We start from the raw sequence: 57,671 nt of genomic DNA on the forward strand, positions 1-57,671 counted from the left end.
GATTCCGGAGGCCACCTCGGCGTTTTACGAGCTGCCGAACGTCTTCCTGACGCCGCATATCGCCGGTGCCATCGGGCTGGAGCGGACCCGCCTCGGCGAGATGGCGGTCGACGAAGCCATCCGCTTCATCAAGGGCAAGCCGCTGCTCTATGAAATCCGTCGCGAGGATATGGCGCTGATGGCATGATGCGACGCAGCAAATCCATGAAAGCACCCTGAAATCGCCCCATTTCGGCACAGACAAACAACCCGTTTTTAATCATTCCGCGCTAGCAATCTCATGAGCGTGTGTCCGTCAAAAGCTCGGTTTCGAATTTTTGGAAAGGACCATGCGCCGGCAGGTTGTTGCTGCGTACCTTGTGCCTCCGGAAGACGCACGGCGCAGCAATGAAGAGGTTCTAGTAATGCGTAGCCGCGTCCTTTCCATTCTGGCCGTAATGCTGCTCGGCGTGCTGGCGGGCTGCGCCACCGCACCGTCGCACACCCGCAATATCTGCGCGATCTTCGACCAGCGCGATGGCTGGTTCAACAACTGGCAGCGGGCAGCGGAGCGCACCGAACGCAAATACGGCGTGCCGGTGCCGATCCTGATGGCGACGATCTATACCGAATCCGGCTTCCGGCCACGCGCCCGGCCGCCGCGGCGCTATTTGCTCGGCTTCATTCCCTGGAAGCGCCCGACGACCGCCTATGGCTACTCGCAGGCGCTCGACGGCACGTGGGACAAGTACAAACGCGAGACGGGCAACTGGACGGCAAGCCGCACCAATTTCGCCGACGCCATCGACTTCGTTGGCTGGTATCATTACCAGACCCACCTGCAGACGGGCGTTGCCCTGAATAATTCCTACGATCTCTATCTCGCTTATTACTCAGGCCCGAAGGGCTACCTGCAGGGAACGTGGCGCAGCAATTCGACCGCACTCGCCGGCGCCAGGCGCTTCAACGGCATGACACGGATCTACGCTCAGCAGCTGCCGAGCTGCAGCTGATCTCGAAACGGGAAAGCTCAAACCGCGGCCTTTAAGGCCGCGGCTCCAGCAAGTTCAACCCGCCATCCTCGCCCCAGATATCGGCCACCGATACCTGCTGGCCTGTGCGACTGCTCTGCAGCGCGGCAATGCCACAGAGGACCGACATCGCTCCTGCCCGCGAGCCGGCGCGCTGCTTGAGCTCATCATTCGGACCGGAGCGCAGGAGCATGTTGCGCAGCCGGTCGTCGCCGCCATAATGCCCGCCGGACGAATGCGGCACCCATATACGCTCGACATCGCCGAAATTCTTCATAATGACGATCTCGTCCGCCGGCGGTGTCGTCCAATTCTGCTTCTCGTATTGGCGCAATTCGATGCGCCCCTTGTGGCCATTGAAAGCGATGTGATGGCCTTCGATCGGCATATAGGTATTAAGGGAATAGGAGACGTTGACGCCGTTGCGATAGCGGATGGAAGCAACCATCGTATCGGGGATATCGATATCCTCGCGGAAGACGCAGGCATCGCGGACATAGCCGTCGACGGTCGACGGTTCCTCATAGAGGCTTTCGAGCAGCGGCGCCTCGCTGATGTCGAGATAATAGTCGCATTCGTCCTTGTAGCGACAGGTGCGACAGCGCTCGCCGCGGAACGGGCCCTTGCGGCCGTAATGCTTGAGATCGGCAAAGGCGGCGACCGATTCCGGATCGGAATCCAGATACCAATTCAGAAGGTCGAAATGATGCGTCGCCTTATGAACGAAGAGGCTGCCGGAATTTTCGACGTAAGCATGCCAGCGGCGGAAGTAATCGGCGCCGTGGCTGGTGTCGAGATACCAGTGGAAGTCGACCGAGGTGACATCGCCGATGACGCCGGAATTGATCAGCTCCTTGATCTTCGCCGCCGTCGGTGCGAACCGGTAATTGAAGGAAATATCCAGCCGTTTGCCGGTACGCGCCTCCGCATTGAGGATGCGCTTGATCTTGTCAACAGTCGTCGTCATCGGCTTCTCGCTGATGACATCCGCGCCAGCCTCCATCGCCTTGACGATCAGATCGTCATGGGTGGAATCGCGGGTGCAGACAATGACGAGATCCGGCTTTTCCGTCCGCAGCAGCTCGTCGAAATCGGTATAAACAGGCACCGAAGCGCCGATATACTCCAGCGCCCGCTTCGCACGCATGGCATTGAGATCGCAGACCGCTACGAGTTCGACCTCGTTGCTCCAGCGCTCCACAAGATCCCTGCCCCACATGGTCGCACCACGATTTCCCGTGCCGACCAGAGCGTAACGTTTCCTCGATGACTGCATCTGCTCCTCCACAATCTGCAAACAGCGATGATGAGGCCGCGGCGGCCTTCATTTACTTCGGCAGAGGCCCCTCACCCCAACCCTCTCCCCGCAAGCGGGGCGAGGGGGCTTTCCCCGCCAAATCAGCACCCAGCCAGCACCATGAACTTGAGTATCTTGCTCCGTCGTCCCCTCTCCCCGCTTGCGGGGAGAGGGCTAGGGTGAGGGGCTAAGCACGAGGGCAGGCATCAACGCAAAACCCTCATCAACTTGCCAAAATCCTACGTCGGCGACCTCTCCATTGCCGTCCAATCCGGCGCGACCGACGAACCGAGACCGATAGCACCGATAACGGAGCCGATCGCAAGCTGCCCCGCTTCGATCCGCAATCGTGTGCGGCCATTGCTGACGCGATAGAGATCGGAATGCGCCTCGGCGAAGGCGGCCTGCTCCACCTCCGGCGCACCGGCCATGCCGTCGACGTAGTGGTGACCGTTGCGCTCGATATGCGTCATGCCAATGAGGGAAGCGAGCGCCAGATCCTGCTGCACGGCAAGCCCGCCTTGTGTCGTCAGATCCTCGGCCGACATGAAATAAGGGATACCGTCCTCGGCGCTCCATTTGGCGACGCGGGCACGGTTCAATAGCGAGCGATAGAAACCCTTGCAGGATTTCGAGGATATGCCGGTATAGCCGAGCCCCCTCGCCGTAACGAAGGCATCGATATCGGCATCAGATTCGTCGATCTCCACCGGCTTGAAGGCAGCCAGTGCTTTCACCGGCTTCTCGAAGGCATGGGCGCGGGCGATCGGCTGCTCGACGAACAGGATCGAAGAGGCGAAACGTGCAAGCCTCGGCTCCTCCTTCACGCGGGAAAGCAGATCGGCGACCGCCTCGGCGGACGAAAACTGTTCATTGCCGTCAAGCGTCACCGAGTAGTTGGGCACCTTGGCATCGATAACGGCAGAGACGCGGCAGAGACGGTCGATGTCGACCTCGGGTGCACCGGAAACCTTGACCTTGAAGAAGGTCAGGCCGTAGGCGTCGATAGCCTCTTCGAAACTCTCCGGCAGGCCGTCGTTCAGCCGCTCGCTTGCCGGAATATCGCCTGGCACGATGGCGTCCACCAGACCGACGGTATGGCGGGCGGCAAGGCTTGCGGCCGGCTGCAAGGTTGCAAGGAAACCTGAGAGATCGAAGCCCGCGAGATCGCGCGTAGTGGAAGCATCGATGCCAGGGCGGTTCGCCTTGATCGCTTGCGCGACGGTCAGCCCCCCCAGCCGGCAGAGCGCATCGAGAATGGCCCGATTGGCAAGTGCCAAGCCGAATGACGCGACAAGCCCGTTCAGCTTCTCGGCTGCCGCTTGCGCATGATGCGAGGCCTCGACGGCGGCATGCAGGCCGAAAGCCGTTCCTGACCCGGCACTTCGCAACGCATCGAGCGCCAGTGCCAGCGACCGTCGCAGCTGGTTTTCATTGTCGGCGTTGGAAAGCTCGGGCGATTTGTCGAACCATTTCGGCACCATCAACTCCGCTGCCATGCCCTCGGCCGACCGTCCCTGGGCATCCTCGATGCGCGCGCGCAGAAAAATCTGCCGCGCCTCCCGCAAAGTCGCTGCCCCGAAACGGAAGGGAAGCCGCAGCTTGACCAGGCGCTCGAATGTCTCGGCCTCGACAAGCCTGATTTTCAATGGATCGGTCATGATGCTGGTCGGCTCCTGTTATGGGTAGGCAAGTCTATTTGCATAAGGCACCAATATGCGTGGCCCCTCACCCGATCTTCTCTCCGCTTGCGGGGAGAGGGAGTCTTCCAGCCTATATCCGACTCGAAATAGGGATAGCGAGTTGGCTTGCTCTGTCGCCCCCTCTCCCCGTTTCAACGGGGAGAGGGCTGGGGTGAGGGGCTATTCAGAATCATTGCAGAGGCAGTCTACCGCCAGCCAATTGCATCGCCCTGTAGCAGGAGTAGATCGTGTCGGTACGACAAGACTTCATGATTTTCCTCCATGCCCGATTCCCTCCAGAACCAGGAAAAGCAAATGTTTGGCCACCCAGGCAATGTAACCATATGGTTACAAGATCGCGCGTTATCATCAACCTTGTCAATCGCCTTTTAAAAATTTCTCGAAACCATCGCGTCAGGATCACCTACGCGCGAATCGAAGCGAGCGTGACGGCAACGATATGCTCACCCCACTCATTCAGCGCATCCGGGGCCGTTAGCTTCCGCGCGAAAATCGTCGATAGTGTATGGCGGTTCGACAGATAGAAAAAGCCAAGTGCCGCGATCGTGAGATAGACGGATATCGGATCGACCGCCGCCCGGAAAATGCCGAGAGCCTCCCCGCGTCGCAGCACATCCGCAAGCTCATCGATCAGATGCGAATGCATGGCCGAGACCTTATCGGATCGCTGCAGATAATGCGCGTGATGCAGGTTTTCGGTGGCAAGCAGGCTCAAAAACTCCGGATGGGCGAGAAAATGCCGCCAAGTGAACAAGGCCAGCTCCCGCATCCCCTCTTCCGGATGACGATGCGCCAGATCCAGCTGCTTTTCAGCATTGCGGATCGTCGCATAGCTCGCCTCCAGCACGGCGAGGTAGAGTCCCTCCTTGTCGCCGAAATAATGATAAAGCATCCGCTTGTTGGTCTGTGCCCGCGCTGCAATCGCATCTACCCGGGCACCGCCGAAACCATGCGCGGCAAATTCTTCCGTCGCCGCATCGAGGATGGTGGCATGGGTGCGTTGCGGATTGCGCGATGCTTTTCTCGACCGCTTGCCCATGGTCTTGCCGGCATCCGCTTGTGCTTTATTTTCAGTCTCTTGTCTCGCCCTGACCGCCATGGACGATCTCCTTCCGAACGGTAGCATTAGCGACGGATACTGCCGATTCCGGCACGCATCGTTTTGATTGCCGCACGATTGGCGCTTGACAGCGGTCGCGTTTCTATCCAACTTGTAATCAAATAGTTATATCATGCAAAGCAGTTCGTAAATCATCGGTTCGCTGGGGAGGAGACCAGGATGACGTTGACGATCGACCGCCGGCAGTTGCTTGCCGGCATGGCAGCCACGCTAGCTTTCAGCAGTATCGGACTTTCCCGCGCCAATGCGGCAACCGCGATGCGCCTTCTTTGGTGGGGGTCGAAGGAGCGCAGCGACCGGACATTTGCAGCGGTAAAGGCCTATCAGGCCAAGAACCCGGATATCACCATCGCCGGCGAATCCTTCGGCTGGGACAGCTATTGGACGCGCTTGGCCACCCAGACCGGCGGCGGCAACGCGCCCGACCTCATCCAGATGGATTACCGCTACATCTTCGAATATGCCCGTCGCGGCGCGCTGCTCGATATGACGCCTTACCTCGGCAAGAGCCTGGCGATCGAGGATTTCGGCCCGGCCAACATCGATTCCGGCAAGGTTGATAACAAGATCTACGGCGTCAGCCTCGGCGTGAACTCCTCGATGGTCGTCGTCAATACGGCCGCGTGGAACGAAGCCGGCGTCGAGCCGCCGCGTGACGGTATGACATGGGAACAGCTCGGCGATGCCTGCGCCAAGGTCACGGCTGCCAAGAAGCGCCGCGGCTTTTACGGCACGGCGGACGCAAGCGGCGGCGAACCGGCCTTCGAATGCTGGCTGCGCCAGCGCGGCAAGGCGCTCTATACGGCCGACGGCAAGCTGGCTTTCGAGGCCAAGGATGCCACCGAATGGTTCGATTTCTGGGGCCATATGCGAGAGATCGGCGCTTGCACGCCGGCCGACGTCCAGGCTCTGGACCAACAAACCCTCGAAACCGACATGCTGGTGACCAAGAAGGCGGCGGTCAGCTACGCCCATTCCAACCAGTTCGTCGCCATTCAGGGCCTGAACAAGGAAAAGCTCGATATCGTTTCCTATCCGGCCAATGCCGATAGCAAGCCCGGCCAGTATCTAAAGCCGTCGATGCTGATGTCGGTCTCGGCAACATCCCAGAACAAGGATGCCGCCGTCGCCTTCGTCAATTATCTGGTGGAGGATCCGGAGGGCACCAAGGCCCTCGGTCTCGAACGCGGCGTTCCCGCCTCGCCGAAGATTCGCGATCTTTTGACCCCTGCTCTGGATGAGACGAGCAAGAAGGTGGTCGATTATATCGGCCGGTTGACGCCGCATGTCGGCCCACTGCCGCCATCTCCGCCGAACGGCGCCGGCGAAAATGCATTCCTGCTGAAGAAGATCGCCGAGGAGGTGGCCTTCGGCAAAACCAGCGCGCAGGACGCTGGCACGAAGTTCACCGAACAGGCAGCAGCAAACATTACGCGAGGCTGACACCGTGGGTACAAACAGCAAGAGCGTTGCCGGTGGCTTGGCTGTCGGCGCGCGCGCGCCGTTGCGCGTGGAAACCTCCTATAAGGCGCCGAGCGCGTTCGCGCGCAACGCACCCGGCTATCTCTTCCTTCTGCCGTGGTTCATCGGCTTCTTCGGACTGACCCTCGGGCCGGCGATCGCCTCACTCTATCTCTCCTTCACCGATTACAATCTGCTGCAGTCGCCGAACCTCGTCGGCATGGAGAACTACGTGCGGATCGCGACGGCCGACGACAAGTTTCTATCGTCGATGAAGGTGACGCTGTTCTATGTCGTCTGTTCGGTGCCGCTGAAGCTTGCCTTCGCACTGCTGGTGGCGCTGCTGCTCAACCGCGGCATCAAGGGCCTGCCGGTCTACCGTGCCATCTTCTACCTGCCGTCGCTGCTCGGCTCCAGTGTCGCGATCGCCGTACTGTGGCGGCAGATCTTCGATGCCGACGGCATCGTCAACACCCTGCTCTGGTACGCCTTTGGCATCAACGGGCCGAGCTGGATCTCCAATCCCGACTATTCGCTCTATACGCTCGTCATCCTCGCCATCTGGCAGTTCGGCTCGCCGATGATCATCTTTCTCGCAGGCCTGCGCCAGATCCCGACCGATCTCTACGAGGCCGCCAGCCTCGACGGCGCCTCCAAGGCGCGGATCTTCTTCAAGATCACCCTGCCGCTTTTGACACCCGTGATCTTCTTCAATGCCGTGGTCCAGACGATCGACGCCTTCAAAGCCTTCACGCCGGCCTATGTGATTTCCTCCGGCACCGGCGGGCCGATCGATTCGACGCTGTTCTACACGCTCTATCTCTACCAGGAGGCCTTCGGCTATTTCCGCATGGGCTATGCCTCGGCGCTTGCCTGGATCCTGGTGATCATCATTGCGATCTTCACCGCCTTCTCCTTCCTCTCCGCTCGTTATTGGGTCCACTACGATGACTGACGCGAAGCTCACCCATTTTGCCGAGGACATGAAGCCGCCGCGCGAGCGCCCGTGGTTCCTTTCCCTCCTCATCCACGTCGCTCTCGTCGCCGCGTCGATCGTGATGCTCTATCCGCTGCTGTGGATGCTTTCCGGCTCGATCAAGGACCAGAACGAGATCTTCGGCACGGCATCGCTGATCCCCTCGCAATTCGATTTCAGCTCCTATGCCCGCGGCTGGTTCGGCGGCCAGGTCACCTTCGGAAAATTCGTCTGGAATTCGGCCGTCATCGCCGTGCTTTCGGTCATCGGCAACGTGATTTCCTGCTCGCTGGCGGCCTATGCCTTCGCGCGGCTGAACTTCTGGGGCAAGAATTTCTGGTTCGCGCTGATGCTGGGCACGCTGATGCTGCCCTATCACGTCACACTGATCCCACAATATATCCTCTTCCTGAAGCTCGGCTGGGTAAAAACCATGCTGCCGCTCGTCGTGCCGAAATTCCTCGCCGTCGACGCCTTCTTCATCTTCCTGATGGTGCAGTTCTTCCGCGGCATTCCGCGCGAGCTGGACGAGGCCGCGATGATGGACGGCTGCAGCCCGTGGCGCATCTACTGGCGCATCATGCTGCCGCTGTCGCTTCCCGTTCTGGCGACGGCCGCCATCTTCTCCTTCATCTGGACCTGGGACGATTTCTTCGGGCCGCTGATCTATCTCTCTGACATCAACACCTACACGGTACAGCTCGGCTTGCGCTCTTTCGTGGATTCCACGGGTAGTTCCGACTGGAGCAGCCTGTTTGCCATGTCGAGCCTGTCGCTGATCCCGGTCTTCCTGATCTTCCTCTTCTTCCAGAGGCTGCTGATCGACGGCATCGCGACCGCCGGTCTCAAACGCTGATTATGAACCCCGCGGTCCCGAATACCCAAGATTTGGGGCTGCGAACCAACGAACCCACGAAAGGAAATGTCGCATGAGCGCGCTGCGCTTCGCCGCCATCGGCCTCAATCACGATCACATTTACGGCCAGGTCAACGTCATGCTGCGGGCCGGCGCCGAACTCGTCGCCTTCCATGCGTTGGAGGACGATCTCGCCGCCGTCTTCGCCGACCGCTTCCCGCAGGCACGACGCGTTGCCGATAAAAGGGAAATCCTCGAGGATAGCTCCATCGCGCTGATCGTCAGCGCCGCGATTTCCAACGAGCGCGCCAGCCTTGCCATCGAGGCCATGCGCCACGGCAAGGACGTGATGCTCGACAAGCCCGGCATGGTGACGCTGGATCAGCTGGCAGACGTCAAAAAGGTACAGGCCGAGACCAAGCGTATCGTCTCCATCCTTTACTCCGAGCACTTCGAAACGGCATCGACCGTCAAGGCCGGTGAGCTGGTCAAGGCCGGAGCCATCGGCAAGGTCATTCACACGACGGGCCTCGGTCCCCATCGGCTCCGCAAACCTACTCGGCCGGACTGGTTCTTCGACCGCAAGCGCTATGGCGGCATCATCGCCGACATCGCCTCGCATCAATGCGAGCAGTTCCTGTTCTTTGCAGACTCCCTCGAAGCCGAAGTGCTGTCGGCAACGGTGTCGAACCGCGCCAATCCGGAAACGCCGGGCTTGCAGGACTATGGCGATTTCCATGTGAGGACACCTGACGTGACGGGTTATGTCCGGGTCGACTGGTTCACGCCGGACGGGCTTTCTACCTGGGGCGACGGCCGTCTCTTCATCGTCGGCACCGAAGGCACGATGGAGCTGCGCAAATATATCGACGTTGCCGGCCGTCCTGGCACCGATCACCTTTTTCTCACCGACCGCAAAGGCATGCAGCATATCGACTGCGCCGGAGTGGAGCTGCCCTATGGCCGCCAGCTCGTAGCAGACATAAGAGACCGCACCGAAACGGCCATGGGTCAGGAACATTGCTTCAAGGCCATGGAGCTGGCGCTGAAGGCGCAGGCGCTCGCCGAGGCAACATCCCTCAAGAACATTCAGAGGTAATTGCGACATGTCCGACATCAAGAAAGTCGCGATCATCGGCCTCGGCATCGGCCGCTCGCACATCGTCGAAGGCTATCTGCCGCATGCGGATCGTTTCGAGGTCGCCGTTCTCTGCGATCTCAACGAGGAACGCCTGAACGCCGTCGGCAACGAATTCGGCATCGCGAGACGCCTCAAGGACTTCTCCGAAGTCCTCAACATGCCCGATATCGACATCATCGACATCTGCACGCCGCCCGGCTCGCATTTCCAGCTCATCATGCAAGCGCTTGCTGCCGGCAAGCATGTGGTCTGCGAAAAGCCGCTCGTGGGATCGCTCGCCGATGTCGATGCCGTCATCGAGGCCGAAAAGACCGCCAAGGGCCGGCTGATGCCGATCTTCCAGTATCGCTATGGCGACGGTATCCAGAAGGCGAAGCGCATCATCGCTTCAGGCATTGCCGGCAAGCCCTATGTCGCGACGTCCGAGACGCATTGGGTGCGCGGCGCGGATTACTATGCAGTCCCTTGGCGCGGCAAGTGGGACACCGAGCTCGGCGGCGTGCTGATGACGCACTCCATCCATCTGCACGACATGCTGACCTATCTGATGGGACCGATCGCAGGCCTCTTCGGCCGTGTTGCCACCCGCGTCAACGATATCGAAGTGGAGGATTGCGCCAGCGCCAGCCTGCTGATGGAAAACGGCGCACTCGCCACCATCAGCGCCACGCTCGGCTCACAGGAGCAGATCAGCCGCCTGCGCCTCGCCTTCGAAAACGTCCTGATCGAGAGCAACCATGAGCCCTATAGCCCCGGCCAGGACCCCTGGAAGATCGTTCCCGCCAATGACGAGATCGGCGCGAAGATCGATGCGCTGCTCGCCGATTGGTCGCCGATCCCCAACCGTTTCAACACGCAGATGAAGCTGTTCCATGAAGCATTGGTATCGGGCGGACCACTGCCGGTGACCACAGTCGATGCTCGCCAAGCGTTGGAGCTGGTCACGGCATTCTATGAATCGTCGGAAACCCGCACCGAAGTCCGTTTTCCTGTCGGGCCGGAAGCCAAGAAATACAAGAGCTGGAGGCCGTCATGAACGTTGACCCGCGAGCCATCAGGACCAACAGGGAGGGAGCGCCTATGGCGACAAGCGTATCGCTGCAGAAGGTTATCAAGCGCTATGGCGAGCTTCAGGTGGTTCACGGGATTGACCTCGAAATCGAGCCGGGGGAATTCACCGTCTTCGTCGGCCCCTCCGGCTGCGGCAAGTCCACGCTTCTGCGCATGATTGCCGGGCTGGAGCCGATTTCCGGCGGCGGGCTTTATCTCGACGGCAGCCGCATGAACGATGTCCCCGCCTCCAAGCGCGGCATCGCCATGGTCTTCCAGTCCTATGCGCTCTATCCGCATATGACCGTCTACAAAAACCTTGCCTTCGGCCTCGAAACCGCCGGCATGAAGAAGCAGGATATTCAGCCGCGCGTCGAAAAAGCAGCCGAGATCCTGCAGATCAAGCAGCTGCTGCAGCGCAAGCCGAAGCAGCTTTCCGGCGGCCAGCGCCAGCGCGTCGCCATCGGCCGCGCCATCGTGCGCGAACCCAACATCTTCCTCTTCGATGAGCCGCTTTCGAATCTCGATGCCGAACTGCGCGTGCAGATGCGCGTCGAGATCGCCCGCCTGCACCAGCGACTCGGCAACACCATGATCTACGTGACCCACGACCAGACGGAGGCCATGACCATGGCCGACAAGATCGTCGTGCTCAATGGCGGCAAGATCGAGCAGGTCGGCGCGCCGCTCGACCTCTACAACAAGCCGAAGAACAAGTTCGTCGCCGGCTTCATCGGCTCGCCGAAGATGAACTTCCTTGATGCCAAGATCGTCGCCTCCGACGACGGCTCTGCCGTCATCGATCTTGCCGGCCAAACGGTGCGCCTGCCGCGACGGCTCGGCGGCCTACAGCCGGGGCAACCCGTCACCCTCGGCGCCCGCCCGGAGCACCTGAACGTCGGCGATCGCGGTCTGTCACTCGGCAATGCCCGCGTCGATCTCGTCGAACACCTCGGCGGCCAGACGATCCTCTACGTCACGCTGCAGGGCGGTCAGGCGCTAACGGTTGCGCTGGAAGATCAGCAGGCCATCCGCGCCGGCGAGACGGTCAGTATCCATATCGATCCTGAGCGCTGCCATCTGTTTGGGCCGGATGGTGTGACGTTGTGAGCTGAGCCGGCAGCACGACGGGTTATCTCGCCCGCCAGGGGCGAGATAACCCCTTACACCTCGACGATCCGCCGGCTGCCGATAGCGCGGATTTGCCCGGATGGAATGACATCGATCGGAACGCCCCCCCGCCTATGCAGGCGAATCCGCCGGCTGCCCGGCGCAAGATGGAACCAGTCGTCCTCCGCCCGATAGGCTTCCAGATCGATCTGCACCGATTGCGCCAACCGGTCGGTGCTCAGATCAAGGAACCAATCCTCGCCCTCCTGCACCGCCGACGCCGTGATTTCGGCATCATGGAACGCTTTGGCTCGGCCAAGCGGGAAGTAAAAGGCCTGGGCGATAACAGCACCGGTCGCCGGGGCTGTCAGCCGCGCCACCGTAACGTCATGCGATGGTGGACCGAAGCGGAAGGCATAGGTCGTGTCGAAGAAGGCGCCGAAAAGATCAGTGCAGGCGATCTTTTGCTTGCTGCGCGCCTTAAGCACCAAATCGCGGCCGCCACCGACGACGATCTGACGGCCGTCGCGCAGGCAGGAGACCTCGACGGTCAGATCGAGCGCCGCATCGCTTTCGTTGATGACATGGACGTCAAGACCGTTCGTACCCTCATCCGTGAGCAGCACCTGCACCAGCCGGAAGGCTCGGCGCAGCCCATACCAGACCGGCTTCGGCTCGCGGGTGGAATCGATCACACCCCAGCCAGCGCCGGGAAGCAGATCCTGCAGCGTCCAGACGAGCGCCCCGTTGCAGCCGGAACCTTGGCAGCGCCACTCGGCATAGGTCTCTTCCGCGACTTCGCCGGTCACCGCCCGCGAAAGGTTGAGGTAGAGATCGGGATCTTCCCTCCGCAGCCGGTTTGGCTCGAAACCGTAAAGCTCCTGAAGATAATGATCGCGCACATCCTCGAAATCCCAGGAGGCACCGCGATCGCGCGGCACGCGCTCTTTCCATAGCGGGCTATGGACTGCCGGAACCGGCAGATGCTGGCCGAGCGTGCGGGCTTGCGGCACATGCGCGAAAGCCAGGCTCTCGGCGGCGAAGCGAACATCGGCGCGGCGGGCATCGGCAAGCGGCCGCATATAGGCGCCGACGCCATAGTAATGCGTGACACCGGCATTCGGTGAAAACGGCATCGGCCCGCCCGACGGAGAATTGACGACATAGGGCACATCCGGCCGTAGCGATTGCACCAGGGGCGGGATGATCTCCTCGACAACAGGGCTTTTCCAGAACTGCTCCGGCAGGCCCATCATGGCTGCCTGCTGGTAGATCTCACTGCCGCCGCAAAGGACCGCCAGCGAAGGCGAGAGGCGTGTGCGGCTCAGAAATTGCGAAACCTCCGTTTCGACATGGGCATTGAACGCCTTGTCGTTCTTCGGATAGTCGAAATTGGCAAACATGAAATCCTGCCAAACCATCAGGCCAAGCTCGTCGCAGAGGCGGAAGAATTCCGGTGTTTCGTATGCCATGGTGCCACCGATGCGGATCATGTTCATGCCAGCCTCGGCGGCGAGCCGCAGCCAGCGCTCGTAATCATCGCGGCCACCGGGCAGGCGCACGATATCCGCTGTGGTCCACACGGCACCCCGGCAGAAAATCCGCTCGCCATTGACGATCAGGGTGAAATCCTGCCCATCGGCACCGCGATCCACCGACAGCCGCCGGAAACCGGTCTGCCCGAGCCCATGCTCAACGCCATCGACGACGAGCCTGACATCATGGAGTTGCGGCACGCCATGCGTATGCGGCCACCAGGGCGCCACATCTGGGATCTTCAGGATTGCCGTATAACGGCCGGCACCATCCTTCTCGAAGGCCTGCTCCGTCTCGCCGCACCTCAGCACCAGCTGTTCGGCATCACCTTCGATCGAAAGTGACGCATAGAGCCTGCCTTCACCGTTTTCGAGCAGGTCCGGCCGCAAAGAGAGATCGCGGAGAACAGGCGCACTTGGCCGCAGCAGCGTAATCGGTCGCCACGGGCCGACGGCCTGAACCTCCGGGCACCAGCCAGGCATATGGCCAAGCAGCGTCGTGCGCACTGTCCTCAAACCCTGCGGCGTGATCATCTGTGGCCGCCAGCGGGCCCGAGGCCCCGGCTCGGACAACCTCGGCTCCAGCGCGCGGAAGCATAGCGCCAACTCGTCGCCGCCAAGCAGGATGACGTCGACGTCGTGAGCCTCGAACATGCTCTCGGACACGAGGATTTGCTGGCCGTTTAGGAAGACTTCGCAGAGTGTCGCCAACCCTTCCAGCCGCAAGACCGCCTCACCGGCCTCGGCATCCACCAGACGGCAGATGTACCAGGCATCGCGGTCGTGAAGCGGCTGTGGCTTCGTCCGGTCGAAGCGCCCGGCCCTTTCCAGTGCTTCCGCCACCGTGCCGGGCACGGGTGCCGGGATGAAGCCCGACGTCAGCGGTACATCAGAAGGCGAGAGGCAGGTGCCCGCCTCCGTCAATACCAGATTCCAACCTTCGCTCAGCCGCATTCCGCCGCCGAGATCCGCCAAGCGCCCGCCCATGACATCTTCCGGGGGATTTCCCCCGCCCCAATATGTTCAGAAATGACCCAGCTGTATCGCGTTCGAACGAAAGCCGGTCAAAGCTTCCGTTCGAGCTCGCTCATCATGGAATCCCACGCATCGGCGGCGGGATCAAGCGCCGTGCGCAACGGCTCGAATTTCTTGCGCGTAATGGCCCGGGCAAGCTGGAACTGGACCGACTTCGCCGTCTCGGAAATTTTCCGCGCCTCTACCGCCGCTTCGGACAGAGCGGCCGAGAGCCAATCGAAATGGCTGCCGGCCAGTTCGAAATTGGCGCCGAGCTGGCGCAGCGTGTTGAAGGCATATTTATGGAAGAAGCCGAAAGGCCGTTCGGCGACCGCTTCCACCTGCGCCGGGAAGACCTCCGCGAAGGCGCGGATCGGATTGGCCAGCGGACGACGACGGAAATGGAAGGACAGGAGCTGCTGCGCCGTCTGACGGATCGCAGCTTCGCTCGGTGCCTTCTCCGGAAATTTCGCAAATTCCGTGTAGGGCAGAAAGGGCAGATCCTCATCCGTCAGATGCAGCTGGAAGAGCCCGTCGAAATCCTCGCCCGACAGCTGGAAGAACCCGCCATTGTGGAAATAGTCGACCGTGCGGCCGTGCATGTCGAGCCGGTTGATCGCGACCGTCGTCTTGCCGTGTTCGCGGCGATAGCCGACGCCCTGCGTGTCCGGCATGAAGAAGGAATCCATCTCGATCAGGCAGAGCCGGCCGCGACCGATCTGTTCGGCGACATGGTTCTTTACCTTGTCGTAGATCGCAAGCTCGGTGCAGCGCACGCCGTAGAGCGCTTCCAGATCCTCGAGCGGCACCTTGAAGAAGGTGAACTGGTCGCCCTCGAAATCCTGTGTCAGCGTAAAGCCGAGCATGGCTTCCGGCGGCAGCTTCAACGTCGAAAGCACCTCGATCCAAAGATCGATGTAGCAGTTGGTCTCGGGCCACATGCGCTCGCTGTCATGCAGCGCATGTGGCTTGTAGGCGGCGGGATCCAGTCCCTGAAACACGGCAGCCATCGGTGCGATCAGCCCCAAAGCGTCTTGCGCACGCTCTCGGGCCATTCCTTGACGTCGAGACCGTGGGTGTGGAACAGCGCCAGCGCGATGCGCTCCAGGCCGAAGCCGACGCAGGCCGTGTGCACGACGCTGCCATCGGCAAAGTTCAGGCCCCATTTCGTGCCGAAGGCATCCTGGTGGTAGTTGAAGCTCATGCAGGCGGTCGGCTTCGCGGTCGAGGTGATCGGGATCAGCAGCTCGAACTTGAGGTTCTGGTCGCGCTGGTTGTTGGCAAGCATCTTGCCGGCGCGACCGAAGAAGGGATCGTTGGCGACGTCGATGGTCACGTCGAGACCGACGGCCTTCATCATCTCGATGCCGCGGTCCATCCAGCTCTGGCGGAAATCCGTGACATGCTTTTCGCTGCCCATGCAGACATATTCGCGCATGCGGAACAGCTGCTGGCGGGCTGGATCCTTCGAGGGTTCATGGCGGAAGCAATAGGACTGCAGATCGTAAAGTGCGCCGTTTTCCGGAATGGCACCGCGCTTGGCAACCGTCGGATAGAGCGGATAGCACGCAGCCGGCGTCAGCACGATATCGGTCGCCTGCTGGTCTTTCGTCCAGTCGTCGCCGACTTCCATGCATTTCAGCAGGCTCATATGGTCGAGTTCGTTGCCGCAGAAGCTGTGCACCGTGCCGGCCAGTTGCGGGAAGCTCTTCATGTAGCCGCTCGTCTCAAAGAAGGCGCGGTTCATGCCCGGCGGAAAGCGGATAGCTTCGGCACCATCGGCGCCGCCGAACGTATCGATCAAGCGCTCGAAAGCGGAAATCACGTCTTCGAACTGGCCGCTGCGGCCGTAGAGACCATCAACGCCGGTGTCGATCAGGAGACCGGAATCGAAAAGACGGTCGAGAAACGATGTTTGCATATCCATGACGATTACCCCAACAGGCTGGTATCTTGTTTGTGGACGAGCAGCATGGTCGACGTATTGCCGAGAATGCGGTCATTCGAGATCATCAATTGTGCCGAGTGCGCATCGCGCAGGTGGCGACCGAGGCTGTAGGGCGTACCGTTCTTGTAGCCCATGATGCCGCAGATGAGCATCGCGTGGTTGATGATCGGCAGGATCATCTCCGACGACGCGATCTTGACGTTGTTCATCGCCACGGCGAAAGCCATCGACGACAGGCGGTCCGCGTCGAGCTTCGCCTCCTCATAGGCCTTCAGCCCGGCAACTACATTGGATTTCACCATCTGTAGCATGCTGGAGGCTTCGGCAAGGCGCAGGGCGCCGGGCGGCGGTGCGCCGGGAGACTTGCGGGCGGCGGCGCGCACGAAAGCCTGCGCGCGGGAAACCGCATCGGCTGCAATGCCATACCACACGCCGCTCCAGAGCAGGTGCGAGCTCGCCAGCATCGATTGCGCGGCGATCTCGGCAAACGGTTTTGGCAGGATCTGCTTGGCCGGCGCCTCGCCCTTGAACAGGAAGCCATCGGAGCAGGTGCCGCGCATGCCGAGCGTGTTCCACTCGACGGTGCGCTTGATATCGTATTGATCTTTCAGGAAGCAGGTCAGCACCTGATCGGAAGACGCCGCCTCGGCATGGCTGCGCGAGGTAATCAGAATGGCGTCGGCATGGGCGCCGTAGGAGATGACGGTCGCATCCTTTTCGAGGGTGCAGATATCGCCTTCGACCTTGATGGCGCAGATGCTGTTGCGCAGGTTGCCGCCGATCCCGCCTTCGGTCGTCGCCGAAGCGAGCAGCAGCTGTTCCCTCGCGATGCGGCGCATGAAGTCGCGGTGCCAATCGCTATCGACGCCGTGCTCGACCAGGCTCGAAAGCTTGATCTGGTGCATGGCGAAGACCATGGCGCTCGCCGCGCAAGCCTGACCGAGGATCGAGCAGAGCTCGGCGATTTCGGTCATCGACGCGCCTTCACCGCCGAGATCGGCGGGGATCTGGATGGAGAGCAGCTTTTCGGCGCGCATGGCGTCGACAGCCTCGCGCGGGAACCGGCCCTCGGCATCGACGGCATCGGCGTGCTGGCTGGCGATCGCTGCGACGCGGGCGGCGCGTACCGCCGCTCCCTCGCCCGTCCCAACCTCGAGTAAAGCGACCGCCGCAGTCATTACGCGACCTTTCTACTGTCGAGGATCATGCCGACGGTTCTTTCGATCGCGGCGATGCTGGCGAAGGACTTGCGGTTCAGCAGGTTGTCGGGAAACTCGATGTCGAAGGCTTCCTCGATGCCGAGCATCAACTGCACGGAAGCGAAAGAAGACAGGCCGGTCGCGTAAAGATCGGCGTCGTCTTCGATCTGGTCGATAGCAACGGGAAGCGCGCCGAACTTGGCCAGCAAATCGCGAATCGTCTTGTTCATAGTCTAGTCCCTTCTGGCAGTGATAAGCATAACTGGAGTTACACCGTCTTATCGTTCGCCAAGAAGTAACAGGTAAAATAGAACATTCCGCTAAGCGACGTGGTAAATACAAACAACTTATACTTTGTCGAAAAATGATATATTCAACACTTGTCTGATTAAAATTTACCTTCCGTAAGTCATATAAACGATGACTTCTGCACAAATATTAAATTGACCTAATATTGCGCCATGTCGATTTTTGGAAGAGCGAGGTACCGAAGAAGGTTAACGCACCAAAATTCGCCACTACGTTTTATTCGAAAATGACAATCACAATCAGAGCGTCAGTGCAATATAAGATCATAAGTATGCACTTTAGCTTTGCGGCGGATAGATATGCTCGCCGCCACGATAGTCCGAAATCGAGTAGCAACCTTCGCCCAGCTCGCGAACGGAGCTTTGACCGATATCGGCCTTGCCGTAGCCGCCGGGGATATCGAGAATGTAGGTGGGCTGACAAAGGCCGGAGATGCGGCCGCGCAGCGCCGCAACGATTGCCTGTCCCTCGGCGATGCCAAGGCGGAAATGGCCGGTGCCAGGTGCAAGGTCGGGATGATGCAGGTAATAGGGCTTTACGCGCGTCTCGACGAAAGCCTTCATCAGCGCCGCCAGCACATCGGGATCGTCATTGACCCCCTTCAGGAGAACCGACTGGCTGACAAGCACGATGCCCGCATCGACCAGCCGGGCGCAGGCAGCGCGCGCCTCGTCGGTCAACTCCCGCGGATGATTGGCATGCAGCGCCACATAGATGGTCTTGCCGCTCGCCTTCAGTGCCGCAATCAGCGCCGTATCGATCCTTGACGGGTCGACGACGGGGATGCGGGTATGGAAACGGACGATCTTCACATGGTCGATCTCGGCAAGCTGCCCGAGAATCTCTTCCAGCCGCCTTGGCGAGAGAACCAGCGGATCGCCACCGGTGAGGATGACCTCCCAGATCTCCTTATGATCGTGAATATAGGCAAAGGCGCTGCCAAGCGCATCGCCATCCAGCGTGCCGAGCCCCTGCGGCCCGACCATTTCGCGGCGGAAACAGAACCGGCAATAGACCGGGCAGATATGCACGGCCTTCAGCAAGACGCGATCGGGATAGCGATGAACGATACCCTCGACCGGGCTATGCGCATGATCGCCGATCGGATCGGCGCGCTCATCCGGGCTGACGACGAGTTCGGCGGCATCAGGCACGAACTGTCGGGCAATGGGATCGGCAGGATTTTCGGGGTCGATCAGGCGCGTCACGGTCGGCGTCAGGGCAACGGCATAGCGCTCCGCTACGGCTTCCAGCGCCACTGCCTGATCGGCATCGATCAACCCGGCACGCTCAAGCTCGCCGATAGTCCGGATCGGTCGCATCGCATTCATGCGTCGAACTCCGCGACCGGTGCCCACAGCACTTGCTCGATCCGCGAGGCGCCGGTCGCCAGCATCACGAGCCGGTCGAAGCCCAGCGCGATGCCGCTCGCCTCGGGCATGACGGCAAGCGCCTCCAGAAACTCCTCGTCCAACGGATAGGTTTCGCCATAGACGCGCTGCTTTTCCGCCATCTCGATATCGAAGCGGCGGCGCTGCTCTTCGGCATTGGTGAGCTCGCCGAAAGCGTTGGCAAGCTCGACGCCACAGGCATAAAGCTCGAAACGCTCGGCAACGCGATGATCCCTGGACGATGGCCGCGCAAGCGCCGCCTCGGAAACAGGATACTCGTCAAGAATGGTGGCGCGTTCGAAACCCAGATTCGGTTCGATCTTCTCGACGAGCACGCGGCTAAAAAGATCCTGCCATAGATCGTCGTCGGCAACGCGAATGCCAGCCTGGCGCATATCTGCCGCCAGACGCTCGCGATCCGTCGATCCATCGAGGCCGATGGAGGCGAAGAGATCGATACCGGCATAGCGCTCGAAGGCAGCCGCAACGCTGATCCGCTCGGGCGGCAGGAACGGATCGGTTTCCGCGCCGCGATAGCTGAATTTCTTCGCCCCGACGGTCTCAGCCGCAAGCGCCAGCAGCGCGGCACAATCGGCCATCAGGGCCTCATAGCTCTCGCCTGCCCGATACCATTCCAGCATGGTGAATTCCGGATGATGCAGCGGCCCACGCTCGCGATTGCGATAGACATGGGAAAAGCAGGCAATGCGTTCTTCGCCCGCCGCAAGCAGCTTCTTGCAGGCAAATTCCGGCGAGGTATGCAGATAAAGAGGCCATGCCTTGCCGTCGGTCGTCAGCGCCTCGGTCTCGAAAGCATGCAGATGCGCCTCGTTCCCCGGCGACACCTGCAGCGTCGCCGTATCGACCTCGATGAAGTCGTTGCGCGCAAAGAAAACGCGCAAGGCAGCCTGAATGGCATTGCGGCCGATGAGGAACGGCCGCCGGTCCGCATGGACATTGCGGGTCCACCAGGGGGACGCTTTGCTCGTCTTTGGCTTCATTCCTAGCTTTCTTCGGGGCACGAGCCACGCAAGGGGGTGGCAATTTCCATTGATTTAGGGTAGTTGCGCCCCCAAGCAAACAATTGCTGCGTCTCGGAGAGCATTTCGACAGTCCCTCTACGACGCAAAACGCAGCGTTACAAGGAAGTCTTATGGTCAAGGTCATCGCCTCTTCGGTCCGCAAGGGCAACGTTCTCGACGTCGACGGCAAGCTCTACGTCGTTCTCACCGCACAGAACTTTCATCCGGGCAAGGGCACCCCGGTCACGCAGGTCGACATGCGCCGTATCGTCGATGGCGTGAAGGTGTCCGAACGCTGGCGCACCACCGAGCAGGTCGAGCGCGCCTTCGTCGAAGACGTGAACTTCCAGTATCTCTACGAAGACGGCGAAGGGTTCCACTTCATGAATCCGGCCAACTACGATCAGGTCGTGGTCGACGTCGAAACCATGGGCGACCAGAAGGCCTACCTCCAGGAAGGCATGACCTGCATCCTGTCGATCCACGAAGGCATTCCGCTGGCGCTCGAACTGCCGCGCCATGTCACACTCGAGATCACCGAGACCGAGCCGGTCGTCAAGGGTCAGACGGCATCCTCATCCTACAAGCCCGCCATGCTGTCGAACGGCGTGCGCACCATGGTTCCGCCGCACATCAACGCCGGCACCCGCGTCGTCATCGCGACGGAAGACAATTCCTACGTCGAGCGCGCCAAGGACTGAGCCTCGGCCACCTGCTTGCATGAAGAACGCCTCGTCCTGGTGACGGGGCGTTTTGCGTTTTAGGGGAATTGAAGCCGAAGCGGCAGCGACTGCGTGAAGACTCGCCGCGCCGCTCTCGTTAGGGAGCGCTGGCCTTCTTCTCGTCCGCCTGCATCGCACTGGCGGTTTCGGGAGGCGCTTGCATATCGGTGCTGTGCTCGTGCGGAGCCAGAGACTGCAAATGCAGGACGCGTGGTGACATGGCGTGCATGAAGGCGTCGGAGCGGCCGATATAGATCAGGGTCGCATCTTCCAGTTCGGCCAGCAGAGCAAAGGCCTTCGCCTGAACTTCGGCCTCCAGCCCTTCCAGGGCATCGTCGAAGACGACCCATTTCGGCTTTGCGAGCAGCAGATGTGCAAAGCCGACGGCTTTCTGCTCTTCGGTATCGAGCAATCGATCCCAGCGCGCCTGCGTATCGAGACGGCTCTTCAGACGGCCAAGCCCTACCTTGTCGATGACGGTGTCGACAGCAGCATCGTCATAGGCGTCCCGATCATCCGGAAAACAGATTGCCTCCCTGAGGGTGCCGGTCGGCACATAGGGCGTGTGCGGCACGAACAGCATGTCGTCCATCGGCGGCAGGCTGACCGTGCCGGAGCCGCTATACCATTGATGCGCCAGCACTTCGAACAGCAGCCTGCGGTTCACGCCATGATCGCCGTTGATCATCACATGCTCACCGGCCTTGATCGTGACCGTACCCTCCGCGATCCGGAAGCCGTTTTCCGTCGCCTCGTCGCTGGTCTTCGTCGAAATTTCCAGGTCGGTCCAAACCATCGTGCCCGGCGCCGCCTTCTCAAAGACGAGGGTGTGCGGCATCGGCGTCTTGTCGTCCATTTCCGTCAGCGCCTTGCGGAAATCAGTGACGCGCATCAGCGTCGCGCGCCATTCGGCAATCGGCCCGAAATTGGCGACATACCAGCGCAGCGCCGAATTGACCTGATTGAAGGCACCGACCGCCACCATCAGCTGGCCGAAGGTCAGGCCGCCGGAGAAATAGGCCGGCGCGGCAACGAGGATGGGAATGATCAGCACCAGCCAGCCATAGCCGGCCGAAACCCATGTGAGATTGGTATTGGCGATGGCAAGCTGCCGGATAACGGCGAGCACGGCCGATATATCGAGATTGATCCGCCGGCGCTCGTTCTCCTCACCGCCGGCAATCGTGATCGCCGGCATATGCTCGTTGGCATGCATGAGCGCGAAGCGCAGTTCGGCTTCCTTCGAATAGCGATCCGCATTCAATCGCACGAGGCGGCGGCCGACGAATTGGCTGAGGAAGGAGGCGGATCCGGCATAGAGGATCGCCGCCCAGACCATGTAGCCGGGAATGGAGAAGCTCATGCCCCTGAGGTGGAAGACCATGCCGCTGGAGAGCTCCCAGAGCACGCCGATGAAGCTCAAAAGCAGGATCGTCGCCTGCACCAGTCCGATGGCAAGCCCAGTCGAGCTTTCGGCAAGATTGCGGGCGTCCTCGTGCAGCCGCTGGTCGGGATTGACGCCGATCAGCCCGGATGAGGCAAGACGAAGCGCACGCTTGGCCTGCAGCCATTGATCGACCAGATCGCGCGCCAGGCCCTCGCGCATGTAAAGGGCGGTCATCTGGTTGAGCCATGCCTGAACGACGTTGAGGACCAGCAGCGAGCCGGCGATGATGCCGAAGACGCCGAGCTGATGGAAGAAAGCGGAAATATCGCGCCTTGCCAGCGAATCGTAGAAAGGCGCATTCCAACTGTTGAGCAGCACCTGGACATAAGCCGTGACCAGAATGATCACGAAAAGCGCGATAGTCAGGGAAATGATCTTGATGCGAACAGCCGAATTCCAGAAAGCGGAGAACATCATCCTCAGCCGAAAGAAAAGACTTAAATCGTATCCGACCTGTTCATTTCCCTGGATATTCGGCTTGGCTTGCTTTTCAACTGCCATCAGCACTTCCCTGCGACACGTCCCGTCAGTTAATCATGACCCGCCCTCATGTCCACCCTTGCAATAGATCGGTGGGATCACATTCCTATATACACGGTTTCGCGTCTTGAACCGAATAAGGTCAGCAATTAGCTTGCACTCGAAAGATTGAGAAAGCCTTCCGATGCAATTTCAGGGAACCGCCGACTATATCGCCGACAAGGATCTGATGGTCGCCGTCAATGCCGCTATAAGGCTGGAGCGCCCGCTTTTGGTAAAGGGCGAGCCCGGTACGGGCAAGACCGAACTTGCACGCCAGGTGGCCGCCGCTCTCGGCTTCGAACTGATCGAATGGAATGTCAAATCGACGACGAGGGCTCAGCAGGGTCTCTACGAATATGATGCCGTTTCGCGCCTGCGCGACAGTCAGCTCGGCGACATCAGAGTTCACGATGTCAGGAACTATATCCGCCAGGGCAAGCTCTGGCAGGCCTTCACTTCGCCGACGAAATGCGTGCTGCTGATCGACGAGATCGACAAGGCCGATATCGAATTTCCGAACGATCTCCTGCAGGAACTCGACCGCATGGAATTCCATGTCTACGAGACCGGCGAGACGATCCGGGCCGCCGTCCGCCCGATCGTCATCATCACCTCGAACAACGAGAAGGAACTGCCGGACGCCTTCCTGCGCCGCTGTTTCTTCCACTATATTCGTTTTCCCGACATGGAGACGCTGAAACGCATCGTCGAGGTGCATTATCCTGGCATCAAGCAGACGCTCGTCCATGCGGCACTGACGCAATTCTTCGAAATCCGCGACGTGCCGGGCCTGAAGAAGAAGCCATCGACCTCCGAAGCGCTCGACTGGATCCGCCTGCTGGTCGCAGACGACATCGATCCCGAAACGCTGCGCGCGGATGCAAAGGGCGTTTTGCCGAAACTGCATGGCGCGCTTCTGAAGAACGAGCAGGATGTGCACCTTTTCGAACGGCTGGCCTTCATGGCGCGAGGACAGGGACGATAATGCAACCCGATGCCGTCAAGGTCCTGATCTATGCCGTTCGGGATGGGCATCTGCTTGTCTTCGACGAACCGGATTTTCCCGCTGTCCAGCTCCAGGTTCCTGGCGGTACTGTCGAAGCTGGTGAGGACATTGCGGCGGCCGCAGCGCGCGAATTCGAGGAGGAGACCGGTTTTGCGCCACACGAACTTTATCCGCTTGGTGTCCACGACTACCGTTTCGAAAAGAACGGCCGCGATTACTATCACCAGCGGCACTATTTCCGCTGCGGTATCTCCGAACGAGTGCCCGCCACTTGGCTCCACTACGAAATGACGCCTTTCGACGGTGGCGACCCGATCGGCTTCCGCTTCTTCTGGCTACCGATCGAGGCTGCCAGGCATCGCCTCGGTTACGGCATGGAAGCCCTCCTTAAATATCTGTAGGCCACATCGCGCCTCCGAACTCAGCCCCGGAATTTCCCCGACCCCTGCCCATTGACCCGCGGAGATGTCAGGTCTATTGAATTTCTCTCGTGGTGATTTGGCCGGCCGGCTTGCAGCCACGTTAAATAAGTCGCTAAAGGGCCGCGTGCGGACCGGTAGCGATTCATGATCGCGGCCGGTTTTTTTGTATTTGGCGAGTGAAACAATGCCCATCAAGATTCCCGATACGCTCCCCGCGTTTGAAACCCTCCAGAATGAGGGTGTGCGGGTGATGACTGAAACGGTGGCATTCCGTCAGGATATCCGCCCTCTTCAGATCGGGCTTCTCAACCTCATGCCAAACAAGATCAAGACCGAGATCCAGATGGCGCGCCTGGTCGGCGCATCGCCGCTGCAGGTGGAATTTTCGCTGGTGCGCATCGGCGCACACAAGGCCAAGAACACCTCCGAAGAGCATCTGCTTGCTTTCTACGAGACCTGGGAAGAGGTGAAGCACCGCAAATTCGACGGCTTCATCATCACGGGCGCCCCGATCGAGCTGCTGGAATATGAAGACGTCACCTATTGGAAGGAAATGCAGGAGATCTTCGACTGGACGGCGACCAACGTCCACTCGACGATGAACGTCTGCTGGGGCGCCATGGCGGCGATCTATCACTTCCACAATGTGCCGAAATATACGCTGAAGGAAAAGGCCTTCGGCGTCTATCGCCACCAGAACCTGAAGCCCTCCTCGGTCTATCTCAACGGCTTCTCCGACGATTTCGCCATTCCGGTTTCGCGCTGGACCGAAGTGCGCCGCGCCGACATCGAAAAGGTACCTGGCCTGCAGATCCTGATGGATTCGAGCGAGATGGGCGTCTGCCTCGTGCACGAGCAGGCCTGCAACCGGCTCTACATGTTCAATCATGTGGAGTATGATTCCACGTCGCTGGCGGATGAGTATTTCCGCGATGTGAATGCCGGCGTGCCGATCAAGATGCCGCACAACTACTTCCCGCATAACGACCCGGAAATTCCCCCGCAGAACCGGTGGCGCAGCCACGCGCATCTGTTCTTCGGCAACTGGATCAACGAGATCTACCAGACCACGCCGTATGATCTGGAGGAGATCGGCCAGGAAAGGACTTGAGGCTTGTTCATTCCCTTCTTCCTGAAACTCAAGGAAGCGAAGGTTCCGGTGACGCTCCGGGAGTTCCTCTCGCTGCTTGAGGGAATGGAAGAAGGGATTGCCGATTACGATGTCGAGGCCTTCTACTATCTGGCCCGCGCGACGCTGATCAAGGACGAGCGCTTCATCGACCGTTTCGACCAGGTCTTCGCCGATTACTTTCGTGGCTTCGAGGCGATTGCCGGCAATGCCGAGGGAGAAGCGGTGGAGCCTTCCGCCATTCCTGACGAGTGGCTGCGCAAGCTTGCCGAACGGCATCTGACCGAAGAGGAAAGAAAAGAGATCGAGGCACTCGGCGGCTTCGACAGGCTGATGGAGACGTTGCGCGAACGGCTGGCGGAACAGAAGGGCAGGCACCAGGGCGGCTCGAAATGGATCGGCACGGCAGGCACCTCGCCCTTCGGCGCCTATGGCTACAACCCCGAAGGCGTACGTATCGGCCAGGAAACCTCGCGCCACCGCCGCGCCGTCAAGGTCTGGGATCGGCGCGACTTCAAGAACCTCGATGACGGCGTCGAGCTCGGCACCCGCAACATCAAGGTGGCGCTGAAGCGTCTTCGCCGTTGGGTGCGCGAGGGGGCAGCCGAGGAACTGGATCTCTCCGGCACGATCCGTTCCACCGCCGAACATGGTTATCTCGATGTTCAGACGCGGCCGGAGCGCCGCAACGCCGTCAAGCTGCTGATGTTCTTCGATGTTGGCGGCTCGATGGACGATCACATCCGCGTCGTGGAAGAACTCTTCTCCGCCGCCCGCGCGGAGTTTCGCCACATGGAGTATTTCTACTTCCATAATTGCCTCTACGAGGGCGTCTGGAAGGACAATCGCCGCCGGCGCGTCGATATCACGGCGACGGCCGACTTGATCCGCACCTTCGGTCCCGATTACCGCGTCGTTTTCGTCGGCGACGCCTCCATGAGCCCCTACGAGATCACTCAAGCGGGCGGCTCGGTGGAGCACTGGAACAAGGAGGCTGGCGAGACTTGGCTCGCCCGAATGACAGGCCATTTCCGCAAATGTATCTGGATCAATCCGGTGCCGGAAAACTATTGGGGCCATACAACCTCCATTTCGATGATCCGCCGCCTGATGAGCGACCGCATGTATCCCTTGACGCTTGGCGGATTGGAAAGGGCGACGCGGGAATTGTCGCGCTGAATTTTCAGCATTTGCCTGTCACGGCGCCACCAAATAAACACAACCATTTATAGAAATAGAAGTGCAGCAGATATCGCTCCGACTCGCTGCGGAACCCGGTGGAGATGTGCGTGCGCCACGCTTTAAAATTACTTCTCTTCATCGCAACCATTCTGTTCACCTCGCAGCAGGCGAGATCCGAAGAAGAGGGATTCTCCGGACAATGGGAACAGATCGACTTCAACGCCAGCGTCGGTGAAAAGTGCCGCATGGGAATAATCAGGCAGGGCAGGTTTATGAGGATCAGCACCAGCAATGGCTGGAGCGCTACTGCGGAAACGAGCAGTTATGGAAACGCCAGCTACGCGGCAGGTATGGGACGCTGGAGCTCCTATGTGGAAAAATACAGTCAAAAGGCGTTCTATATCCTTCTCGCCGTTCGCGGCGACAGGTTGATGGTGATCATGGAGGCCGAAAAAGCGGATGGGTCGAACCAATTAATTCGCACGCTTTTCAGCAGACGGACGACCAACTCTCTTCACAACAAGCCGGACGGATCAGGACGAAATCGACCGCCTTTCTTATGCGCCTCACATTCACAGTATAACGTGTCAGTCTACTAGCGATGGGCAAAGCCTAATCAGACCTTGCTTCCTTTCCACCCGCGCCTAAATTTCGCCAGGGAATCGGTTGCGGAACCGCGCGAATGGAGGCAGGGTCTGGCCTCGCATACTCAAAAGCAATGGATGAGCTGATATGACGGAAAGCACTTTGCAGCGGGAACATTTTGGGACAACGGCCGATGGAGAGACCGTCTATCGCGTCAAGATCGTCGGTGGCGGCCTGACGGCCCATATCATGTCGTGGGGCGCAGTCATTCAGGATCTTCGCCTTGAAGGCCACGAGCCCTCGCTTCTGCTCGGTTTCGACAATTTCCCTGATTATCCTGCCCATTCCTCCTATTTCGGCGCCACGCCCGGCCGCTGCGCCAACCGCATCGGCGCCGGTCGTTTCACCCTCGACGGCAAGCAGTATCAGCTCGAGCTCAACGAAAAGGGCGTCACCCACCTGCACGGCGGCAAGGACAATATCGCCAAGCGCAACTGGACCATCGTCGAGCATAGTACGGACCGCGTCGTCCTGAAGATCGTCGATCCCGATGGCCGCGCCGGCTATCCCGGCAACTGCACGATCCAGGCAACCTACCGGGTCCATGGTGACGGCGAACTGTCCGTCACCTACGAATCGACCACCGACCAGCCAACCCTCGCCAATGTCTGCCAGCATGCCTATTTCAACCTCGACGGCCGCGACGATGCCCTCGGCCACGATATCATGATCGCGGCCGACCACTACACGCCGACCGATGACAAGCAGGTGCCGACGGGCGAGATCCGCTCCGTCGAAGGCTCTGTCTTCGATTTCCGCGAGATGGCGCCGATGAAACGCTTCGAAGGAAGCGAGCAGGCGCTTTACGACCACAATTTCTGCCTCTCGACCGAGCGCACCGCCAAGCGATCCGTCGTCCTTGCCCGCAGCGTCAATTCCGGCGTATCGCTTGAGGTCCGCACCACCGAGCCGGGCGTGCAGTTCTATACCGGTTTCAAGCTGGATGTGCCGGTTCCCGGCCATGACGGCCGCAAGATCGGCCCGTTCGCCGGCTTCTGCCTGGAAACACAGGTATGGCCTGACGCCATTAACCACGAAAACTTCCCCAATGCCGTACTCCGCCCAGGCGAGGTATTGCGGCAGGAAACGGATTACATCTTCACCAAGAACTAGGTTGGAGATGCCTGCTCACTTGAAAAATCGGCCGGGCGTCTAAAAGCGCCCGGCCATTCTTTTTTGCGCTAGAGACAGATTCACCTTGTGAATTGGTTCTAAATAGGTTCTATATAGCAGCCATGGATAGAACCAGTTTGATCACCGAATTGAACAATCGCGGCCTCAGCGACGAGACCGGAAGCGGACCGCTGTACAAGCGTCTGGCACAGGCGCTGACCGGCCTCATCCAGGAAGGCTTGCTGAAGCCGGGCACGGCACTTCCGGGCGAGCGGGATCTCGCCGGTGCCCTGCAGATTGGCCGCGTCACGGTGAGAACCGCCTATCGCGATCTCCTCGCCTCGGGCGTCATCGAATCCCGCCACGGCAGCGGCACCTTCGTCTCGCAGCATGTCGAGCGCATCGAGCAGCCGCTGTGGCGCCTCTCCTCCTTTTCCGCCGATATGCGCTCTCGCGGTCGCGAACCGGCGGCGCGCATCCTGTCACGCACCGTCAGCGCGCCCGCGCCGGAAGAATCTTTCTTGCTCGGCCTCGGGCTCGACGAACCCGTGTTGCGGCTCGACCGGCTGCGGCTGGCGGACGGCCAGCCGCTCGCCATCGAGCGCGCCGTCGTTCCCATCAAGTTTCTGGGCGAAGATGCTATATCCGAAGGGTCGCTTTACGATGCGCTGGCCGCCAAGGGCTTCAAGCCGGTGCGTGCCCAGCAAAGGCTGACTGCCGTGACGCTCGACCCGACCTCCGCCTCGATCCTGACCGTCAAGGCCGGGGCGCCGGCGCTACTGATCGAGCGCGTTTCCCGCCTCGCCGACCAGCGCGTCGTTGAATATACCCGCTCGCATTATCGCGGCGATGCTTATGATTTTGTTGCTGAATTGAGAATTGGAGATGACCTATGAGCGAGACCCAATCCCTGATGCTGACGGAAGCCGGCCAATCGCCCGAGGTGGTTGCGACGCTGCTTGAAAAGGAAAAGCCTGCTTTTGCCGAGATCGCGAAGCTCTTCTCGGCTGGCCGTCCATCGCTGATCACGACGGCGGCACGCGGCTCGTCCGACCATGCCGCCACCTTCTTCAAATATCTGTTCGAAATCTCCTGCGGCATTCCGGTCGCTTCTGTCGGTCCGTCGATCGCCTCCGTCTATGGCGCGCCGCTGCATCTGAAGGGCGGCATCCACTTCACCGTCTCGCAGTCCGGCGGCAGCCCCGACATCATCGCCATGCAGGCCGCCGCCAAGAAGGGCGGCGCCACCACGATCGCCGTCGTCAACGTCACCGACAGCCCCCTTGCCAAGGAAGCCGACATCGTGCTCGGCCTCAACGCCGGCAAGGAACAGAGCGTCGCCGCGACCAAATCCTTCATCGCCTCGGTTGCCGCTCTAGCCGGTGTCACGGCTGCAGTGTCGCAGGACAAGGCGCTGATCGATGGTCTTGCCAAGTTGCCGGAAGCGCTTGCCGCCACCTCGGGCATCGACGGCAGTACCGCCGAAGATGTGCTCTTCGACGCCTCCTCGCTCTATACCGGCGGCCGCGGCCCGGCTTTCGCCATCGCGCTTGAAGCAGCGCTGAAGGCCAAGGAAACCGCCGGGCTTCATGCCGAAGCCTTCTCGCTTGCCGAACTGATGCACGGCCCGATGCGCCTCGTGCAGCCAGGCTTCCCGATCGTTGCCTTCTCGCCCGACGACGCCGCCTTCACCAACAATGCCCAGGCGCTCGAGCGCCTGCAGAAGCTCGGCGCCACGGCCGTTTCCTTCTCGACCGCGCCGCTTGCCGGCATCAACCTGCGCATGCCGACGACAGGCAACGGCCTGCTCGATCCGCTCGTGTCGCTGCTGTGCTACTATCGCCTCATCGAGTCGGTGACGCGTCGCAAGGGCTTCGACCCGGACAAGCCGGCTAATCTTCTCAAGGTAACGGAGACCATGTGATGGACTACAAGGTCTTTACCGGTGCCCGCATCTTCGATGGCGATCGGTTTCACGAGGATAGCGCGTTGGTGGTTGGCAATGGCCGTATCCATGCCATCACCGGTGCCAATGACGTACCTGACAATGCCGAGACGATCGAATTGAAGGGCGGTGTGCTTGCTCCCGGCTTCATCGATGCGCAGGTCAACGGCGGCGGCGGCCGCATGCTGAATGACGAGCCTTCGCCCGCCTCCATGTACATGATTGCCGAGGGGCATCGCCCCTACGGCACGACGTCGCTGCTACCGACGCTCATCACCGATGTCGCAGCCGCAACGACGGCCGCGATTGAAGCGGCCATCGAAGCCGTGAAAGCCAATCGCGGTGTCGCCGGCGTGCATCTGGAAGGCCCGCATTTGGCGCCTGCCCGCAAGGGTGCGCATCTGGCCGAACTGATGCGTCCGGTCGAAGACAGCGACGTCAAGACTTTCATCCGCGCCCGCGAGGCGATCGGCACGCTGCTGGTCACCATGGCGGCCGAGCAGGTGACGGAGCGGCAGGTGCAGGCACTCAGCGAGGGCGGTGTCATCGTCAGCATCGGCCATAGCGATTGCACGGCTGAAGCCGCCGATGCGCGCTTCGATGCCGGCGCCCGCGGCGTTACCCATCTTTTCAACGCCATGAGCCAGATGGGCCATCGCGCGCCCGGTCTCGTCGGTGCGGCAATCGATCACCCTGCCCCCTGGTGCGGCATCATCGCCGACGGCCATCATGTCGATCCGATAGCGCTGCGCGTCGCGCTGCGCGCCAAGCGCGGCGAAGGCCGGCTGTTCTTCGTCACGGATGCCATGTCGCTGGTCGGCACCGATCTTCCGAGTTTCACGCTGAATGGCCGCACGGTCTATCGCACCAAGGGCGGTTATTGCTCCAAGCTGACGCTCGACGACGGCACGCTGGCGGGTTCGGATGTCGATATGGCCTCCACCATCCGCTACGGCGTCAATATTCTCGAGCTGCCGCTGGCGGAAGCGCTGCGCATGGCGACCTCCTATCCCGCCCGCTTCCTGCGGCTTGCCGACCGCGGCCATCTGACGCCGGGAATGCGAGCCGATCTCGTCCACATCAACGACGGCATCGAAGTGACGGAAACATGGATCTCGGGTCGAGCTTCGGCCTGACACAGCATATAAGGAGGCTCGGAATGAGCGCAGTCACGGACAGCTATTTCTCCGCCCTCATCGGCCGGCTGGAAACCCTGCGTGAAACGCTGGCCGAACCCATGTCCCGGGCTTCGGCCGCCATTTGCGCCGCCGCCCGCGCCGACCGCCGCGTCTATGTCTTCGGCACCGGCCACTCGCATATGCTGGCCGAAGAAGTGCATTATCGCGCCGGCGGCCTCGCCTTCACCATTCCCGTGCTGGTGGGCTCCGCCATGCTGCATGAAGGTGCCGTCATCAGCTCGGTCTATGAACGCACCGAGGGTCTTATTCGCCCGGTCTTCGAGCGCTACGGCATGCAGCCGGGCGATGTGCTGATCATAGCCTCCAATTCCGGCGTCAATGCCGCACCGATCGAGGCGGCGGATTATGGCCGCGAGATCGGCGCAACGGTCATCGCCATCACATCGCTCGCCTATTCGGCCGCCATCGCCAATGGACGCAGAAAGCTCGCCGATATCGCCGATATCGTGCTGGACAACGGCCTGCCGCCCGGTGACGCGATGATAGAGCTGTCGGGAACGGAGCTGAAGGTCGGGCCGGCCTCAACAGCCGTCGGCGCCACCGTGCTGAACGCCATCTTCGCCGATGTCGCCGCCGAACTCTGCAAGGATGGCAATCCACCCGTCTACCTCAGCGCCAACATGCCGGGTGCCAAGGAAACCAACCGGCAACTGGTCAAGAAATACCGGCCGCGCAACCCGCATCTCTAAGGCCGCGGCCGGGAAGCGCCCAGCAGCATCCTCTCGGAAGCAACGTAAAAACAATCGGATAGAGCGGCTGAGCGTTTCCCGTGAAACGTTCAGCCGCTCTGTTGGGTATCATTGTGCCGCCGCATCGGTAGCCGAGGGCTCCTGCGCGGCTTCTGCCTGCTTGCGCCGGCGGCGCAGGACGACGTAGAAGACCGGCGTCAGGAACAGGCCGAACAGCGTCACCCCCAGCATGCCGGAGAAGACGGCCGTGCCGAGAGACTGGCGCATTTCCGCGCCCGGGCCTGTGGCGATCATCAGCGGCACGACGCCGAAGATGAAGGCGAAGGCGGTCATCAGGATCGGGCGCAGACGCAGATGGCTGGCCTGGATCGCCGCTTCGACGGCGCTTTTTCCTTCAAGCTGCGCCTGTCGGGCAAACTCCACGATCAGAATCGCGTTCTTGGCCGCAAGACCGATCAGCACGATCAAACCGATCTGGGTCAGGATGTTGTTGTCCATGCCCCTGAGATGTACGCCGATCAATGCCGCCAGAACTGCCAACGGCACGATGAGGATGATAGCAAGCGGCAGGACCCAGCTTTCATACTGCGCAGACAGCGCCAGGAAGACGAAGATGACCGACAGGGCGAAGATATAGATCGCCGTATTGCCGGTATGCTTTTCCTGATAGGCAAGCTCCGTCCATTCGAAGGTCGTGCCCGAAGGAAGGAGGTTCTTTGCTATCCCTTCCATGATATCGAGGGCCGAGCCGGTGGAGACGCCCGGTCCCGGATTGCCCTGCACGGGAACCGAGACATACATGTTGTAGCGCTGCACGAGCGTCGGCCCAGTCGTATCCCGGATATCGACCAGCGTGCCGAGCGGTACGAGCGCTCCGGTCGCCGAGCGCACCTTCAGTGCCAGAATATCCTCACGATCCATGCGATATTGCTGATCGGCCTGCGCCCGCACCTGGTAGACGCGGCCGAAGGCATTGAAGTCGTTGACATAGGACGTGCCGAGGTTGATCGAGAGGGTCTCGAAGATATTCGGGATCGGCACGTTGAGCGCCCGCGCCTTGTCGCGATCGATCGCCAGGAAATATTGCGGGCTGTTGGCGGAGAAGGTGGTGAAGACGCCACTTACGCCCTTATTCTGCGCCGCGACGCCCATCATCTGGTAGGCGAGCGGCAGGATGCGGCGCATGTCAGCATTTTCCCGGTCCATGATCTGCATCTTGAAGCCGCCGGAATTGCCGATGCCTCGGATTGAGGGCGGCGGAATAGCGATGATGAAGGCCTCCTGGAGGCCCTGCAGGCTGCCGAAGAGCTGGCCGATGATCTTTGTCGCCGAGTCCCCGGTCTTCAGGCGCTCCTCGAACGGCTTGAACGGCGTGAAGATGACGCCGGAATTCGAGGCGTTCGTAAAGGTCGCGCCGTTGAAGCCGGCAAACGCGACGGCATTGGCGATACCGGGCGTCTTGTTGATGATCCCCGTCGCCTTCTGGATAACGGCATTGGTGCGCGCGAGCGAGGCGCCGTCAGGCAATTGGACGACGACGATGGCATAGCCCTGGTCCATTGTAGGCACGAAACCCTGCGGCACGATCCGGCCCATGTACCATGTTCCGGCGAGCAGACCGGCAAAGACGAGAAGCGCGCAGGCGAGCGCTGCCCACGTCGTAACGAGATGGCGGACGATCCAGGAATATCCCTGGCTCATTCGCTCGAAACCCCTGTTGAACCCATCACCCAAGGCACGGCCGAAGCGCGCGAAGACATTGTTGGATTTCTCGTGGCTGTGCGGACGAAGGACGATCGCGGCGATCGCCGGCGAGAGCGTCAGCGAGTTCAGACAGGAGATCGCCGTCGCGACCGAGATCGTGACCGCGAACTGTCGGTAGAATTGCCCGGAAATGCCGGGAATGAAGGCTGTCGGCACGAAGACCGCAATCAGCACCAGCGAGATTGCGAGCACCGCCGTACCGACCTCGTTCATGGTCACATGTGATGCCTCTTTCGGCGTCATGCCGAGTGCGAGGTTGCGCTCGACATTCTCCACCACCACGATCGCATCGTCGACGACGATACCGATCGCGAGTACCAGGCCGAACAGCGTCAGCATGTTCAGCGAGAAGCCGAAGGCAAGCAGGAAGGCAAAAGTGCCGATCAGCGAAACGGGGATTGCGACAATCGGAATGATCGCCGTTCGCCAGGATTGTAGGAAAACCAGCACGACGATGGCGACGAGAACCGCCGCTTCGAAGATCGTCTTGTAGACCTCGTGGATCGACTCGGCGATGAACTCCGTGGGGTTGTAGATGATGCGGTATTCGAGCCCCTGCGGGAAATCCTGCGATAAGTCCTCCATGGTCTTCTGGATATCAGCGGCGGCGGCGAGCGCATTGGTGCCGGGCCGGGCGAAGACGCCGAGCGCCACCGCCGGGCTGCCGTTCAGATAGCTGTTGGTGACGTAATCCTGAGCGCCGAGCTCGATGCGTGCGACATCCTGCAGCTGCACGAGGCGGCCGTTGCCTGTCGCCTTGACGATGACGTAGCGGAATTGCCGCGCGTCGGAAAAACGCCCCTGCGTGGTGACGGTGTATTGGAAGGCGTTGGTGCCCGAAACCGGCGGCCCGCCGATCGCGCCGCCGGACACCTGCACGTTCTGATCCCGCAGCGCCTGCACGATATCGCCGGCGGTCATGCCGTAGGCCGCGAGCTTTTCCGGATCGAGCCAGATGCGCAGCGAATATTGCCGCTCGCCGAAGAGCTGCACATCGCCGACACCATCCAGGCGGACGAGAATGTCGCGGATGCGCGTACGCGCATAGTTGGAAATATAGAGCTGATCGTAGCGGTTGTTCGGCGAGAGAAGATGCACGACCATCATCAGGTCGGGCGAGCTCTTGACTGTCGTAATGCCGATGCGGCGGACGTCGTCGGGCAATCGCGGCTCGGCAATGGCGACGCGGTTCTGCACCAGCACCTGCGCCTTGTCGAGATCGGTGCCGAGCTTGAACGTGACCGTCAGCGACATGGAGCCGTCGGCGCTGGAATATGAGGACATGTAGAGCATGTCCTCGACGCCGTTGACCTCCTGCTCGATCGGCGTCGCCACCGTATCGGCGATGGTCTGTGCGTCGGCGCCGGGATAGGAGGTGCGAATGACGATGGTGGGAGGCGCGACCTCGGGATATTGCGCTACCGGCAACTGGAAATAAGCGATGCCGCCGACGATCAGCAGCACGATGGAGAGGACCGATGCGAAAATCGGCCGATCGACGAAGAAGTGGGAAAACCTCATTGGCTCGTCCCCTGTGCATCGGCCTGAGCCGGCGGTTCGTCATTCGTCGCCTGCTGCGGCAGCTCGATCAGCTGCGGCGTCACCTTGGCGCCGGGCCGGATGCGCATCAGCCCGTTGACGACGATCGTCTCGTCGCCGGTCATGCCGTCACGGATGACGCGGTAGCCGTAGAGCTTCGGCCCGAGGCGCACCGGCTTCGGCGTGATATTGCCGGCGGTATCGGCGACATAGACGACGCGCTGGTTCTGGTCGGAACCGATGGCTTCGTCGGGAACGAGGATTGCCTTGTAGCTGTTCGAGCCCTGCACCTGAACGCGTCCGAACAAGCCGGGCTGCAGGATGAGATCGGGGTTCGGAAACCTGGCGCGGACGCGGATCGTGCCGGTTTCGTTGTCGACGCGGTTTTCGGCGAAATCGAGTTTGCCCTTGAACGGCTTCTGGCGGGAATCGGCAATGGTCACGGTCACATCGAGCCCGCCACCGCCCTGCTGCAGGGCACTGCCATTCTTGCGAGCCTCGTCGGCATAGGAAAGCAGCCGGCGCTCGTCGACGTCGAAATAGAAATCGATGGGGTCGAGCGACACAATGGTCGTCAGCACGGTCTGATCGGCCTGCACCAGATTGCCGACCGAGATCAGGCGCCGGTCGATGCGGCCGCTGAGCGGTGCAGTAATCTTGGTGAAATCCATGTCGAGATTGGCGCGATCGACAGCGGCCTGTGCGCCGCGCACATTCGCCTCGGCGGAAACGAGATCGCGGCGGCGGTCATCGAGCGTCGATGCCGACTGGCTGCCCGTTGTCGACAGCGATTGCGCGCGCTTGAATTGCGCATCGGCGAGCGTCAGGGACGACTTCGCGACTTCTAGCGAGGCCGTCGATTCGTTCAGCGCGGTGACAAAGGGCCGCTGGTCGATGACGAAAAGCAGGTCGCCCTGCTTGACGATAGCGCCATCCTTGAAATGCACTTCCTGCAGATAGCCGCCCACTCGCGAGCGAATGGAAACTTCATCGACCGCCTGGAAGCGACCAATGAACTCGTCGCTGTCGACGACGTCGCGCACCACAGGCTTGGCGACCGTCACAGGCGGGGCCGGCGGCGCCCCCTGCGCCAGCGCCTGGGCGCCCGAGAAAACGGCAAGAACACAGCTGAACAAAACGGCACGCGGCAGCATCGGCATGAAGCCCCCCTCGAAAAACCGCATGCGGCATCAAGCGCCGTCATCACGGTAAGCGCTCACGAAATTTGCCTGCAACTTTCCACGAAGAACCTGTCGCCATCAGGCGCAATGTAATCAGGTCGCTTCGGACTTCCCCAACATGCGCCACGGGCCACGTCGGCCCGGGGGTATCAACCGGCGCGTCGTCCGGCAGCATGCGTTAATGTATAAACGGTTTATCGGATTCGACAACAGGGAATGAACCGGCGGCGACCGAGCGCAACCGATTGTTTTTACTGCATAGTAAAGACGCGCATAGGATGAGCGGATATGAGCCCTAGCCCTCCAGCTCCTCGCGCAGCATTTCCAGCTCCAGCCATTCCTCTTCCATCTTGGTCAGGCTTTCGCGCAGCTTTTCCATCTCCGTAACAAGACGGTTGAACGTTGCGGCATCCTTGGAAAAGAGGTTCGGATCGGCCATTTTCTTTTCGCGGGCGGCAATCTCGGCTTCCGCCTTCGCCATTTCCTTCGGCAGGTTTTCGAGCGCGAATTTCTGCTTGTAGGAAAGTTTGCCCTTTCCCTTCGAAGCCTCGGAAGCCGTCGCCGAAGCTTCGGTCGATTTCGGCTTTTCGGCCGCCTTTTCAGCCCGTTTCCGCTCCTCGATCGCTCCCTTGCGCTGGGCGAGCATGTCGGAATAGCCGCCGGCATATTCGATCCAGCGGCCGTCCGGATCTTCGGGATCGGCGGGCGCGATCGTCGAGGTCACGGTACGGTCGAGGAAATCACGATCATGGCTGACGAGGATGACCGTGCCGGCAAAACCGGAAACGATCTCCTGCAGCAGATCGAGCGTCTCGATGTCGAGATCGTTCGTCGGTTCGTCGAGGATCAGAAGATTGGTCGGCCGCGATAGGATGCGCGCCAGCATCAACCGGGCGCGCTCGCCACCGGAAAGATTCTTGATCGGCGTGCGCGCCTGTTCGGGCTGGAAGAGGAATTCTTTCATATAGCCAGTCACATGCCGCTGCTCGCCATTGACGAGCAGGTTCTCGCCGCGGCCATCGGTCAGATAGTTGGCGAGCGTATCTTCCGGATTGAGCTCCTCGCGCTTCTGGTCGAGCGTCGCGATCTCCAGATTGGTGCCGAGCTTCACCGTGCCGCTATCGGGCTCGAGCTGTCCGGTCAACATCTTCAGAAGTGTCGTCTTGCCGGCGCCGTTCGGGCCGACGAGACCGATGCAATCGCCGCGATGCACACGGATCGAAAAGGGCGCGACGATGACCCGCTCATTATAGGACTTGGTGATCTTGTCCGCCTCGATCACCAGCTTGCCGCTTTCCTGCGCATCGGAAGCAGCCGCCTGTACCGTGCCCAAAGCGCCTTTGTGACCGCGATAGCGCGAGCGCATGTCCTGCAGCTCGCCGAGCCGGCGCATATTGCGCTTGCGCCGCGCCGTCACGCCATAGCGCAGCCAGTGCTCTTCGCGCTCGATCTGCTTGCCGAGCTTATGCTGCTCCAGCTCTTCGGCTTCCAGCACCTGATCGCGCCAGGCTTCGAAATAGCCAAAGCCCCTGTCCAGACGGCGCGAGGTGCCACGATCGAGCCACACAGTCGCGGTCGACACCTTTTCGAGGAAACGACGGTCGTGCGAGATCAGCACGAGCGCGCTGCGGCTCTTCTGCAGCTCGCCTTCCAGCCATTCGATGGTTGGCAGATCCAGATGGTTCGTCGGCTCGTCGAGCAGCAGGATATCCGGTTCAGGCGCCAGAACGCGGGCAAGAGCCGCGCGACGCGCTTCGCCGCCCGAGAGATTCTTCGGATCTTCCTCGCCGGTCAGGCCGAGATGGGAAAGGAGATAGGTGACACGATAGGGATCGTCACCCGGCCCGAGGCCAGCCTCGGCATAGGCCGCCACCGTCTTGTAACCGGCAAAATCCGGCGCCTGCTCAAGATAACGCACGGTCGACGATGGATGACGGAATACCTCGCCCGATTGCGCTTCGACAAGGCCGGCGGCGATCTTCAAAAGCGTCGACTTGCCGGAACCATTGCGGCCGACAAGGCAGATCTTGTCACCGGGCTCCACCTGCAGGCCGGCACCGGCGAGCAAGGGCGCGCCGCCGAAGCTCAGGAAGATGTCGTCGAGTTTCAGAATGGGAGGGGCCAAGATCAGACTCCGGAAAGGTCATAAGGGCGGGCAAGAACAATGGCCCTGCCGCTGCCGAGCGAAAAGCGCACATCGCCTTCCGCTACATTGGAAATGGTGCGCGACGCGCCGAAGGGCAAATGAAAATCGCGCAAGGGGTAACGGGCATTGTCGATGAACAGGCCCGTCAGATCGCTGAAACCGAGAACCGAAAACAGCGAGCCTGAGGGTAGCGTCAGCGTGAGTTCGCCCGGCGGAAGAGGCACCGCCTCCTCGTCACCGGAGGTCAGCAAGATATCGAGGCCCTTTTCGGCCAGATGCACGCCGTAAAGCAGGTGCTGGATCGCATGGTCGGAACGTTCGCCGCCCATGGCGCCCGCCAGGATCAGTCTCGTGGCGCCGCGATCGATCGCTTCCGAGACGGCAATTTCGCCGTCCGTTGCAGCCTTCGCCGCCGGATAGGGCTGCTTGGGCACATTGGGAAAGGCGGCTTGCAAATCCGCGGGCGTGGAATCGAAATCGCCGACCCAAAGCTCAGGCTTCACACCAAGCGTGATCGCATGGCGCATGCCACCGTCGGCCGCGATGAAGCGGCTGCCGGAAACGGCATCGCGCAGCCGCTCCGTCAAACGAAGCTCGCCGCCAAGCAGGATGGTGAAGGTGGTGGACTGGCTCATGAGGCATGCCCATAGCGCAAAGTCGTATCCCTAGGGAAGAGCGCGATGCACAAGAACAACCGCGCCGACCGCTCAGTCGTCCGTTTCCTTGATGCGCGCCTGGAAAACCTGCTCGTAGCCGCTGACATAGCGATCGAACAGCAGCGAGAAGCTCTCGATCTCCTCCTGCGTCCAGTCGGCGAAGATGCTGCCGATGACGGAGAATTTCTGCGCCTGGATCTCCGACAGCAATCTTTGACCCAGCGCGGTGAGCACCACCACGATACGCCGAGCATCCGCCTGCGATGCCTTGCGGCGCAGAACGCCGCGCGTCACCATGTCGGCCACGATGCGGCTTGCCCGCGACGGATCGATCCGCAGCATCTCGGCAATCGTGCCGACGGTGACTTCGCCCGTCGCCTCTGCCCGCCTCACGACATCGAGTACGTCGAGATGCGAAAGCTCGAGGCCCGGTGCCACGCTCTGGATGGCAAGCCTGCCGATCATGCGGCGGCCCGTCAGCAGACGCATGCGCGTCATCGCATGGCCGATGCGCAGGAGATTCTCGTCTTCGGTCAGCTCCGAGGCTTCAACTTCACGTGTATTGGTCGCAGATGTCATCTTTCCACCATATCAGAGGCAGAAAACAAATAAAACATGCAAACAGCATTCACCTGTCATTGACAATTATATGCTATTGGCACACATATATAAACTATGAAAACCGGGGCGTCCCGCGCATTCGATCGACCGCGCAGCGTTTCGGCCAAGCTCGGATTTCCTGCCCCATGGACATGCAGACAACTTTCGCGCCGCTCGTGGCGGATCATAAACGGCGGCTCATACTCTTCCTGTTTCTGATGACTGCCATGTTCATGGCAACGCTCGACAACCAGATCGTCTCTACGGCACTGCCGACGATCGTCGGCGAGTTCGGACATCTGGAGCGCTTTGGCTGGATCGGATCGGCCTATCTTCTCTCGCTCTCCGCCGTCATGCCCGTCTACGGCAAGCTCGGCGATCTCTTCGGCCGCAAATATGTGATGATGACGGCGATCGCGATCTTCACGATCGGCTCCGCCGTCTGCGGCCTTGCCGTCTCGATGGATACGCTGATCGCCGCCCGCGTCCTTCAAGGCTTCGGCGGCGGCGGTATCATGGTCTCGATCTTCGCCGTGAACGCCGATCTCTTCGAGCCGCGCGAGCGCGCACGCTACCAGAGCTATTCGAGCCTCGTGCTGATGGCGTCGGGCGCCATCGGCCCCGTTCTCGGCGGCACGATGAGCGATCTCTTCGGCTGGCGTTCGATCTTCCTCGTCAACGTGCCGATCGGCTTCATCGTGCTTACCGGCCTCGCCTTCATGCTGCCCTACCGCAAGCCGGCCCGCCGTCCGAAGATCGATTATGCCGGCGCCATCCTTCTTGCCCTGACGACGACAAGCATCGTGCTTGCTGCTGACGGAAGCGAACTCTTCGGGTCGCTGCTCTCGCCGCAATGCCTCGGTATTATCGCCTTCGGGGTGATCTGCGCCATCGCCTGGGTCTTCATCGAGCGCCGCGCACCCGAGCCCATCGTGCCGATGACGCTGTTCCGCAATCCGACATTCGGCCTTCTGCTGATCCTCTCGATCACCAGCGGTGCCGTGGCCATCGGCATGGTGAATTATTTCGCGCTCTTCCTGCAGACGACGACGGGCCTTTCGCCCTCCATGGCCGGGTTGCTGTTCATTCTCCTGACCGGCGGCATCGTCTGCGGTTCGCTATCGGCCGGCCGGCTGATCGCCGCAAGGGGCCGCTACAAGCCCTTCGCCGTCGCAAGTGCTGCCTGCAGCACAATCGCATTCGCTTCACTCGCCTTCGTCCATGCCGGCACGCCCATCGCCCTCATTGGCAGCCTGATGCTGCTGCACGGCGTCGGCATCGGCCTTGCCCAGCAGGTGCCCGTCATCGGCGTACAGAATGCAGCCGCAGCGCGTGACGTCGGCGCGGCGACGGGTGCCGTCACGCTCTCGCGCATGGGCGGCGCCTCCATCGCCATTTCCGTCTATGGCGCCATCATCGCCGCCAAGCTCGGCAATGTCGGCGTCTCCATATCAGGCATATCCGACATCGAGCAGCTGACTCCGAAGATGATGGCCGCGTTGCCCGAGGCGACCCGCGAGGCCGTCGCCAATGCCTATGCGAGCGCCTTCAGCCCGCTGTTCATGACCGCCGCCGGCATCTGTCTCATCGGCCTGCTGACCGCGCTGACGCTGAAGAACGTGCAGCTTCCAAGTGCGGCTAAGAAATTCGACAGCCCGACGGCCGCCGCGCACGCCGCCGAGTAAGCTCCTTCGGCCTGCAATCGGCAAGGGAATCATTTCCCTTGTCATCCCTCCGTCACAAGGCTAAATCTGCCGACGCTCTAACGGGGTGCCTATGTCCTTCAGGACATTTGGCTGAGAGGCTTTCATCGGCCAACCCGCGGAACCTGATCCGGCTAACACCGGCGGAGGGATTAGACGCGTGACAAAAATCATAGCGCCCTTTTCCCCTTCAAGACGAAACCAAAGTGGAGGCGCTGTCGTGCAAAACCGATCGCTATTGTCATTCTTCGCCGGCTTGGCCCTTGCAGCCGGAACGACCTTTTGTGCCGCGCAGTCTGCCGCTGCAGCCGACAAGACCCTGACCATCTACACCTATGAGAGCTTTACCGCCGACTGGGGTCCGGGTGCCAAGGTCAAGGCCGCTTTCGAAAAGACCTGCGGCTGCACGGTCAATTATGTCGCTGTCACCGACGGCGTGGCACTTCTCTCCCGCCTGAAGCTGGAAGGCGCCGGCACCAAGGCCGATGTCGTTCTCGGCCTGGACACCAATCTCGTCGACGAAGCTAAGGATACTGGCCTCTTCGATGCAAGCGGCGTCGACACCTCGGCACTCAAGGTTCCCGGCGGCTTCAAGGACGACGTTTTCGTGCCCTACGACTACGGCCATTTCGCCGTGATCTATGACAGCCAGACGGTTAAGAACCCACCGAAGAGCATGAAGGATCTCGTCGAGGGCGATCCCTCGCAGAAGATCGTCATCGAGGACCCGCGCACCTCGACGCCGGGCCTCGGCCTGCTGCTCTGGGTCAAGTCGATCTATGGCGACAAATCCGCCGATGCCTGGGCGAAGCTCAAAGGCCGCATCCTGACCGTCACCCCCGGCTGGTCGGAAGCCTATGACCTCTTCACCAAGGGCGAAGCGCCGATGGTGCTCTCCTACACGACGTCGCCGGCCTATCACATGATCGAGGATAAGACCGATCGCTATCAGGCCGCCGCCTTCTCGGAAGGACATTACATCCAGATCGAGGTTGCCGGCCTCATCAAGTCCTCGCCGAACAAGGAACTTGCGCGCGACTTCCTCAAATTCATGATCTCACCGGGCTTCCAGGATATCATACCGACAAGCAACTGGATGATGCCGGCCTCGGCCACTTCGGAACCGCTGCCGGAAGCCTTCAGCAAGCTCGTGGTGCCCTCGAAGACCTTCCTGATGAGCCCCGCCGACGTCGACAAGAACCGCAAAGCCTGGATCGACGAATGGCTGACCGCCACCAGCGGCAACTGATGCTTTGACGATACTCACGGCACCAGAGCGAAGACGCGCCATTTCCGGCGGGACATTCAGTCTCGCCGGCATCGTGGTCTTCGTCGGGATCGCCGTACTCGCCCTGCTCGCCGCCGGCATCGAATCTGGCGGCACCAATCCCCTGGCAGACCCCTACCTGCTGCGCGTCCTGCGCTTCACGCTGCTACAGGCGGTGTTCTCGACGCTGCTTTCCGTTATGCTCGCCATCCCGGTGGCCCGGGCATTGGCGCGCCAGCCGCGCTTTCCCGGCCGATTGTGGCTGATCCGGCTGATGGCCGTGCCTATGGGCCTGCCGGTGCTGATCGGCGCGCTCGGCCTGCTCGGCATATGGGGCCGACAGGGGCTTATCAATCAGGCGCTATCAGCACTCGGCCTGTCGCAGCCCGTCAGCATCTATGGCCTTGCCGGTATCCTGCTTGCGCATGTCTTCTTCAACATGCCCCTCGCCTGCCGGCTGATGCTGGCCGGGTTGGAGCGTGTCCCGGCTGAATATTGGCTGGTGGCCGGCGGACTCGGCATGAGGCCTGCCTCGGTCTTCCGCTTCATCGAATGGCCTGTCCTGCGCGGCCTCATTCCCGGCATTGCCGGCCTTATCTTCATGCTCTGCGCCACCAGTTTCACGCTGGTCCTAATCCTCGGCGGCGGTCCGGCTGCGACAACACTGGAAGTGGCGATTTATCAAGCGCTCCGCTTCGATTTCGATCCCGGCCGCGCCGTCCTGCTATCGCTGCTGCAAATCGTCGTCACTCTCGTCATACTCGGCGCCATGACGCTGTTTCGCGCACCGGACGATCATGGGCTAATCAGCGGCCGCGCCCTGCGGCGCATCGATGGGCAGGCGCCCGCCGCCCGATGGATCGATGCCATCATGCTGTCGACCGCCACGCTCTTTCTCGGCCTGCCGCTTGCTTCGGTCGTCGTCACCGGCCTTGAGGCGAACCTCTTTAAGCTCGCCAGCCAGCCTATCTTTCTGCAGGCGGCAGTCACAAGTCTTGCAATCGCGCTTGCTGCGGGCCTTCTGGCCGTACTGATATCCTTCGCGATCATTCGCGCCCGCTCGGTGATATCTGCGGATCGCCGAAAGTCCCTCGGTCTGCGCGGTCTGGCGATCGCATTAGGCGCAAGCTCCTCCCTCATCCTGCTGGTGCCACCGATTGTGCTGGCAACCGGCTGGTTCCTGGCACTCCGGCCGTTGGGAGATCCGAGCCGCTTTGCGGCCACCCTGATCGTCGTCATCAACGCGCTGATGGCGCTGCCTTTCGTCATCCGCGTCATCGAGCCGGCCTATGCGGTCCATGTCAGTCGCACCGAACGGCTGGCGGCGAGCCTTGGCGTTCACGGCATTTCCCGCCTTCGCCTCATCGATTGGCCCGGTCTGCGCAAACCGCTCTTTACGGCACTGTCTTTCGCAATGGCCCTGTCGCTAGGCGATCTCGGCGCCGTGGCCCTCTTCGGCTCGGACAGCCTGATGACCCTGCCCTGGCTGGTCTATAGCAAGCTCGGCAGCTACCGCACCAATGATGCTGATGGATATGCCTTGATCCTTGGCCTTGTATGTCTTCTCCTGACCATTGCCGGCACGGCCGGCCAAGGCGCACGCGATGACGAAAGCAGGCGGCATGACTGACGGCCACGACAGGAACGAACGGGGCGTTGCCATGGCCGGCGTCGAGCTGCGCCTCGGCACCCATGATTTCCGTTTCGACTGTGATTTGCCACAAGGCAAGATCATCGCTGTCGCCGGCCCGTCGGGATCAGGAAAATCGACCTTCCTCAATTTGCTAGCCGGCTTCGAACCGCCGGATCGGGGCCGCATTATGCTTGCCGGACAGGATGTAACCGGCCTGCATCCCGCCGAGCGGCCCGTGTCGCTCGTCTTCCAGGATAACAACCTCTTTGCCCATCTCGACCTCTTCACCAATATCGGTCTCGGCATCAACCCCTCGCTGAGGCTCTCGGCGCAGGACCGGCAAAGGGTCTCGAAAGCCCTGGCGCGCGTCGGACTGCCCGGTTTCGAGACGCGCAAACCGGGGACGCTCTCCGGTGGCGAACGGCAGCGCGCCGCTTTCGCTCGGGCTCTGGTGCGCGACAAGCCGATCCTTTTGCTCGACGAACCCTTCGCGGCCCTCGATCCCGGCCTGCGCTCCGGCATGGTCGAACTTCTGAAAACCCTGCATCGCGAAACCGGCAATACCGTGCTGATCGTCTCGCATGATCCCGCCGAAGTGCGGCGCCTTGCCGACCACGCCGTCTTCATCGATGGCGGCACGATCAGGCTCGCCGCTCCCATAGGAACCTTCCTAGAGACGGACAGCATTCCGGCATTGACCACATTTCTGCAACATTGATTGTGTCATGGCATCTTGTCGCTGGTTTTGCCTTAATTTCGTCGCGGCAAGCGGCTGAAAGTCCTGGGGAATGCTTGCTAAAATACAACGCCGCCACATTTAAACGGAGTCTCGCTATGCAACCGGTGCCAAAATCGGCTACAGCAAGGGGTGGAGACCGTCCGGGTAAACGCGGATAGATGGGGGCGAAAACAACCTTTATCGGCGCACGACGATGATCGGCCCGGTAACGATCAACCGGATTTGGCGCCGAGCCGGCATGACAGCGAAATGAGTAGGATACAGGTCCTGAAGCAGAGCAAGCGAGCAGAACGAAGGATCGATGTGACCGTCGCAGCCCGTTTGCGCCGCTTTGTGCCCTTCCTTACGGCCGCGGCAATGTTGAACAGCTGCCAGACGGTGATGGATCAATCCTATCAGCCGAGCGTTTCGCCCTCCGCCAATCCGCAGATCGTTTCCGAAGTGCAGAAGAACGATCCGCGCGCACAGATGGGCGCTCGCGAGCATCCACGTATCCTCGCAAGCTATGGCGGCGAATACAAGGATGCCAAAACCGAGCGCCTCGTTGCCCGCATCGCCGGCGCGCTGACCAGCGTGTCGGAGAATCCGCAGCAGTCCTACCGCATCACCATCCTCAATTCGCCCTCGATCAACGCCTTTGCGCTGCCAGGCGGCTATCTCTACGTGACACGCGGCCTTCTGGCGCTTGCCAATGATGCATCCGAAGTCGCCGCGGTGCTATCGCACGAGATGGCTCACGTAACAGCCAATCACGGCATCGAGCGGCAGAAACGCGAGGAAGCCGAAGTCATCGCCAGCCGTGTCGTTTCGGAAGTTCTGTCGAGCGATCTGGCCGGCAAGCAGGCGCTCGCCCGCGGCAAGCTGCGTCTTGCCGCCTTCTCGCGCCAGCAGGAACTCCAGGCCGACGAGATCGGTATTCGCACACTCGGTCAGGCCGGCTACGATCCTTACGCCGCGGCGCGCTTCCTGAACGCGATGGAGGATTATAGCCGCTTCATGTCGGCCAATTCCGACGTGGACCAGAGCCTGGACTTCCTTTCGAGCCATCCAAGCACGCCGCAGCGTATCGACCTTGCCAAGGCCCATGCGCGCGAATTCGGCGAAGAAGGCAAGGTCGGCGACATCGGCCGCGACTATTATCTCAACGGCATCGACGGCCTCCTCTATGGCGACAGCCCGGAGGAGGGCTATGTGCGTGGCCAGACCTTCCTGCATGGCGGCCTCGGCATCCGCTTCGACGTGCCGCCCGATTTCCGTATCGACAACAAGGTCGAAGCCGTCATGGCGACTGGCCCCGGCGACATCGCCATCCGCTTTGACGGCGTTGCCGATACCCAGAACCAGAATCTGACCAACTATATTTCCAGCGGCTGGGTCACGGGCCTCGATCCGAACTCGATTCAGTCGATCACCGTCAATGGCATGCCGGCGGCGACAGCGCGCGCTTCGGCCGATCGCTGGGATTTCGATGTCACGGTGATCCGCGATCGCACGCAAATCTTCCGTTTCCTGACGGCAGTGCCGAAAGGAAATATCGCCCAGCTCGATCAGACCGCCAATGTCCTGCGCGCAAGCTTCCGGCATATGACACCGGACGAGGCGGCCTCGCTGAAGCCGCTGCGCGTACGTGTCGTCACCGTCAAGCCTGGCGACACCATTACCACGCTTGCTGCCCGCATGATGGGCACCGATCGCAAGCTCGACCTGTTCAAACTGATCAACGCCCTGCCAACCGGGGCGACGATTGCGCCGGGCGACAGGGTCAAAATTATCTCGGAATAGATCGATCTTCTCCCGGCGGGGAGAAGATCTGCCTCAGGCGTAGCTTGCCATGCGCGGGTCTGCGTCGACAAGCGCGTTGCGGAGCTTGTCCATGGCGCGGCTTTCGATCTGCCGCACGCGCTCCTTGGAAATGCCGAGATCGGCGCCGAGCTCTTCCAGCGTTGCGCCATCTTCGACTAGGCGGCGCGCCCGGATGATCTTCATTTCCCGCTCGTTGAGATGCTTCAGAGCCGATGCTAGCCAGATGCGACGGCGTTCGCCATCGATCATGTCGGAGACCTGCTCGTCGGGAAGCGGTTCGTCGCTGATGAGAAAATCGATGCGTTCGGCGCTTTCGGAATCACCGGCTATTGAAGGCGCCTGCAGCGAGGTGTCGCTACTGGAAAGGCGCGCATCCATCGTCTGCACGTCGGCGAGGCTGACGCCAAGCGTGACGGCGATTTCCTCATGGATGGACTGGACAGTGACGCTGGAATTGCTGCGGGCAAGCTTGGCGCGCAAACGGCGCAGATTGAAGAACAGCGCCTTCTGCGCGGAACTCGTGCCACCGCGTACGATCGACCAATTGCGCAGGATATAGTCCTGGATAGAAGCGCGTATCCACCAGCTTGCATAGGTGGAGAAGCGAACCTCCCGTTCCGGTTCGAAGCGGGCGGCCGCTTCCAGCAGGCCGACATAACCCTCCTGCACCAGATCGCTCATCGGCAATCCGAAATTACGAAATTTCCCCGCCATGGAAATGACGAGGCGCATATGGGCGGTTGCGATCTGATTGCGGGCACCACGATCCTCGTGGTCCTTCCAGCGAATGGCGAGATCGTGTTCCTCGTCGCGATCGAGATAGGGAGCAGCCATCGCAACTTTGATCATGCGCCGATCTGCAGACATATTCGTCATATGCATCTCCTAGGTTCGGCCTCAAATCGTCTCTATGCCGCGGTCGACGAAAAGGGCAGCAAGCATCGTTTCCGGACATCGCTGTTCGGATGGAAATCAATGAATGAAATTGCGAATTGGAAATCGATATCCGGCTGGCCGGATGATCGATGACTAGTCTAGTTCGATCTCATCGAACGGGTCTGACGATTGAAGCATCTTCAGATCGCCGGGGAGCTTCGAGTGAAAACGCATAGGCCGGTCCTCGTGAATGTCTATAATACGGCCTGTATGGAACCCCTCTCCACAGGAGCGCACCCACACCGACCGCCAACACGAGGCTTAAACGCGGCAGAACGGAAAAGGTTCCAAAGAAAAAAACCCGGCACGAAGGCCGGGTTTTTTGAAGCAATGTTGGTGTCTTGGCCTTTATGCGGCTTCGTCTTGCGAGTCGTCGTCGTCGACGACCTTGCCGCGCTTCGGGCCCTTGTTCAAATTGGTCTCGACAAGGCGAACGGCTTCGGTTTCCGACATCTTGTTGACGGCGGCGATTTCGCGCGCCATGCGATCAAGAGCAGCTTCGTAAAGCTGGCGTTCGGAATAGGACTGTTCCGGCTGGTTCTCGGCGCGATAGAGATCGCGAACGACCTCTGCGATCGAGATCAGATCGCCGGAATTGATCTTGGCATCATATTCCTGCGCGCGGCGCGACCACATGGTGCGCTTTACGCGGGCCTTGCCCTGCACGACCTTCAATGCACGCTCGACGAAATCCGTCTCGGAAAGCTTGCGCATGCCGATGCTCATGGCCTTGGCCACCGGCACCTTCAGGCGCATCTTGTCTTTCTCGAAGTCGATTACGAACAGCTCAAGCTTCATGCCTGCGACTTCTTGCTCTTCGATCGCAGTGATCGTGCCGACACCATGGGCCGGATAAACGATCGCTTCACCAGTCTTGAAGCCGTGGCGTGCTGCTGAAGGTTTTTTCTGCTGGGTCGTCATTCTTTTCAAAAACTCCCTGTTACGCGCCCCGTTAGGGCCGGGGTGCCGGGTCAGTCAGGCCCGGATGAGACGGGCGTACCGTCGGGTCACTTCATCCTGGTCCAGCCAGACTTATGCAAACAGAAACCCACCCATCGCGATCTAAGACCCGACAACACAAACGGTTGATATGTCAAGGAAACCGCGTACGGATTGGTGATTTGCTTTCGTGATGGTTTTGGGCATGCGAAATGCCACAGTGGATCAGTATAAGAAACCTATCACAAAAATCTGAGGAAATCAATAATTTGCTGCGCGCGCGCCAAAATGGCCACGTTGACCGACCAGCGGCCCAACGGCAATGATTCGTTTTCTGCGATATCGACTACACCTTTATCGACGGCCTGTCACGACCTTCGATCAGTCGCCCGAACCGGGGTTGGTCGAGAAATATTTCTCGAATTTACCCTGCTCGCCGTCCATTTCCTTGGCTTCCGGCATCGGGTCGCGCTTAACCGTGATGTTCGGCCAGATGGCGGCATATTCCGCATTGACCTTCAGCCACTTGTCGAGACCCGGCTCCGTATCGGGCTTGATCGCCTCGGCAGGACATTCCGGTTCGCAGACACCGCAATCGATGCATTCGTCGGGATGGATGACAAGGAAGTTCTCGCCTTCGTAGAAGCAGTCGACGGGGCAGACTTCCACGCAGTCGGTATATTTGCAGCGGATGCAATTGTCGGTCACGACATATGTCATGAAGCACTCCAGGAATGTCTCTAGTTCCCGCGGATGCGCAACCTGGAACGTCGCACTTTGTCCACGGAGCCGAACGAGCTAACGAATGCGTCACGCACAAACGCGCCGTCCGGCGGGTTACCGGCAGGTTGATCGTGAGGTATCCACTTTGTCAGCCAATTTCAAGGACAAACAATCTTGAAAACCGCCTGCGACAGACAGAGTTTTCTAATCGTCGTCGGAGGTGAGGCGGTCGATTGCACGCCGCTCCCGTTTCGTGGGTCTGCCGCTGCCCGGCGCTCGCGACGCCTGCTCAAACGGGGTGAGACGTTTTGTCTCATCCGGCGGCGGCGTCAGATCTTCGTAAAGCAGCCTGGCTTCCTCGAATGGCCCTCTGCGATCGCCGGGTGCGCGCACGATCAGGATGACATCGCGCCGCTCCAGCGACAGCTCGACGCGGTCGCCGGCCTTGACACCATGGCTCGGCTGTACGACCCGCTGGCCATTCACCCTGACACTGCCGTTTTGCACATAGAGCTGCGCCAGCGATCGGGATTTCACCATGCGGGCAAAGAACAGCCATTTGTCGATGCGCTGGCGCGAACCGGAAAATGGCTGTTTCTCGTCCGTCATGGCCTATTTCTTCATCTGCTCCTTCAGGGCAGCGAGCTTGGCGAAAGGAGAATCGGGATCGATCGGCTTTTCCTTGCGCGGCGGCTTGGCCTCGAAACGAAGCGGCTGCGATGCGCCGCGGTTGTTGCGATCATTCCGATCGCCACGATCCTGACGATCACCCCGTTCGCCACGGTTGCCCTGATGCTGCGGACGGCCGCCCTCGCGATTGCCGCGCGGACCCTTGTTGTCGCCGCCCCGATTGTCTCGGCCATCACGACGATCGCGTCCCTCACGATTGCTCTCGCCACCGCTGGCCTGCTGTTCGCCGCCGCCACGGCGATTGCCGTGCTGACCGCGACCCTCGCCCTGCTGGCCACGACGGTCACCATGACCGCGGCCACCCTGGCGCTGCTGGTTGTCGTTTCGGCCGCCCAGGCGCCATAGCAGAACCGGCTTCGGCTCCGCAGGTTCGGCGGCGACTTCCGCAACGGCAACGGCTTCGACAGCCACCGCCACTTCGGTCTCAGCCGGCGCCTCGGCGGGAGCGGCTGTTTCCTGCGAAACGGCTTCTGCTTCCTTAGCCGCCTCGTCAGTTGCAGCATCGCCATCGTCATGATCAGCCTTTTCGGCCGCGGCTTCCCCAGCGGCCGTGGCCGGTGCTGCAGCCGCGTCCTGCTGGGCGAGGAAGGCCGTGGCCTCCTCCGCCTTTACCGAATCGGCGCGGTAGCCGAGGCCCTTGAGGATCTCTTCCATATCCTCGAGCGTTGCGCCGAGAATGGAGAGCATCGCGGTGGTCGTGGTGAAGCGACGACCATCATAGGCGCCATCAGGGCGCGAAGCCTGGCCGGGCTTCCACTGCAGCAGCGGACGGATAAGGTCCGCCAGGCGCTCTAGAATGTCGATTCGCACCGCGCGCTTGCCGAGGAACCGGAAGCCCGCAAGCTTGTAGAATGTGCGCTCATAGCCCGGATCGGTGACGACTGAAGTGCGGCCGGCAGCGAGAACCGGGATCAGGTCGCCATAGCCCGGCTTGTCGAGACCATCATTCTTCAGCGCCCAGAGCAGCGTGATGAGCTCGGCCGGAGCCGGCTTCAGCAGGGCGGGCACGAAAATATGGTACGCACCGAAGCGAACGCCGTAGCGGCGCATCGAGGCACGCCCGTCCTGATCCAGCGACTTCACTTCCTCAGTGACATCACGGCGGAACAGAACGCCGAGATTTTCGACCAGCTGGAAAGCCAGCCCCTTGGCAAGGCCCTGCAGATCTTCGGCACGCTGGAGATCGTCCAGCGGCTTCAGAATCGTGCTGATATGGTGGTTCACGAAACGCTCGATGCGGGCGGCGACATGATCGCGCGCATTGCCGGTCAGCTGCTCGTCGGCGAGCAGGATGACGCGCGGGCGCATGACATGATCGCTGCCTGACAGGCGCGCGACAGGATCGCCGAGCCAGCGCACGAGGCCATCGGCACTGATCGCGAGATCGCCGTTGCCGGCCGCATGCAGACGTGCGGCACGCGCCTCGAACTCCAGCCCCAGTGCCTTCTGCGAGGCGGTCTGGACAGCCTTGGCATCAGGCCCTTCGGTCCCTGCGATAGGCGTGAACCGGAATCCGGTCAACTGTCCCACATGATGCCCCTCTACGAAGACATCTCCATTCACACTGATTTCAGCTTCCAGCATCGCATTCTCTCTCAGGCGCTTCATGAGCACAGATGTCCTGCGATCAACAAAGCGTTTCGTCAACCTCTCATGTAACGCGTCGGACAATCGATCTTCGATTTCCCGCGTCTTTTCTTGCCAGTGTGTCGGATCGGCAAGCCAGCCGGGCCGGTTCGACACATAGGTCCAAGTCCTTATCTGCGCGATTCGCGCCGAAAGCGTGTCGATCTCGCCATCCGTCCGATCGGCGCGGTGCACCTGTTCGGCAAGGAAATCCTCTTTCACCGTGCCATAGCGCACGAGATCGGAAAAGAGGGCGGCAATGAGATCGGCGTGCTGGGCAGGCGTGATGCGCCGATAGTCGGGAAGCGCACACGCCTCCCATAATTTCTCAACCCGAGCCGGGTTGCTGGCAAGATCGACTATCTCCAGATCGCGTGACAGATATTCCAACGCCTGCTGGTCTACCGCAGGCAGCGCCCGCGTCAAGCCCTGCACGCGAGGCGCGTCTTCCAAACTTGCACGCAACGCCGCGATTGAAGCGAAATCCAGATTCTTGCTGCGCCATTGCAGCACCTTGACCATGTCGAATTCGTGTCCCTCGATCCGGCGCACGAGTTCGTCGTCAAAAGGATCAACCTGCCCCGTTACGCCGAAGGTGCCGTCCTTGAGATGACGGCCGGCGCGACCGGCGATCTGGCCGAGCTCGGCCGGATTGAGATTGCGGAACTGATAGCCGTCGAATTTGCGGTCCTGAGCGAAGGCGACATGATCCACATCGAGGTTGAGACCCATGCCGATCGCATCCGTCGCAACCAGATATTCGACATCGCCGGCCTGATAGAGCGCCACCTGCGCATTGCGGGTACGCGGGCTGAGCGCCCCGAGAACGACCGCCGCGCCGCCGCGCTGGCGGCGGATAAGCTCCGCGATCGCATAAACTTCGTCGGCCGAAAAGGCGACGATTGCTGTACGTTGCGGCAGGCGCGTGATCTTCTTCTGTCCGGCGTAGAAAAGATGTGAAAGCCTCGGCCGCTCGAGAACGGTAATACCAGGCAGAAGCTGCTCGAGGATCGGCCGCATAGTGCCGGCGCCAAGCAGCAGTGTTTCATCGCGGCCGCGCAGGTGCAGGATACGGTCGGTGAAGATATGCCCGCGCTCCAGATCGCTGGCAAGCTGCACCTCGTCGATGGCGACGAAGGAAGCGCGCGTCTCGCGCGGCATGGCCTCCACGGTGCAGACCGAATAGCGCGCATTGGGCGGCGATATCTTTTCCTCGCCGGTCACGAGCGCGACATTGTGCGCCCCGACCTTTTCGACGACGCGCGTATAGACCTCGCGCGCAAGCAGCCGCAACGGCAGGCCGATCACGCCGCTGCCGTGTGCCACCATGCGCTCGATGGCATAATGGGTTTTGCCGGTATTGGTCGGTCCGAGCACCGCGGTCACGCCGCGTCCGCTCAGGATCATGGGCTGCGAAGTCTGAGTCATAGGTCCGTGCATAGGCGAGAAACAGCCGTCTTCCGATCAGCATGTTCCTCCTGGAGGAAACGAACAGATGACGACCATATGTGACAAAGGCAAGACCCGAATGAAAAAACAGATACGGCAACAATCGATTTCATATTTGATCGCTTCAACCATAAGCTACATTTCAGCTGCACCCCATGCGAGTCCCGGCAATTCCGGAACAGCTTGAGAACGAATCGGAGACGAATCGCTGACTCCATTGCGTTCTTTATTTGTTCACGACTACATATGGATTTCAACGAAAAGATTCCCACCAAATGCTGAATCTTGTTTAGGCTGCTTTTCCATAGGAAAAGGAGTCAAGGGGAGAATCCTCAGCGAACGAAAATTCGCGTCACATCATGGTTAATGATCTGTAAATAATGGAATTTCTCAGGAATCAGCCGGGACCGTTAACATCTGGGCCAAAGCCGGAACGAATCGGCGACGAATCGCAGATTCCAAGCAATTCCGTTTTTGTTCTCCACAATATCTAGCGCTTCCGCAGCCAGGACATACCGGACTCCGGATGGTTGAGAGCCGGATTCAGGTCGAATCTGCGATTGTGATTAACCATTTAGCGAGCGCAGCTATAATGAATCGGCAAATGCACGCAAAAGATGAATCCGTTAACACATCAATCAAAGCCGGAACGAATCGGTGAGGAATCGCGGATACGAGCAGGTATCGCATTTGTTCACGGCTACATGTTGTATTTTGCCGGAGCAGTGTCACGACATGGGGATCAGCTCGAACGGCGATACTATCCCGGCGTTCGCTGCGAATTAACGAATCCGCCCACCAACGCACCGCCTGAACGATATTTGCAGCAGCATTCTTGTTTTCGGCACGCCGGCAAAGGCTCGGACCATTACCAAGGTTCAAACGCAGAACGAATCGCCGACGAATCACGGACATTTGGCTTTTCTCGTTTCGTTCACCGCAACCCATTGTATTTAATTATATTTTAACCATAAAAACGATTTGCTGCCGCGCCCGCAACCGCCGTACGATGCGGTCCCATTAACGTTTCGCAGAGCATGCCAGCTGCTGCGCACCCGCATTTTTATTTCTTAGCCGGAACAATTATCGGACATGCAAGTTTCTATGAACAGAATTGAGGAATCCGGCTCATTCACTGGAACAGTTTTGAGCTGGAACCGCTGGAAGGATAACGCCGCATCGAACAGCGATATTGGCGTGATATTCAAGCGGGGGACATGGAGGATACATATAATGCTTGGTACGGTATTGCTTGTCATACTGATTCTGCTGCTGGTCGGCGCACTTCCCAGCTGGGGTTACAGCCGGTCATGGGGGTATGGCCCATCGGGCGGTCTCGGGCTTGTTCTCGTCATCGTCCTCATTCTGTTATTGATGGGGCGCATCTGATCCGCAGACATTGTTCAAACCTCGCAACATCAGGGAGCTAACACCATGAAGAAGATTATCGTCGCGATCGCCCTCGTCGGGGCATTGGCGTCGTGCACGGCAACGGAAAAAGGTACGGCGATCGGCGCCGGTACCGGCGCGCTGATCGGTGGCGTCGCCACCCATAGCTGGGGCGGCGCCGCAGTTGGCGCGGTCGCTGGCGGCGTAGTCGGCAATCTCATCGGACGTTCGGAAGAGCGTCGCGGCTACTGCATCTATCGCGACCGCTACGGTCACCGTTATGAGGCTCGCTGCCGCTAAGGCATTGCCTGACCGGCTGTCATCGGCGGCCGGTCAGGATGCACTCCTGGAACAAATTCAGGAAGCGGCAGTTCCCTCAATGAGATCTTTTTCTCGCGCCATCAGTCACGGCGAGGTGGCAGTGTTTTGAGAAAGGAACGGCATCATGGCCGCAATCGTCGCAAGCATTGCAGCATTCGTGCTCATCGGCACGACTTTCTACGCCCTCGCAAGCGCAGCAAGAGCACGCGGCAAGGAAAAGCAGCAGGGAGCCTTTGAAGCCGTCGTCCTGGAATTCAAGCCACGGCAGCGACAGCAGGCAAATTCAAGCCGGGGATGATTGCAGATTTAGGCCGGGAACTCCCATCCACCCCCTGAAACGGCCTGAAGCGGTTCAGCCTCCCGCGAAAGCTCTGAACCGCTCCAATCTCATTGCCTTACGCAGCTTCGCGCGGGAAACCTTCTCCTGGAATCACTTATACGAAGAGCTGGCCGCCATTGGCTGTGATCGTCGATCCCGTCATGAAACCGGCATCGTCGCTGGCCAGGAAGACGGCGATGCGGGCGATTTCCTCGGGCTCGCCAAGGCGTCCCACAGGAATTTGCGGGATGATGCGCTCGTTCAGCACCTTTTCCGGCACCGCCAGCACCATCTCCGTGCCGATATAGCCCGGGCAAATCGCGTTGACCGTGATGTTCTTGGCGGCCCCTTCCTGCGCCAGTGCCTTGGTGAAGCCGAGATCACCCGCCTTGGCGGCGGAGTAGTTCGCCTGCCCCATCTGCCCCTTCTGACCGTTGATCGACGAGATGTTGATGACGCGGCCGAAGCTGCGGTCGCGCATGCCCTGCCAGACCTGATGCGTCATGTTGAACAGGCCGGTAAGATTGGTGTTGATGACCTCATGCCACTGCTGCGGCGTCATCTTGTGGAACATGGCGTCGCGGGTGATGCCGGCATTGTTGACCAGGATGTCGACATGGCCGAGATCGTGCTCGATCTTGGCGATGCCCTTGCCGCAGGCCTCGTAGTCGGTGACATCCCATTTGTGAACGGAGATACCGGTCACGTCGTGGAAAGCCCGGGCCTTCTCATCATTGCCGGCATAGGTTGCCGCCACCTTATAGCCCGCATTGTGCAGCGCCATCGAAATGGCAGCTCCGATGCCGCGCGTACCCCCGGTTACCAATGCCACTCTGCTCATGTGCCACTCCCCTTTGTTGCTGCGGAAACTGGACGCGCGAATGTCGGATCGCCCGCTCCGCTTTCACCACTTCTTCTGGAAAAATCCTTTCGAGACGCCTTAGAGCATGATGCCGAAAAGTGTCAGACGGTTTTCGGGCGACATCATGCTCTGCTTCTTTGATTTTAGAGCGCTTCGAAGCACATGGCGACGCCCATGCCGCCGCCGATGCACAGCGTGGCAAGCCCCTTGCGGGCGCCGCGGCGCTTCATTTCGAACAGCAGCGTATTGAGGACGCGGGCGCCGGAGGCGCCGATCGGGTGACCGATGGCGATCGCGCCGCCGTTGACGTTGACGATCGACGTATCCCAACCGAGATCCTTGTTGACGGCGCAAGCCTGGGCGGCAAACGCCTCATTGGCCTCGACGAGATCGAGATCATGGACGGACCAGCCGGCCTTTTCCAGCGCCTTGCGGGAGGCCGGGATCGGTCCGGTCCCCATGATCTGCGGATCGACGCCGGCCGTCGCCCAGGAGACGATGCGAGCGAGCGGCTGGATGCCGCGGCGCGAGGCTTCCGCTTCGGTCATCAGCACGGCAGCGGCGGCACCATCGTTGAGTCCGGAAGCATTGCCGGCGGTGACGGTGCCTTCCTTGTCGAAGGCCGGACGCAGCTTCGTCATGCCCTCCAGCGTCGCGCCATGGCGGATATATTCGTCGGCATCGACCGTAACGTCACCCTTGCGCGTCTGGATCGTGAAAGGAACGATCTCGTCCTTGAAGCGGCCGGCCTTCTGCGCCGCTTCCGCCTTGTTCTGCGAGGAAACGGCGAACTGATCCTGCTCCTCGCGCGACAGCTGCCACTGGCGGGCGATATTTTCGGCGGTAATGCCCATGTGGTAGCCGTAGAATGCGTCTGTCAGGCCGTCCTTGATCATGGTGTCGATCATTTTCATGTCGCCCATCTTGGTACCGGAGCGAAGGTTTGCTGCATGCGGCGCCATCGACATGGATTCCTGACCGCCGGCGACGATGATCTTCGCGTCACCCGTTGCGATCTGCTGCAGGCCGAGTGCCACGGCACGCAGGCCGGAGCCGCATAGCTGGTTCACGCCCCATGCGGTCGCCTCCTGCGGAATGCCGGCCTTCATCGCGGCCTGGCGAGCCGGGTTCTGCCCTTCGCCGGCTTGAAGCACCTGGCCGAGGATCACTTCGTCGACTTCCTTGGCATCGACACCGGCGCGCTCCAGCGCACCCTTGATCGC

The 57,671-nt window shown here is 60.6% G+C and carries 50 protein-coding genes and 2 riboswitches (2 of these 52 cut by a window edge); of the genes, 27 read left to right on the plus strand and 23 right to left on the minus strand.

The genetic code is table 11. The features are described from left to right. Both AC13RM_RS11030 and AC13RM_RS11035 read left to right on the plus strand, forming a co-directional pair. Positions 1-187: the 3' end of a hydroxyacid dehydrogenase gene (locus AC13RM_RS11030; RefSeq protein WP_374819603.1), read on the plus strand. 839 nt of this gene lie to the left of the window's left edge; the window shows 187 of its 1,026 coding nt (coding positions 840-1,026); its start codon lies off the left edge, out of view; it ends in the stop codon at positions 185-187. Between the two features lie 217 nt (positions 188-404). Further along, positions 405-992, plus strand: coding sequence for a transglycosylase SLT domain-containing protein (locus AC13RM_RS11035; RefSeq protein ID WP_374819605.1), 588 nt, complete (start codon positions 405-407; stop codon positions 990-992). Between the two features lie 31 nt (positions 993-1,023). Here the strand turns inward: AC13RM_RS11035 and AC13RM_RS11040 are convergent, their stop codons facing one another. The 3 genes from AC13RM_RS11040 to AC13RM_RS11050 form a co-directional block, all read right to left on the minus strand. Then, positions 1,024-2,286, minus strand: coding sequence for a Gfo/Idh/MocA family protein (locus AC13RM_RS11040; RefSeq protein WP_374819607.1), 1,263 nt, complete (start codon positions 2,284-2,286; stop codon positions 1,024-1,026). A 260-nt stretch (positions 2,287-2,546) separates the two neighbouring features. Then, a complete protein-coding gene (locus tag AC13RM_RS11045; protein WP_488554930.1) occupies positions 2,547-3,968 on the minus strand; it encodes a mandelate racemase in 1,422 nt (473 codons plus the stop codon). 445 nt (positions 3,969-4,413) lie between these two features. Continuing rightward, positions 4,414-5,109 (minus strand): TetR/AcrR family transcriptional regulator, encoded by a 696-nt coding sequence (locus tag AC13RM_RS11050; protein WP_488554931.1) that lies wholly within the window; start codon positions 5,107-5,109, stop codon positions 4,414-4,416. Between the two features lie 180 nt (positions 5,110-5,289). Here AC13RM_RS11050 and AC13RM_RS11055 point away from each other — a divergent pair, with 180 nt between their 5' ends. From AC13RM_RS11055 to AC13RM_RS11080, 6 genes are all read left to right on the plus strand, one after another. After that, positions 5,290-6,573, plus strand: coding sequence for an ABC transporter substrate-binding protein (locus AC13RM_RS11055; protein WP_488554932.1), 1,284 nt, complete (start codon positions 5,290-5,292; stop codon positions 6,571-6,573). 61 nt (positions 6,574-6,634) lie between these two features. Beyond that, entirely contained in the window at positions 6,635-7,546 is a 912-nt protein-coding gene (locus tag AC13RM_RS11060) for a carbohydrate ABC transporter permease (protein ID WP_488555122.1), read from the plus strand. Beyond that, the gene (locus AC13RM_RS11065; RefSeq protein WP_488554933.1) at positions 7,539-8,423 is read left to right on the plus strand and encodes a carbohydrate ABC transporter permease; all 885 of its coding nucleotides are present in this window, start codon (positions 7,539-7,541) and stop codon (positions 8,421-8,423) included. Before AC13RM_RS11060 ends, AC13RM_RS11065 begins: the two co-directional genes overlap by 8 nt. 73 nt (positions 8,424-8,496) lie before the next feature. Then, on the plus strand, positions 8,497-9,522 hold the full coding sequence (locus AC13RM_RS11070) for a Gfo/Idh/MocA family protein (protein ID WP_488554934.1): 1,026 nt from the start codon (positions 8,497-8,499) through the stop codon (positions 9,520-9,522). 7 nt (positions 9,523-9,529) lie between these two features. Next, positions 9,530-10,600 carry a Gfo/Idh/MocA family protein gene (locus AC13RM_RS11075; protein WP_488554935.1) on the plus strand — a complete coding sequence of 357 codons (1,071 nt, stop codon included), beginning with the start codon at positions 9,530-9,532 and terminating at the stop codon, positions 10,598-10,600. A gap of 44 nt (positions 10,601-10,644) precedes the next feature. Then, a complete protein-coding gene (locus tag AC13RM_RS11080) occupies positions 10,645-11,724 on the plus strand; it encodes an ABC transporter ATP-binding protein (RefSeq protein WP_488554936.1) in 1,080 nt (359 codons plus the stop codon). A 53-nt stretch (positions 11,725-11,777) separates the two neighbouring features. Here the strand turns inward: AC13RM_RS11080 and AC13RM_RS11085 are convergent, their stop codons facing one another. From AC13RM_RS11085 to epmA, 7 genes are all read right to left on the minus strand, one after another. Further along, complete coding sequence (locus AC13RM_RS11085; protein WP_488554937.1) at positions 11,778-14,246, minus strand: glycoside hydrolase family 2 protein; 2,469 nt, start codon at positions 14,244-14,246, stop codon at positions 11,778-11,780. 77 nt (positions 14,247-14,323) lie between these two features. Further along, the gene (locus tag AC13RM_RS11090) at positions 14,324-15,283 is read right to left on the minus strand and encodes a DUF1839 family protein (RefSeq protein ID WP_488555123.1); all 960 of its coding nucleotides are present in this window, start codon (positions 15,281-15,283) and stop codon (positions 14,324-14,326) included. Between the two features lie 8 nt (positions 15,284-15,291). Next, positions 15,292-16,200, minus strand: coding sequence for an amino acid--[acyl-carrier-protein] ligase (locus AC13RM_RS11095; protein ID WP_488554938.1), 909 nt, complete (start codon positions 16,198-16,200; stop codon positions 15,292-15,294). A 5-nt stretch (positions 16,201-16,205) separates the two neighbouring features. Further along, positions 16,206-17,399 carry an acyl-CoA dehydrogenase family protein gene (locus AC13RM_RS11100; protein WP_488554939.1) on the minus strand — a complete coding sequence of 398 codons (1,194 nt, stop codon included), beginning with the start codon at positions 17,397-17,399 and terminating at the stop codon, positions 16,206-16,208. Beyond that, positions 17,399-17,650 (minus strand): acyl carrier protein, encoded by a 252-nt coding sequence (locus tag AC13RM_RS11105; protein WP_075853503.1) that lies wholly within the window; start codon positions 17,648-17,650, stop codon positions 17,399-17,401. The genes AC13RM_RS11100 and AC13RM_RS11105 overlap by 1 nt, the downstream gene beginning before the upstream one ends. Positions 17,651-18,007: 357 nt before the next feature. Continuing rightward, positions 18,008-19,060, minus strand: coding sequence for a lysine-2,3-aminomutase-like protein (locus AC13RM_RS11110; RefSeq protein WP_285176368.1), 1,053 nt, complete (start codon positions 19,058-19,060; stop codon positions 18,008-18,010). Continuing rightward, the gene (epmA, locus tag AC13RM_RS11115; RefSeq protein ID WP_488554940.1) at positions 19,057-20,121 is read right to left on the minus strand and encodes an EF-P lysine aminoacylase EpmA; all 1,065 of its coding nucleotides are present in this window, start codon (positions 20,119-20,121) and stop codon (positions 19,057-19,059) included. The genes AC13RM_RS11110 and epmA overlap by 4 nt, the downstream gene beginning before the upstream one ends. A 152-nt stretch (positions 20,122-20,273) precedes the next feature. Here epmA and efp point away from each other — a divergent pair, with 152 nt between their 5' ends. After that, positions 20,274-20,843 (plus strand): elongation factor P, encoded by a 570-nt coding sequence (gene efp, locus AC13RM_RS11120; RefSeq protein WP_028751515.1) that lies wholly within the window; start codon positions 20,274-20,276, stop codon positions 20,841-20,843. Positions 20,844-20,961: 118 nt separating this feature from the next. On the opposite strand, the gene AC13RM_RS11125 is transcribed toward efp, so the two are convergent. Continuing rightward, positions 20,962-22,812, minus strand: coding sequence for an ABC transporter ATP-binding protein/permease (locus AC13RM_RS11125; protein WP_113231351.1), 1,851 nt, complete (start codon positions 22,810-22,812; stop codon positions 20,962-20,964). A 163-nt stretch (positions 22,813-22,975) separates the two neighbouring features. On the opposite strand from AC13RM_RS11125, the gene AC13RM_RS11130 reads away from it, so the two are divergent. The 10 genes from AC13RM_RS11130 (at position 22,976) to AC13RM_RS11175 (ending at position 32,163) form a co-directional block, all read left to right on the plus strand. Beyond that, positions 22,976-23,818 (plus strand): AAA family ATPase, encoded by an 843-nt coding sequence (locus AC13RM_RS11130; protein WP_488554941.1) that lies wholly within the window; start codon positions 22,976-22,978, stop codon positions 23,816-23,818. Beyond that, positions 23,818-24,240, plus strand: coding sequence for an NUDIX domain-containing protein (locus AC13RM_RS11135; RefSeq protein ID WP_488554942.1), 423 nt, complete (start codon positions 23,818-23,820; stop codon positions 24,238-24,240). The genes AC13RM_RS11130 and AC13RM_RS11135 overlap by 1 nt, the downstream gene beginning before the upstream one ends. Before the next feature lie 79 nt (positions 24,241-24,319). Continuing rightward, a riboswitch (SAM riboswitch) is annotated at positions 24,320-24,397 on the plus strand. Positions 24,398-24,445: 48 nt separating this feature from the next. Then, a complete protein-coding gene (gene metA / locus AC13RM_RS11140) occupies positions 24,446-25,372 on the plus strand; it encodes a homoserine O-acetyltransferase MetA (RefSeq protein ID WP_488554943.1) in 927 nt (308 codons plus the stop codon). Positions 25,373-25,375: 3 nt separating this feature from the next. Beyond that, a complete protein-coding gene (locus AC13RM_RS11145) occupies positions 25,376-26,569 on the plus strand; it encodes a vWA domain-containing protein (RefSeq protein WP_488554944.1) in 1,194 nt (397 codons plus the stop codon). A gap of 110 nt (positions 26,570-26,679) precedes the next feature. After that, entirely contained in the window at positions 26,680-27,171 is a 492-nt protein-coding gene (locus AC13RM_RS11150; protein WP_488554945.1) for a hypothetical protein, read from the plus strand. 133 nt (positions 27,172-27,304) lie between these two features. Continuing rightward, positions 27,305-28,330 carry an aldose epimerase family protein gene (locus AC13RM_RS11155; protein WP_488554946.1) on the plus strand — a complete coding sequence of 342 codons (1,026 nt, stop codon included), beginning with the start codon at positions 27,305-27,307 and terminating at the stop codon, positions 28,328-28,330. Between the two features lie 122 nt (positions 28,331-28,452). Next, positions 28,453-29,226, plus strand: a complete 774-nt coding sequence (locus AC13RM_RS11160) for a GntR family transcriptional regulator (RefSeq protein ID WP_440479897.1) — start codon at positions 28,453-28,455, stop codon at positions 29,224-29,226. Continuing rightward, positions 29,223-30,254, plus strand: a complete 1,032-nt coding sequence (locus AC13RM_RS11165) for an SIS domain-containing protein (RefSeq protein ID WP_488554947.1) — start codon at positions 29,223-29,225, stop codon at positions 30,252-30,254. Before AC13RM_RS11160 ends, AC13RM_RS11165 begins: the two co-directional genes overlap by 4 nt. Further along, on the plus strand, positions 30,254-31,411 hold the full coding sequence (gene nagA / locus AC13RM_RS11170) for an N-acetylglucosamine-6-phosphate deacetylase (RefSeq protein WP_488554948.1): 1,158 nt from the start codon (positions 30,254-30,256) through the stop codon (positions 31,409-31,411). The genes AC13RM_RS11165 and nagA overlap by 1 nt, the downstream gene beginning before the upstream one ends. Positions 31,412-31,434: 23 nt before the next feature. Further along, entirely contained in the window at positions 31,435-32,163 is a 729-nt protein-coding gene (locus tag AC13RM_RS11175; RefSeq protein ID WP_488554949.1) for an SIS domain-containing protein, read from the plus strand. A 108-nt stretch (positions 32,164-32,271) separates the two neighbouring features. On the opposite strand, the gene AC13RM_RS11180 is transcribed toward AC13RM_RS11175, so the two are convergent. From AC13RM_RS11180 to AC13RM_RS11200, 5 genes are all read right to left on the minus strand, one after another. Further along, entirely contained in the window at positions 32,272-35,448 is a 3,177-nt protein-coding gene (locus tag AC13RM_RS11180; RefSeq protein ID WP_113231341.1) for an efflux RND transporter permease subunit, read from the minus strand. Further along, positions 35,445-36,620: an efflux RND transporter periplasmic adaptor subunit gene (locus AC13RM_RS11185; RefSeq protein ID WP_208409293.1), complete on the minus strand. Its 1,176-nt coding sequence runs from the start codon at positions 36,618-36,620 to the stop codon at positions 35,445-35,447. The genes AC13RM_RS11180 and AC13RM_RS11185 overlap by 4 nt, the downstream gene beginning before the upstream one ends. Before the next feature lie 322 nt (positions 36,621-36,942). After that, entirely contained in the window at positions 36,943-38,772 is a 1,830-nt protein-coding gene (locus tag AC13RM_RS11190) for an ABC-F family ATP-binding cassette domain-containing protein (protein WP_488554950.1), read from the minus strand. Positions 38,773-38,774: 2 nt separating this feature from the next. Continuing rightward, positions 38,775-39,428 (minus strand): thiamine diphosphokinase, encoded by a 654-nt coding sequence (locus AC13RM_RS11195; protein WP_167078082.1) that lies wholly within the window; start codon positions 39,426-39,428, stop codon positions 38,775-38,777. A gap of 72 nt (positions 39,429-39,500) precedes the next feature. After that, positions 39,501-40,028: a MarR family winged helix-turn-helix transcriptional regulator gene (locus AC13RM_RS11200; RefSeq protein WP_167078080.1), complete on the minus strand. Its 528-nt coding sequence runs from the start codon at positions 40,026-40,028 to the stop codon at positions 39,501-39,503. Positions 40,029-40,195: 167 nt separating this feature from the next. Between AC13RM_RS11200 and AC13RM_RS11205 the strand changes: the two genes are divergently transcribed. The 5 genes from AC13RM_RS11205 to AC13RM_RS11225 all read left to right on the plus strand — a co-directional run bounded on the left by AC13RM_RS11205 (position 40,196) and on the right by AC13RM_RS11225 (position 47,173). Then, on the plus strand, positions 40,196-41,734 hold the full coding sequence (locus AC13RM_RS11205; RefSeq protein WP_488554951.1) for an MDR family MFS transporter: 1,539 nt from the start codon (positions 40,196-40,198) through the stop codon (positions 41,732-41,734). Positions 41,735-41,805: 71 nt separating this feature from the next. Beyond that, positions 41,806-41,921, plus strand: a riboswitch (TPP riboswitch). 51 nt (positions 41,922-41,972) lie between these two features. After that, positions 41,973-43,001 carry a thiamine ABC transporter substrate binding subunit gene (gene thiB / locus AC13RM_RS11210; protein ID WP_488554952.1) on the plus strand — a complete coding sequence of 343 codons (1,029 nt, stop codon included), beginning with the start codon at positions 41,973-41,975 and terminating at the stop codon, positions 42,999-43,001. A 10-nt stretch (positions 43,002-43,011) separates the two neighbouring features. Further along, on the plus strand, positions 43,012-44,649 hold the full coding sequence (thiP, locus tag AC13RM_RS11215; RefSeq protein WP_488555124.1) for a thiamine/thiamine pyrophosphate ABC transporter permease ThiP: 1,638 nt from the start codon (positions 43,012-43,014) through the stop codon (positions 44,647-44,649). Beyond that, complete coding sequence (locus tag AC13RM_RS11220; protein ID WP_488555125.1) at positions 44,642-45,370, plus strand: thiamine ABC transporter ATP-binding protein; 729 nt, start codon at positions 44,642-44,644, stop codon at positions 45,368-45,370. The genes thiP and AC13RM_RS11220 overlap by 8 nt, the downstream gene beginning before the upstream one ends. A 378-nt stretch (positions 45,371-45,748) precedes the next feature. Then, complete coding sequence (locus AC13RM_RS11225) at positions 45,749-47,173, plus strand: M48 family metalloprotease (protein ID WP_285176395.1); 1,425 nt, start codon at positions 45,749-45,751, stop codon at positions 47,171-47,173. A gap of 33 nt (positions 47,174-47,206) precedes the next feature. On the opposite strand, the gene AC13RM_RS11230 is transcribed toward AC13RM_RS11225, so the two are convergent. The 5 genes from AC13RM_RS11230 to AC13RM_RS11250 all read right to left on the minus strand — a co-directional run bounded on the left by AC13RM_RS11230 (position 47,207) and on the right by AC13RM_RS11250 (position 53,536). After that, positions 47,207-48,070 carry an RNA polymerase factor sigma-32 gene (locus AC13RM_RS11230; protein WP_092719018.1) on the minus strand — a complete coding sequence of 288 codons (864 nt, stop codon included), beginning with the start codon at positions 48,068-48,070 and terminating at the stop codon, positions 47,207-47,209. A gap of 408 nt (positions 48,071-48,478) precedes the next feature. Then, a complete protein-coding gene (locus AC13RM_RS11235) occupies positions 48,479-49,051 on the minus strand; it encodes a CarD family transcriptional regulator (RefSeq protein WP_069611538.1) in 573 nt (190 codons plus the stop codon). A gap of 399 nt (positions 49,052-49,450) precedes the next feature. Then, the gene (gene fdxA, locus AC13RM_RS11240; RefSeq protein WP_113231334.1) at positions 49,451-49,789 is read right to left on the minus strand and encodes a ferredoxin FdxA; all 339 of its coding nucleotides are present in this window, start codon (positions 49,787-49,789) and stop codon (positions 49,451-49,453) included. 207 nt (positions 49,790-49,996) lie between these two features. Further along, on the minus strand, positions 49,997-50,401 hold the full coding sequence (locus AC13RM_RS11245; RefSeq protein ID WP_113231333.1) for an RNA-binding S4 domain-containing protein: 405 nt from the start codon (positions 50,399-50,401) through the stop codon (positions 49,997-49,999). 3 nt (positions 50,402-50,404) lie between these two features. Beyond that, complete coding sequence (locus tag AC13RM_RS11250) at positions 50,405-53,536, minus strand: helicase-related protein (RefSeq protein ID WP_488554953.1); 3,132 nt, start codon at positions 53,534-53,536, stop codon at positions 50,405-50,407. A 1,254-nt stretch (positions 53,537-54,790) separates the two neighbouring features. Between AC13RM_RS11250 and AC13RM_RS11255 the strand changes: the two genes are divergently transcribed. From AC13RM_RS11255 to AC13RM_RS11265, 3 genes are all read left to right on the plus strand, one after another. Beyond that, on the plus strand, positions 54,791-54,946 hold the full coding sequence (locus AC13RM_RS11255) for a DUF3309 family protein (RefSeq protein ID WP_015341639.1): 156 nt from the start codon (positions 54,791-54,793) through the stop codon (positions 54,944-54,946). A gap of 45 nt (positions 54,947-54,991) precedes the next feature. Continuing rightward, positions 54,992-55,246, plus strand: a complete 255-nt coding sequence (locus AC13RM_RS11260; protein ID WP_112410958.1) for a YMGG-like glycine zipper-containing protein — start codon at positions 54,992-54,994, stop codon at positions 55,244-55,246. A 145-nt stretch (positions 55,247-55,391) separates the two neighbouring features. After that, positions 55,392-55,565 carry a hypothetical protein gene (locus tag AC13RM_RS11265; RefSeq protein WP_488554954.1) on the plus strand — a complete coding sequence of 58 codons (174 nt, stop codon included), beginning with the start codon at positions 55,392-55,394 and terminating at the stop codon, positions 55,563-55,565. A 136-nt stretch (positions 55,566-55,701) separates the two neighbouring features. Here AC13RM_RS11265 and phbB read toward each other — a convergent pair whose 3' ends face one another. Further along, entirely contained in the window at positions 55,702-56,427 is a 726-nt protein-coding gene (gene phbB / locus AC13RM_RS11270) for an acetoacetyl-CoA reductase (RefSeq protein WP_488554955.1), read from the minus strand. Between the two features lie 164 nt (positions 56,428-56,591). Beyond that, positions 56,592-57,671 carry the 3' portion of an acetyl-CoA C-acetyltransferase gene (locus tag AC13RM_RS11275; protein ID WP_488554956.1) on the minus strand. It continues 102 nt past the right edge of the window, so only the last 1,080 of its 1,182 coding nucleotides appear in the window; its start codon lies off the right edge, out of view; the stop codon is at positions 56,592-56,594.

This window comes from Martinezella sp. CNPSo 3732 (genome assembly GCF_057784515.1).

Coding starts and splice junctions, on each gene's coding strand:
- AC13RM_RS11195 (WP_167078082.1), bottom strand. CDS start 39,428: ATGAGCCAGTCCACCACCTTCACCATCCTGCTTGGCGGCGAGCTTCGT.
- AC13RM_RS11175 (WP_488554949.1), top strand. CDS start 31,435: ATGAGCGCAGTCACGGACAGCTATTTCTCCGCCCTCATCGGCCGGCTG.
- AC13RM_RS11155 (WP_488554946.1), top strand. CDS start 27,305: ATGACGGAAAGCACTTTGCAGCGGGAACATTTTGGGACAACGGCCGAT.
- AC13RM_RS11090 (WP_488555123.1), bottom strand. CDS start 15,283: ATGGCTGCCGTGTTTCAGGGACTGGATCCCGCCGCCTACAAGCCACAT.
- AC13RM_RS11065 (WP_488554933.1), top strand. CDS start 7,539: ATGACTGACGCGAAGCTCACCCATTTTGCCGAGGACATGAAGCCGCCG.
- AC13RM_RS11250 (WP_488554953.1), bottom strand. CDS start 53,536: ATGACTCAGACTTCGCAGCCCATGATCCTGAGCGGACGCGGCGTGACC.
- AC13RM_RS11045 (WP_488554930.1), bottom strand. CDS start 3,968: ATGACCGATCCATTGAAAATCAGGCTTGTCGAGGCCGAGACATTCGAG.
- AC13RM_RS11225 (WP_285176395.1), top strand. CDS start 45,749: ATGTTGAACAGCTGCCAGACGGTGATGGATCAATCCTATCAGCCGAGC.
- AC13RM_RS11255 (WP_015341639.1), top strand. CDS start 54,791: ATGCTTGGTACGGTATTGCTTGTCATACTGATTCTGCTGCTGGTCGGC.
- AC13RM_RS11110 (WP_285176368.1), bottom strand. CDS start 19,060: ATGAATGCGATGCGACCGATCCGGACTATCGGCGAGCTTGAGCGTGCC.
- AC13RM_RS11125 (WP_113231351.1), bottom strand. CDS start 22,812: ATGGCAGTTGAAAAGCAAGCCAAGCCGAATATCCAGGGAAATGAACAG.
- AC13RM_RS11260 (WP_112410958.1), top strand. CDS start 54,992: ATGAAGAAGATTATCGTCGCGATCGCCCTCGTCGGGGCATTGGCGTCG.
- efp (WP_028751515.1), top strand. CDS start 20,274: ATGGTCAAGGTCATCGCCTCTTCGGTCCGCAAGGGCAACGTTCTCGAC.
- nagA (WP_488554948.1), top strand. CDS start 30,254: ATGGACTACAAGGTCTTTACCGGTGCCCGCATCTTCGATGGCGATCGG.
- AC13RM_RS11105 (WP_075853503.1), bottom strand. CDS start 17,650: ATGAACAAGACGATTCGCGATTTGCTGGCCAAGTTCGGCGCGCTTCCC.
- AC13RM_RS11160 (WP_440479897.1), top strand. CDS start 28,453: ATGGATAGAACCAGTTTGATCACCGAATTGAACAATCGCGGCCTCAGC.
- AC13RM_RS11050 (WP_488554931.1), bottom strand. CDS start 5,109: ATGGCGGTCAGGGCGAGACAAGAGACTGAAAATAAAGCACAAGCGGAT.
- AC13RM_RS11185 (WP_208409293.1), bottom strand. CDS start 36,620: ATGCTGCCGCGTGCCGTTTTGTTCAGCTGTGTTCTTGCCGTTTTCTCG.
- fdxA (WP_113231334.1), bottom strand. CDS start 49,789: ATGACATATGTCGTGACCGACAATTGCATCCGCTGCAAATATACCGAC.
- AC13RM_RS11245 (WP_113231333.1), bottom strand. CDS start 50,401: ATGACGGACGAGAAACAGCCATTTTCCGGTTCGCGCCAGCGCATCGAC.
- phbB (WP_488554955.1), bottom strand. CDS start 56,427: ATGAGCAGAGTGGCATTGGTAACCGGGGGTACGCGCGGCATCGGAGCT.
- AC13RM_RS11135 (WP_488554942.1), top strand. CDS start 23,818: ATGCAACCCGATGCCGTCAAGGTCCTGATCTATGCCGTTCGGGATGGG.
- epmA (WP_488554940.1), bottom strand. CDS start 20,121: ATGAAGCCAAAGACGAGCAAAGCGTCCCCCTGGTGGACCCGCAATGTC.
- AC13RM_RS11130 (WP_488554941.1), top strand. CDS start 22,976: ATGCAATTTCAGGGAACCGCCGACTATATCGCCGACAAGGATCTGATG.
- AC13RM_RS11070 (WP_488554934.1), top strand. CDS start 8,497: ATGAGCGCGCTGCGCTTCGCCGCCATCGGCCTCAATCACGATCACATT.
- AC13RM_RS11035 (WP_374819605.1), top strand. CDS start 405: ATGCGTAGCCGCGTCCTTTCCATTCTGGCCGTAATGCTGCTCGGCGTG.
- AC13RM_RS11100 (WP_488554939.1), bottom strand. CDS start 17,399: ATGACTGCGGCGGTCGCTTTACTCGAGGTTGGGACGGGCGAGGGAGCG.
- AC13RM_RS11235 (WP_069611538.1), bottom strand. CDS start 49,051: ATGACGACCCAGCAGAAAAAACCTTCAGCAGCACGCCACGGCTTCAAG.
- AC13RM_RS11200 (WP_167078080.1), bottom strand. CDS start 40,028: ATGACATCTGCGACCAATACACGTGAAGTTGAAGCCTCGGAGCTGACC.
- AC13RM_RS11205 (WP_488554951.1), top strand. CDS start 40,196: ATGGACATGCAGACAACTTTCGCGCCGCTCGTGGCGGATCATAAACGG.
- AC13RM_RS11085 (WP_488554937.1), bottom strand. CDS start 14,246: ATGGGCGGGCGCTTGGCGGATCTCGGCGGCGGAATGCGGCTGAGCGAA.
- AC13RM_RS11180 (WP_113231341.1), bottom strand. CDS start 35,448: ATGAGGTTTTCCCACTTCTTCGTCGATCGGCCGATTTTCGCATCGGTC.
- AC13RM_RS11095 (WP_488554938.1), bottom strand. CDS start 16,200: ATGGATATGCAAACATCGTTTCTCGACCGTCTTTTCGATTCCGGTCTC.
- AC13RM_RS11265 (WP_488554954.1), top strand. CDS start 55,392: ATGGCCGCAATCGTCGCAAGCATTGCAGCATTCGTGCTCATCGGCACG.
- AC13RM_RS11230 (WP_092719018.1), bottom strand. CDS start 48,070: ATGACGAATATGTCTGCAGATCGGCGCATGATCAAAGTTGCGATGGCT.
- AC13RM_RS11220 (WP_488555125.1), top strand. CDS start 44,642: ATGACTGACGGCCACGACAGGAACGAACGGGGCGTTGCCATGGCCGGC.
- AC13RM_RS11080 (WP_488554936.1), top strand. CDS start 10,645: ATGGCGACAAGCGTATCGCTGCAGAAGGTTATCAAGCGCTATGGCGAG.
- metA (WP_488554943.1), top strand. CDS start 24,446: ATGCCCATCAAGATTCCCGATACGCTCCCCGCGTTTGAAACCCTCCAG.
- AC13RM_RS11075 (WP_488554935.1), top strand. CDS start 9,530: ATGTCCGACATCAAGAAAGTCGCGATCATCGGCCTCGGCATCGGCCGC.
- AC13RM_RS11165 (WP_488554947.1), top strand. CDS start 29,223: ATGAGCGAGACCCAATCCCTGATGCTGACGGAAGCCGGCCAATCGCCC.
- AC13RM_RS11040 (WP_374819607.1), bottom strand. CDS start 2,286: ATGCAGTCATCGAGGAAACGTTACGCTCTGGTCGGCACGGGAAATCGT.
- AC13RM_RS11055 (WP_488554932.1), top strand. CDS start 5,290: ATGACGTTGACGATCGACCGCCGGCAGTTGCTTGCCGGCATGGCAGCC.